Here is a 48,354-nt window from a genome sequence, read left to right as displayed (position 1 = left end):
ACCCCTATCTAGGATTTAATTATTTCCTTGTCCTAGATAGGGGTAGCATAGCACATTACTGTCATAGCCTCTTTACTCGCTTCTAGTTCAAGACAGCCATGGCTAAGGCCTTTTGAACTTGCGTGATGTTGCGGTCTTTTCTGAATTGCAGTGTTTCTGCAGGCTCGATTGCACTGGACACCCAGATTTTCAGCTCAGCATCCAAATCGAAATGACCCGAGGTTTCTACACTGAATCTAGAGATGCTTTTGTAAGGATAGCTCTTGTATTCTACTTTTTTACCGGTTACGCCTTGTTTGTCTACAATGATTAAGCGGTAGTCGGTAAAGACGATCAGATCGCGCACTAGCTTGAAAGCAAGATCTACGTTCTCCTGTGGCATCAGCACATCTGCTAGTTTATCACTCACTTTTTCGGATTTCGCTTCGGTAGCATTTCCCATTAACCCATCAAATAGTCCCATTATTTTTCCTTCTTTCTTTAAGTGTTTAGGCACAAAGCCTCGTAAAACGGATTGATTTCAGCAATTTTCTGCTCCAGATTGATACCTAGATCCTGCATTAGTTGTCGTCCGGTGTGACCGAACTGGTGCAGAATTTTGAAGCTTGTGGATTGGGCTGCTTCATAGGAAGCATTGAATTCTGCCTGCATCGTTTGAATCAGCCGTAGTTTTAAAGCCACTTCGGAAATCCCAAATTTTTTGGAGATATCGGCGGGTTTTTCTCCTTGCTTCAATACGTGGATAAAAACGGGATCTGGCAATAAAATTGCAGCGGCTCCGACATTTGCCTGTAATTCTACGAGAGAAGCCGGATCATAGGTTGCGAGCGTGTGTGTCGTATCATAAAAATACGGTGTTTTTTGGTTAAAGTGGTACAAGTAATGGATCAATTCGTGGGAAATCGTGAAATTGATCCGATGGTGATTCATGGTGCTGTTGTAAGTGATCGTCGTTTCCATTTCATCACTGACGATCATACCAGAGATCGCCTGGCGTGCTTTTCCTTCAAAAGGAAAGCCGCGAATTTTTACCTTTTCTCCCATAATACAGTTCCAAATCTCTTTGTGATCGTAATTTTCGACATTCATCTCCAGACCAAGCATTGTAGCAGAAAGGTATTCATTAATTTTAATAGAAAAACGGTGGTATTCTTCTCGTTCGCTTGCCATTTACTCAGTCCTTTTCGCGACGTTCTCGTTCGATTTCTTGTAACCGCCAATTTAAAAAGCGTTCCATTTCTTTTTCAATGTCGGCAGCATCTTCCTCAGAAAGAGCGGCTGTGTCTGAACGAAGTAGAATCTGCTGGGCGATCGAGCGATTGGTTGTGTTAGCCTCGTAAGTCGACAGCGGAGAGCGTCCCAACAAATAATCAACAGAAACGTCAAAAAAATCGGCAACTTTTTCAATTTTGTCGATCCCCGGAGTGTTTTTACGCCAACGATTGATGACACCATTGCCAAAACCGAGAGTCTCTTCCAACAGACGAATGGAAATTTTTTTTTCTGCAGCCAATGTTTTAATTTTTTCGTAGATTTCCATTTGGAACAACCTTTCCGATAGTTGTATACAAATATTCTATCATTTTAGTTGAATTTGTAGAATTTTTGTATATAATTGAATTAGATCCTTCACTGATTCCCAAATTTCAGTGAAGAGCCAAGCATCTTTACAAGGTTATTGTAGAATATTTGTCTATATATGTAAAGAAAAATTGAATTAGGAGTGATCGACATTGGAAAAATGGAAGCGCAATTACTTAAAAGGAATTTTAGCTGACTATCCTCACATGGAGGAATACATCAAGGAATATGAGGCCAAACTGCTTTATTCACGAGCAAAAAATGATGGAACGGAAGAGATTTTACTAACGATCTCCGACGACCGTCGATTGCGCAGTTTGGAAAAAAACTATTTGACCATCAAGGAGTGCTTGGAGCACAGTACGCCGGAGGTCAGAAAAATCATCCAACTCCTTTACCTGTCGCCGCGTACCAAGACAGACCTAAATTTGACCGCAGATCGTGTGTTTCTCAGTACCAGACAGGTCACCCGATTACGCAATCAATTTTTTGAAGAGCTGGCTGAAAAATTAGGGATTTGATGTCTTTTTTTTGGCTCCAAAAAGAACTTATGTTCGTATAGAATTAAGGTAGTTAGTCGAAAGGAGCTGCACAAATGGATAAACTATTCACGATCGAAACCTTGACCTTCAGTGTTCTTGGTGGGATCCTCTTGCAGTTGTTAGGTGGAATGGACACGATTTTACATGGTCTGATTTTTTTAACGGTATTTGACTATTTTACTGGATTGGCGAAAGCCTGGAAAAGGAAAGAAATCAACAGCCGGATCGGATCGCACGGGTTGATCAAAAAGGCGATGATCTACCTGGTGATCGCTCTTTCAGTAGAAACTGAAAAGGTATTAGGCAATATGGTACCGCTTAGAGAGACTATTATCATGTTCTATCTGGCAAATGAAGGGATCTCCTTGTTAGAAAATATTTCGGAGTTTATTCCACTCCCCGACCATTTTCGCGAAGTTTTTCAGCAAATGCGAAAAAAATGAGCCTGTCTGTTTTATTTACAGCTTCACCAAATTATGCGAATGTCTGGAGACGATATCTGCTTCATCTAAAAAGATGGGAGGGAGTTTGTGACAGATGCAGAAAAAAATGATTGGCTGGTTTGAAGCAAGATCTGGCGAAGTGACTTACTCATTGGTCCAGTGTTTAGGGCTAGCTAGTTATGATCGCAGTTCGGCAGTTTATCTTGCGTTGATCTCTGCTGGCTTCTTATCAAAGGAAACCACGATTAGTAATACAGATAGCTTGTATCGACTAGAGAAACGATTGCTCGAATCGCTGTCGTGAAGTTCAGTGAGATGCTGTGATTTGTTTGTATCAAGAATCAAAAAAAGGCGCCAGCAGTGGTGCGAATGATCACACAGGTGTTTTTGTCAACAAACGTCAGGTCATCCACTGCACGTATCTGCTGAATGACATCGGCATCACCAATGCGGAGGGCTGGACGAGCGATCCGCCAACCTACTTTTCCGCATGAAAATAAGGAAAGCAAGCAACACCGCCAGAGGCAGAAAAGAAGAAGACAGCTGTTGGAAAAGACGAACTCTCCATACGGAAGGGTTTGATGCCTATTTTGTTTCAGGCAATCGAAGAATGTACATTCCAAATGAAAAAGTTTTAGAGGATTGTCGGGAGCGGATAAAAAAATACAATGGTATCAAAGAGGAACACTGCTGTGACAATGACCATTTTGGTCTGCTGATGATCGAGGCCGGTACAGAACTGGTCAAATTCGTTTATCAGATAAATAAAAAAGCTAGCCGGTCTGCTAGCTTTTTCAATTACGCTGGATACGCCACTTTTTGAACTACTTTCTCCCCGATGATATACTGATCGATCTCATTTAAGAAGTTGATTAGGTGATCGGTTTGATTGTGTTTGTCGACAGCGGCTTGATCACGCCAGTTTTCGATGATCATAAATCGGTTTTTGGTGTCTAAGCTTTCTAAACAATCGTAGAACAGTGCGCCTTCGTCTTGACGAGATTTATTCACCAGATTCTCGACAAAGACTAAAAAATCCTCCCGTTTTTCAGGGGCAACAGTTAATAAAACATTGATAATGATCATGAATATCCTCCTTAATGATTCTTTTGATGACAGACGGCTTCAACATTGTATCCGTCTGGGTCAATGACAAAAGCAGCGTAATAGTTTTCATGGTAATGCGGCCTCAGACCGGGAGCTCCATTGTCCGTTCCGCCTGCAGCGATCGCTGCTTGGTAAAAGGCATCGACGGCGGCATGGTCATCTGCGCGAAAGGCAAAATGGGTCTTGGCTGGCTGACTTTTTACGATCCAAAGGTCACCTGCGGAGCTGCTGAAGCAAACGCCGTGTTCCATCTCGATTTTTACGCTGTATCCTAAAGGAGCCAGCACTTGTTGATAAAAGGCTTTGCTTTTTACTAAATCAGTTACACCAATGCTTAAATGATCGATCATTTTCATTCCTGCTTTCTTGATATAGTTTGACATTTAACGGCTATTCTTGAGAGGCATCGGTCGTTTCATAGGGCACTAGAACGATTTCTTTGGCTTCCTCACTATTTTCTGGCGTCAGGACTAGATAGTCGGCTTTTTTGGTGACGACATAGTGATCATTTAATTCCAGCACTTCGTTTTGCAGATGAATGACATTGTCAGTCATCTCATACTGAACGGCAAAGAACTGCGACCCAGTTTCTGGAAGAGTCTCTTGACCGCGTTCTTCTGAAGGAGGCGCAACTTGTTCTATCGAAGGAGACTCAGGAGACAGTGTCATGATCGTGTCATCAAAGGAGGCGATAAATCGCTTGTCGCTGCTTTTGTCCTGCTGGGCCAATACCCAATGATTGGCTTTTAAGTCTTGTGCGGAAATGCTTGAGGAGCAGGCAGTTAGAAAGAAAAGCAAGATCAGCAACAGTACACAGCGAAACCCCTTACACATTTAAAAGAACCTCCTTTATTTTATGTTTAAATTCTATCAAAAAAAGCGAGGTTTTTTTAAAAAATTATAATGACAAACATGTCAATTTTATTACAAAAAAATGAGGAAATTTATTGTTTCCAAGTACGTAGTATACAGATGCTACTAGTTTGTTTTGCAAGTTCAATGGATTTGAGCGTGAGCGACAGGAAGTGAATCTCCTGTTTTTGCAAATAATTTATTAAAAACAAGATATTGGTAAATCATTATTTTTCTTCTTTGAACAACTGAGTTAAAAATTCTTCCTCGGTCAATTTGACGGTCTGTCCTTCTAACGAATAAAATTCAGGTTTGCAGTTATAAAAAATTTCGTTGGTCAAGATACCTTCCAGCTGTTCAAATAACCCGATCGGAAAATAATATTCCTTGTCGTTTAAACTGCAGTAGAATAAGCTGGATCCACAGGTTTTGCAAAATCCGCGTTCGGCCCATTCCGAAGAAGCATACCGTTGGATCGATGTCTGTCCAGAAAGTTGAAATTGGTCCGAAGTCAAACCAGATGTAGACAAAAAAGGGCTTCCAAAAAATCTCTGACACATGTGACAATGACAAACAGTGATATCATAAGAGACATCAGGAATTGATAATGTAACTTCGCCGCATAGACAGTGGCCTTGCTTCATGATTGATCCCCCTTTGATAAATAGTGAGAACGGACAAGATAAGTCAACGAACAGATGGCTTCAGCAGTGTTCGTTCTTTTAGTTTACAAACTCTGTGGACATCTTTCAAGTGCGTAATGATTCGTTGAGGGGGAATTACGAATGTCTGATTTCCATAGATTTTTTGAATGAAATTTCGTATTCTTAAAGCAAAAGGTGACAAAAGTGGTTGTGATTTGACAACAGCTAAAAGCCTAATTTGATCGATTATCTGGCAGATGCAGGAATTTTAGCCAACTTTTATAAGGTCCGCGTGAATGAGTCAAAACCTAAAAAATCGATTAAATAATAAGAGCAGACCTCTGATGGAGCTGTTTCTTTTTTTCGGAAATGTAAGAAAAGTGGACAGATTGACTTGACCTTTACGCTACGTAAAAGAGTATGATAAGGATATCAGGAGGTGCCGGGATGTACACGATAAAACAATTGGCAGAGCTATCGGGTGTCACAACGCGTACGCTCAGGTATTACGACCAAATCGGGTTGTTGGAACCGTCGACATTTAGTGCGGTGGGGTACCGTCTGTATCGGCAACCAGAAGTTGAGCGGCTGCAGCAGATTCTTTTGTATCGTTCGATGGATCTGCCGTTAAAAGAAATCAAACAAATTTTGGATCAGCCTGATTTTGATCTAGAACAGACCTTGCTGGAGCAATATCAGAGGTTGGTAAGCAAACGCCAAACGATCGACGACCTATTAGTGACGATCCAACAAACCTTGGCTCACCATAAAGGAGAAATCACAATGAGCAATCAAGAAAAATTTGAAGCCTTCAAACGACAGGCGATGGCCGAGAATGAGCAGCAATACGGCAAAGTGCTGCGAGAAACATACGATCTTCAGACGATCGATGCGTCTAATCAGAAATGGGCGTCTCTCACGGAGATGGAGTATCAGACGATGCAGGAGGCTGAAGAAGAGTTATTGGAAAGTCTGCGAGTATACCTAGCTCAGCCTGAACTTTTGAGTAAGGAGGCTCAAGCAGTTTTCCAAGCACATCAAGCTTGGTTAAAGTATAGTTTAGAAACGTTGACACCTGAAATGCATCGAGGACTAGGCGAAATGTACGTTGCGGATGAGCGCTTTACCAGCTATTATGATGAACGAGCAGGAGTCGGAGCGGCCAAGGCGTTGCGCGCAATTATTTTTCACTATGCAGAATAGTCGAAGAAAGAACACTTTCTTGCTATAGTAAATGCAAGAGGTGAGGGGAATGAGAGGAGAACCAGTCAAAGATGTTGATGTGTACATTGCTCAAGCGGTTCCTTTTGCACAACCTATTTTGCGCGAGCTGCGCAGACTGATAAAAGAGGCCAAACCGCAGGCTGAAGAGACCATCAAATGGAGTTTGCCGTTTTATTTGTTTGAAGATAAAAAGGCTAGTATTGCCGCTTATAAGGCGCATGTGAGCTTTAGTGTTTCTGAAAATCTACCCGAACAATTGCGTCAAAAAGCAGAGCGATCAGGGTATGAAACCGGCCAAAAACGAATCAACATCGGGTTTAATCAGCCAGTGCCTGTGAACTTGCTGCAGGAGATTTTGTTTACGATTTGAAAAAGTCAGGGAATCGGATTTTCCGATCCCTTATTTTTTTGCTCTTGTCCGAAGTCGCCACAACGAACAAGCAAGTTCTTCTTTACAAGGATGCTGATTTTCCATTAGTGCTTCTAAAAAAGGTTCACTTTGAGGGAAAGCAGAAAAACAAATGATCAATTTCCATTGAATCAACGCATGGTCTTCATACTGCTGCCAGAGTACTTTTAAGCGAGCGTAAGCTACGTCGTTCGCCAAAGCAGGGTTCGTGAAAACCAGTGCGCCAATTGCATCGATCAGCTCGCTAAGGCAGGCGTTTTCACATGTATTCAAAGACTCTAGCAGTACAGGCAGAATGGCTGGATCCATAGTACCTAGCGTGCGAGCAATTAGATCTCTAGGTAAAGGGTATGACTTTTTTTGGACAGGCTTTTTGGTTGGTTTCCGATGTTGATTGGTGCCGACATGTCCTAATTCATTGACTAAAAGACGTGCTGTCTCGATCGATCCTGAAGCAAGCTTCTGGCAAATTTCCAGTCGTGTATAGAGTGCTTTTTCTCTCTTTAATCTTTGCAGCAACTCGTAGGTGGTTGTTGGCGATAACGGCAGAAGTCGGGTAGCCACGCTTCGTTCACTTGGATCAGAGGAAGAAAGCAACTGTAAAAGCTCGGCCTTAGTATCAGTGACGTGAACAGCAACATCGTTGTCATTGATGAAGCCGCGGGCTTTTAATTGTTGAACTGAACTTTTCAAAACAAGATTCGCCTCCTTGTACAAAGTGTAACATATTCAGCCGCTCATATTTAAGAAACTCAAATAGCTTGTTATAAAAATTTGTGCTTTTTTTCACAAAATTATTGATTCGAGATTTTATCTATGCTAAAGTAGTGAAAAGGAAAGGTGATGGACATGAGGAAAATAGTAGCAAACCCAATAGAATTACGAGATGCGATTCGTTGTGAAAAGTCGGAGATTGCTTTGACATCAAGCTTTGCTCAGGTGATGCGTCCTTTTGCGGAACTGCATCAAAATGAATGGATTTACCAAGCGCCTAAAACGATTGATGAGGTCTCTTCACAGATCGAAGTACCTTTATCTATGACATTGGCAATGGATGAAAAAACATTGAATACCTTGTTTAACAGATATGAAGTGGCCTTAAATGTGGACGATGAACAAGGAATTGAATTAGCTTACGTATGGGCCTAATTTTTTTTGCTGTTTTTGTGAATTAATTATCAAAGATAAGTTTTCTGAGTTGTGATCGCAAAAACCCAAAAAGTTGTTTGCAGGAAAAAACGGTTTATTTATTAGAAATGATTAGAATTTATTCTTAAAAAATAGAGAAAAAAGATTAAAAATCTGTTAGAATAGGTGCTGTAAGGAAGATACTCTCACTCTTTCTTACCGAGCTTATCATGATAAGCTAATCTTTCCCCTAAAGCACTCTAGCCCCTAGAGTGCTTTTTCAGTTGAATAAAGATTCAAAAACAGCGAGTAATTTTACAAAATTTTTTACATTCGGTATTTTTACCAAATCCCCTCTGAGCCGTTACAGGTAACGATTAGCAAAAAGAAATGACGGCTTTTGCATGCTTCGTTTGGATACAAAATCGACAGATAGGCCGATTTTTTTCTTTTTTTACGCAAACTAGCTACAATAAAGGCAAGGGGGAGATCAAATGCCTTGGAATATGAACGACTATCCAAATTCAATGAAAAACTTAGACAGTGTCACACGTAAAAAGGCGATCGACATTGGCAACGCCTTATTGACCGATGGGTACCCAGATGAACGGGCGATCCCAATCGCTATCAGTCAGGCAGAGAAATGGGCGGAGGAATCCTCACCAGAGGAACGTAGATCCGAAAAATATGGCAAAGCACCACGAAAATCGGATACCCACGAGAAAAATCCCAATGCCAAGAAATTGATGGACGCGGCCGTATCCGTCACCTATCAAGACAATCAATGGATCATTATTTCTGCGGGAGCCAAACGAGCGAGTGACCGATTTGACAAAAAGACCGAAGCCATCGAGCGTGGACAGGAAATTGCTAAAAATAAGGGCAGTAAACTTAAAATCTTTAAGCGAGATGGAACTTTGCAAGAGACCCGCAACTATGAGTAACGATCTCGTTCAGGCAGATGGACGAATAAAAACCTTCATGGACAGTTTTGATTAACTGTCCATGAAGGTTTTTTGCGGTCGAAATAGCTAGTTGTAAAGCTTATTGCTGTATTGCTGGTTTAATTGATCAAACTCCATCATGATTTTGGTTTTGCCTAAAACGGCATATTTCTGCACGATGAACTGTTGACGTGTATTGGTGTATCCAGCAACCGCCAGCTGTGCACCGACCTCAGCCTCAGCTAGAAAGCTCAAACTGTGTTTAGCAATCAGACAATGGCGGTCATTCAGTCGAAAATAGACCAAGGGCTGTTCACTAAGTTTGACTAATTTGATTTGCTGAATGGTTCCTTTGAGTGTTTCCATCACTGTCACCTCTTGTGTGGATTCCGGTAAAAACCAACTCGTCATTGACCCGCTTGAATTGAAAATAAATGTCTTTGTTCCTTCCAGTTCGCTTAGCGGATACTTTAAAATAATCGCGACCTTCGTCATCCATTTTTTGTACGATCTCTGACAAAAACAAAGGCAGGGCTGCAGGCTCTTGAACAAGGGAAAAATAAGTTTTGTAAAAAAACTCGAACGTATCAGAACTAATCATAGACATAGTCATCACCTCAAGTCTATTATGCGAACATTCGTTCTGTTTTGTAAAGCGAACACTTCTTTAAATTAAAAAAAAAGAAACTTTTCAGCTTCGCGACGCTTCATTCGATGGAATTTTACGTATTTTCAGGTGAAGTGAGGCGATCGCTTTTTAGTATCCAGCGAAGCAAGCGATTTTTTAACGTTCCATCGGATTCTGGCAGTATATTCCTGATGGCATAAGATTGATTTCGGATCAACAGACGATCAAAAAAACGCTTACGTATTTGTAGGCGTTCGTGATTCTAGGTAGTCGGCAGATTTTGCGAGGGCTTTGCATTTTTATGTAGGCGGTATCCGTTTGGTAATCAAATGTGCGAACACAGATCGCTTCGTTTACTGTGTTTTTTCGAATAAACAGTTGATCCAATATTCCTTGTTGATTTTTTCGACATAAATATCGACCTCGTGAGGGCAGGCTTGGCAATCAGGCACATTTTTGGTGATGCCTCGGACGACGTAAAAGCGCTGCGGAGAATCGATCTCAATGGTTTCTGAAACGACGGGAATCGTTGACAGCTCAGTCACGAAAGTATTTCGATTGATAATGTCATGAATACAGATTTTATACATGATCCTGCTCCTTTGTTCCATGGTGTATAGTTTGATTATAGCATAATGAGAATCTGAAAAAGCATTAAAAGGCTACTTTTTAAAAGAAAGAAAATCTAGCGAATATGTTATAATATAGAAAAAGGAGGGGTTCCAATGAGGGCAGATTATCAATCGATTTTAGTGGCAATCGACGGCTCAAAGCAATCTGAAAAGGCATTTGAGGAAGCGATAGCAATTGCTGTGATCAATCGTGCCGACCTGACGATTGCTTGGATTATCAACGAAGCGGATCTCAGCAACAGTGCGTTTTCTTATTCTAAGATTTTGAATGAGGAAAAGGAACTAGTGGAAAAAGAAATGTTGAAAAAAATTCATGACGCACAGCAGGCAGGTATCGAACAGGTAGAATCAGTGATCGAGTTAGGCAGTCCAAAAGAGTATTTGACAAAAGTGATCCCTGAAAACAAAAAAATTGATCTGATCATCATGGGGCCAACTGGGAAAGGAACCATTCAGCGGGCTTCTGTCGGTTCGACCACTTCTTATGTAGTGAATAATGCAGATTGCAGTGTGCTGGTGGTTCGATAAGTAGAGAGGAGGCCGCAGCAATGAGCGCCTACCAACATCTTTTAGTTCCAATCGACGGCTCAGTCAATGCTGAGCGCGCTTTCGAGCAGGCGTTGGCGATCGCCAAAAGAAACCGTGGGAAGATCGATCTACTGGCAGTGATCGATACTCGCAGTTTTCAGGGTATCGCGAATTTAGATGCTGTGGAGGGGCTGCAAAAATCTTTGGAGCAGACGAGTGCGATGCTGGAGAAATTGGAAAGCAGACAGCAGAAGATCTCAGTAACCTCTCAAGTATTGTCAGGAAACCCTAAACAAGAGATCGTCAAATTTGCCGAAAAGACAGCTTGTGAGTTGATCGTGATGGGGGCGACAGGCTTAAATGCGTTTGAGCAGCGTTTCGTCGGATCGACGACGGCCTATGTTGTAGACAAAGGCCCTTGTACCGTGATGATCGTAAAATAGCCATGTCTAAAGTCCACAAGTTTAGTTTGTGGACTTTTTCATGATTTAGGGAGCTAGTACTATCACAAATAAAATGGTTGATTCTGTATGATAAAATATTCGCAAAAAAAACTGAGTCGTTAAACTCAGTTTTTTTCAGTCAATGTCATGACGAGATCCGAGCCTGTATCATAGACATAGATCCTACTCGGAAAGTCGACCTTTTCGTAATCGGCTATATAAGGTGCAGTCACGCTGTCAGAAAAGTAGGGGTCCATTTGAGAATGAACGACACTCAGCGTCTTGTTTGGATTTTTAAAAAAATTGAACCGTTGCGGGGAGGTCAATGGCAATCCTTTGTGATGGCGCATGAACACCATATGCCACAATTCGTTTTGCATCTGCTCTGGGAGTTCTTGTGTTTCGATCTCGCTATGACGTGGTTTACTTGCTTCAAACATCCGTGTCAGTCCTTTCTATCCTTATCTTAACAGTTTTTTTGAAAAATAAAACGACAATTTGGTTACAATTATTTTGAAAATTGAAGACTGTCAAAAATGTCTTTTTTTGCCTTGCGTGGTAAGCTGTAAGAGAGGAGGGATAAAAAATGACGTACGCGATTTTTTTTAATCCCAATGCCGGTGATGGAGAGGCAGAAAAGACAGCTCAAAAATTAAAAGCAAAACTAACCGACAACGGGATTTCAGCAGAATTCTTGACGGCACCTGATGAGAAACAGGCTCTGGAGAAAATCAAAAAGGGGATCGATCAATATGATTCTCTGATCGCTATTGGTGGAGATGGCACTTTGAACATAGCGGCGACGGCTTTTGTTCAAAAGGGAAAAACGATTCCTTTTGGAGTAATACCAGGCGGAACGGTCAACAATTTTGCCAAGCGGTATCAAATTCCGCAGGACGAAGAAGAGGCAATGAATGTGATTATCGCCGGAAATACCACAAAAGTAGGCATAGGAGCCTGCAAAGAGCGATCGAAGGCGATTGTCAGCTCCTTCGCTTTTGGAACATTTGCGGATATCTCCAATGAGGTTCGTCAAAATGAGAAACAAAAATTTGGCCGGATCGTTTATGTGTTCAAAGCCATCAAGCAGCTGGGAAAAAATCGATCCTACAAGGTACATGTAAAAACGGAGGATTTTGAGGAAACCATCAAAGTCTGGTTTGCATTAATCACAACAACGAAATCCATCGGCGGTTTCAATTATGCCCAATCGAGTCCTCGCGCTTTTCACATGAGCATTTTGCACAATATTCGATTGTACAAGCTGTTTGGACTCTTGTATTTTGTTTTTACTGGCAAACTGAGAAGCTCGGATAGTTTGACTTATTTGGAACCTGTTCATATTCAACTTGAACCACGAGAGGATGCGAAGGTCGTCGTGCGAATCGATGGTGACAAAGGACCCGAATTGCCGATCGATCTGGAATGGCTGGACGATTTTATCCCTCTGTATGTGGATGAAGCGAAAGAAAAAGCTGCAAGGAGGGAAAAGAATGGATAAAGAAATTGAAAAATTATTAGACTCAGCGGAAACCTTTGTCGCTACTACAATCGATGGAAGAGGCTTTCCTCATCCGATCGCGCTTTCCAGGCCTTTGGAACGCAACGGCTTTCACTACCTGAAGTTCTATATCAATGGAGAAGGCAGAACAGCGAACAACATACGGGAGAATCGAATGGGAAGTCTGTTTTGCTTCGACTTAGATACCCATGAGAGTTTGGCGTTGAAAGGCTATTTTTTGCTTGAGGAGCTGGAGGAATATCAAAAATTGGCAGGCCAATTGAATGCGTATCAAAAAGAGCTGAATCATCAGGAACCAGTGATCGCTCAGTTTCAAACCTTAACAGTCAAGCACTATAAAAATCTAAAAACAGAATTCATTGAACCAAACTAAGCATGACAGGCATCCCTCAGACGGTTGCCTGTTTTTTGTTGAAAATAACACTTGATCCTCTATAAACGAAGATTTCGTCGAAAAACGCAAATCGCTAAAAACCCGTTGACAAAACAAAAGCAGCTATGCTAAATTAGTTTTCGTGCACCAAAACGTAAGCATTACGTTTTGTTAAAATAAAGCGTAAAGGAGCGCAAAAATGAAAAAGATGTTAACTTGGGTAGGATTGTTGCTGATCGCTGGTGTCTTGTCGGCTTGTGGAACGGAAAAAGCGGCAGAGAAAAATGAGGAGCTGACCGTTGTCGCAAGCTTCTATCCGATGTATGATTTCACGAAAAACATTGTTGGGGAAGAAGGTACGGTGGAGCTTTTAGTCCCGGCAGGTACCGATTCACATGATTTTGAGCCTTCCGCTAGAGACATCAATAAGATCCAAGAGGCGGATGCCTTTGTATACAACGATGAAAATATGGAGATGTGGGTTTCTGACGTGGCTGATTCATTGAAACAAGAAAATGTGACGATGATTAAGGCGACGAAGGATCTATTGCTGCTTCCAGCAAGCGACGAACACGAGCATGACCATGGAGAGGAAGGCCATCACCACGAGCTAGATCCGCATGTCTGGCTGGCACCTAGTTTGGCTATGAAAGAAGTAGAAGCGATCCGTGATCAATTAAGTGAGGTTTATCCTGAGCATGCCGCAATATTTTCTAAAAATGCACAGTCTTATTTGGAAAAGCTGGCGGCATTGGATCAACAATACACAGAGGCTTTGTCGCAGGCGAAACAAAAAAGCTTTGTGACGCAGCATGCAGCATTTAGCTACTTGGCCTTGGAATATGGCTTGAATCAGGTACCGATTTCAGGAGTCAGTGCGGAGGAAGAACCGTCCCCTGCGCGGCTAGCGGAACTCAAGCATTTTGTAGAAACGAATGGCATTGAGTATATCTATTTTGAACAGAACGCCAAAAGCACAGTTGCTGACACGTTGGCTGACGAAGCAAACATTAAAACAGCTATCTTAAATCCGTTGGAAGGCCTGACAGAAAAGCAAATGAAGGCTGGAGAAGACTATCTGTCGATCATGGAGAATAACTTGAAAGAATTGCGCAAAACGACGGATACAGAGAATCCTAATGAAAAAAATTTAACTCCAGAAAAGGAGAAAAGCGTCTATAATGGCTATTTTAAGGACGAAGAGGTCCAGAAACGTCCTTTGAGTGATTGGGCCGGACAGTGGCAATCAGTCTATCCCTATCTGCAGGATGGAACCTTTGATCAAGTGATGAGCTACAAAGCGAAAAAGGACCCTTCAAAAACGGTGGAGGAATACAAACAGTATTATGAAACCGGCTATCAAACTGACGTGCAGGAAATCGAGATCAAGGGCAGCACGATCACTTTTGTCTTCGAAGACGGCACGGAAAAATCCGCGGAATATCAAGCAACAGGGTATGAAATTCTAAAATATTCGGCGGGTAATCGAGGCGTACGCTTCCTATTTGAGGCCAAAGAAGATACTGGCGCTTTCAAGTATATTCAATTCAGCGATCACGGTATCCACCCAGCAAAATCAGGCCATTTCCATCTTTATTATGGGAATCACAGTCAAGCGGAGCTATTAAAGGAAATGGGTCACTGGCCGACTTATTATCCTAAAAAACTATCCGGCAAAACGATTGCTCAAGAAATGCTGGCTCACTAACCTTCACAAAAGCACTTCTATCCGCTAGAATAAAAGAAATAACAGTGAAGAGGGAATTCGATGCAAAAAAAAGTGACGATCAATCAAGTGGCCGAACAAGCGGGAGTATCAAAAACTACGATTTCGCGCTTTTTAAATGGTCGCTATGGCAATATGTCACAGGAGACCAAAGAAAAAATCGCTAAGGTGATCAAGGAATTGAATTATCGTCCTAGTCGCCAGGCCCAAGCGTTAAAATCCAAACGAAGCTATTTGATCGGTGTAGTGGTCGCTGACATTTCGAATATGTATTCTTCCTTGCTATTAAAGGGAATCGGAGAAATTTTGGGCAAGCAGGGGTACCAGATGATCATCATGGATGCAGCCAACTCGATAGAGCAGGAACGCGAACTGCTGGAAAAATTGCTGGATCAAGGTGTGGAAGGGATCATTTTACAGCCTTCCTCACGTGGTGCGGAACATTATGACTTTTTGAGAGAGCATCAAATCCCACTTTTGCTGGTGGACCGCCAAACTGAACCGGTGCAATGGCCGGCGGTGATCACAGACAATGTTTCCTCAGTCAAACGAATCATGGAAGAGGTCTTGGCGAAAAAATACAAGCGGGTCATCGTGCTCAGCGAACCGATCGAAGACGTCACAACACGGGAAATCCGTTATCAAACGGTTGCTGAACACGGAAAAGCTGCCGGTGTGGCGGTAACATTACACGAGACCACTTTAGACGAACATTTTAAAGTACAAATCATGGCCTTTTTATCAAGTAAAGAAAAAACGATCTTTTTTGCTTCAAACGGTCGTGTGCTGATGGCACTTTTAACGGCGTTGATCGAAGAAAAAATTGCTATCCCAGAACGGGTCGGCGTTACTGGATTTGACGATTGGCGAATGACAGCATTAATAGGGCCGGGAATCACTAGTATTGAACAACCTTCACGAACTATTGGGCGAGTGGCTGCGGATAAAATTCTAAACGCGCTGCAAATGGGTGGGAATCCGGTGGAAGAAACCATCGTGCCTTCTGATTTGCAATGGCGCCATTCGATTTGACCTGTTATTTATTAAGAAAACATTAAGAAAAGAAAAGCGATTACGGAACTCGATTTCCAAACTCGCTTTTCTTTTTGTTGTATAAGACCTGTTGTCGAAATGGAAGCGTTTGACTTTTTTCGGAAACCGGTTTACTATGCATATATGGAAACCGGTAAACCAAATGACAAGGGAGTGCATTTTTGATGAAGAAACAACTCGTTTTGAATTTTTTAGTTTTCGCAGAGAAAGTCGAACAAGGGATTTTGCAAGCGGATTTATTGAAGGAAGCTAGTGAATTAGGCTTCAGCAAAGTGGAGATCCGTAGAGAATACTTCCAAGATATAGCAAAGGAGATTCCTGAAATTAAAAAGGTGGCTAAAGAGCTGCAGTTGGAATTGTTTTACAGTGTGCCCGATGAAGTCTTTGTTGTTGGAAAACTAAATCCTCGATTACTTACTTATTTAGACGAAGCTGAGGACATGGGGGTTCAACATATCAAATGGAACATCGGCGATTTCAACGGTGAGCTGCCTGTTGCGGAGCTGCATCAATTGACCGCCCGCGGGATTGAGATCAATATCGAAAACGATCAAACAAACGTTTCCGGTACAATAGTTGCAATTAAAACGTTTATGGAAGCAATCCGTCGAAAGCAGATTGACATTGGCTATGTGTATGATCTGGGCAATTGGCGTTTTGTTGGCGAAGATGAATTGAACGCTGCCGAAGCATTAAAAGAATATGTCCATTACATTCACGTGAAAGATGTGGCATACGCAAAGAATCAGCCTCAGGTAGCTGAGTTGGATCAAGGAGTAATCAACTGGCGAAAAGTGCTGGCTATTTTACCGCAGGATGTTCCAGTGGCGATCGAATACCCCACGTCATCAGCCACAGAGATTCTGGCCGCTAAAAAGCGTTTGGAGGAGGAGTAGTCATGGAAGAATCGCAAACAAAAATCGACCCGGAGAGCTTTGCTTATCATTTTATGGATACTATTAAAAGACCAAAGACCAGCACAGATAACATGGAAGCAGCGGCCAAAGAAGCCCTAGCCGCGTATCTGACCGCCTACTATTTGGCCCAGCGCTTTAATCATCTGGAAACGGACTTTTTCGTTGACGATCACACAAAACCGGTCTCAACCTATCAAAAAATCTTAAGTCAGTTGAACCAATATTAAGGAGGAACGATCGTGAGCAGTGCAATTATCGGAGGTTTATTAGCGATCACATTTATTCTCTTCGTGGCTTATGCCATGAAGGGAGGCAATTTGACGGTTGGATTTTTTGTGATGGCTGTCCTATGGACGATCATCGGCCGGGTTCCTTTCCAACAGGCGATTCAGGAGATTTTTACGGAGCCGGTGTTGAATTATGGCAAAACAGCCGCCTACATTATTTTTGGATCTTGGTTTGGCCGTGTGCTGGTGGATACAGGAATCGCCGGCAGCATCAGCCGACGCACAGAAAAGGTTGGTAAAAAACAACCTGTGTTGGCGACCCTGTTGATCGCGATTGTCATCGCCCTGATCTTTACTAGTTCCTATGGGGTCGGCTCGGCTATTGCTGTTGGAGTCATTCTTTTTCCAATCATGTTTTCCATTGGTGTACCGAAAACTATCGCCGTATCTGTGTTTACCATGTCGATTGGTGCTGCGATGTATGTCAATAATGTGTTGTTCGTCCAATTTCAAGTCTTTTTTCCAAAGGTCGAATGGGGAGCACATTATCAACGTTTCGGATTTGTTGCCATGCTAGTTCAAATGGGAATCGTTTTTCTATTCATTTTGTTCAACGCCAAAAAAATCCGCAACGGCAGGCCAGAGATCGTGGAAAGTGATTCTGACGTCGCGGTGACTGAAGTGCCGATTTGGACCTATGTTCTGCCGGTTTTGCCGGTGGCTTTAAGTATTTTTGCGAAATGGGATGCCGTCCCTGCGTTGCTGCTGTCCACGATCATTGCTTTTGCTGCCACCGGTAATATGAAAAGTTATACCCGCTTTGTAACTTTAATGAATGAAACCGCGAAGCACGCCATCAGCGATATCGCTGGTTTATTGATCATGCTGTTTGTTTTGACCATGTTTCAATCGGCAGCAGTACAAGCGATGTCCGGCTTCACAGGGATCTTCCAACAGATCATTCCGGAAAACAAACTGATTCTCATTGGGATCATTGCAGTGATCGCTCCGTTGTCTTATTTCCGGGGACCTTTGATGCTGTAATGGCGCTGGAGCTGCGACAGCCGCGATTTTGGTTGGTACCGGCATGTTTGACCAATATTTCTTGTACGGGTTGCTGGTGGTGCCCTCCATGATGGGTGTATCCGCTTGTATCACGCAATCATGGAATCTATGGTCTGTGCAATATGCCAAACTGGAAACGAAGACCTTCTTGTTAACAGGTCTGCCATGGGCATGGATCGCGACTGTGTTTAACTTAATTGCAGCATATATATTATTATAGAAGAAAAGAGGAATGACAAATGAGTGAATTTTTAACCATTGGGGAACCGATCGCTTTGTTTGGATCAAAGGATGTAGACAAAAGTCTGAAGGATGCTGTTCATTTTCAAAAGTTTTTAGCTGGCGCAGAAGTAAACGTAGCGGTGGGGGTATCCCGTTTGGGTCATCGTGCTGAGTATATTACCCGTCTGGGAAAAGACCCGTTTGGTGATTTTATTATCGACCAGTTGGCTGAAAATCATATCGGCACGGACTACATCGATGAAACAAGCGAGTATTGGACTGCTTTTCAATTGAAAGACCGCGTTAGCCAAGGGGATCCAAGTATTTTCTATTTTCGCAAAGGCTCAGCAGCTGCGCATTTTGACAAGAAAATGTTGGATAAGATCGATTTCTCTGAGGTCAAAATGGCCCACCTATCCGGCATCTTCCCAGCAATCTCAAAGCAGGCGCTGGAGGCTTTTCGTTATTTGGTTCAACTGTTGGAGGAGAACCGAATTCGCACGACCTTTGATCCAAATCTGCGCCCACAGCTTTGGGCATCAACTGAAGAAATGGTGACGACGATCAATCAGCTGGCTTCACAAGCCGAGATCATTTTACCTGGGATCAACGAAGGCGAGATCTTGATGGGCAGTCGTGATCCTGAAGCGATCGCAGACTTTTACTTGGCTAATGGAGAAGCCACTCAAACGGTTATCGTGAAGCTGGGCACAGCTGGCGCTTATGTGAAGCAAAAGGATGGTCACACCTTCACTGTTCCAGGTTTCAAGGTAGAGAAAGTCGTCGATACAGTGGGGGCTGGGGATGGTTTTGCGGCCGGATTAGTCACAGCATTGATGGAAGAGAAGCCATTGGAAGAGGCTGTACTTCGTGCTAACGCAGTAGGTGCATTAGCTGTTCAATCTCCTGGAGACAATGATGGCTACCCAACACCAGAACAATTGGCTGCTTTTTTGAAAAAACATAGCTAAGGAAGTGGAAAAATGAACTTACAAACCGCGATTGATCGCGTATCGTTAGAAGAGGCTGTGGCTTTAGCCGCTGCCTTAGACGGAAAAACGGACATATTGGAAATGGGTACATCGTTGGTCAAAGATTACGGGAATTTGGCAATCGAAAAGATTCGTGAGGTGCTGACTACGTCTACCCTGTTAGTCGACAGCAAAACCATAGATGAAGGGGCGTATGAATTTCAGCAAGCTTACCGATTTGGGGCAGACATCGTTACTGCCATGGGAGCCGCCTCTTATGATACATTGGCCGCCTGCTATGCGGTTAGCCAAGCTCAAGACAAAACCATGATGATCGATTTACTGGAAGTGAATGAAGAAAAAATGCATCAGATCGCAGATTTTGAACAGGCCATCTATGCCCTTCATCATTCGGTCGATCGCAAAGACAAACAGGATACGGTTGCCAGTGTTGCCGAATTTCACCAGAAATTTCCCCAAATCAAGCGTTTAGCGATTGCTGGTGGTATCGATTTGACTCAGGCACAAGCGTTAGCAAAACAGGGGCTGATCGAAATAGTGATCGTAGGCTCAAAAATCACCAAGGCTGCAGAGCCCATTCAAGCAGCAACTCAATTTATGGAGGGAATCCAATCATGAATACAATTGATGCCATTATGACCGAGATCAATCAAGTCATGAAACTGATAGATGAGAAGCAATTGGAAGAGGCTATGCCGCTTTTCCAAAAAAATAAACGAATTTTTGTGATCGGAGCAGGCCGCAGTGGCTTTCAGGCTAAAGGCTTTGCTATGCGGCTGATGCACATCGGTTACACAGATTACGTCATGGGGGAGACTATTACTCCTTCGATTCAAAAAGGGGATACTTGGGTAGCGATTTCTGGTTCAGGAACGACCAAAAGTATTGTGGCGGATACAGAGGCTGCCAAGAAAATCGGATTGGATATCGTGGTGTTGACTAGTGATCCAGAATCTCCTTTAGCCAAAATGGCAGATCAAGTGATCATAGTGCCGGGAGCAACCAAAACCGGAGCGGGGGTTCAATCTATTCAGCTATTGTCTACATTGTTTGACCAAACCGTACACATCACGTTAGATACACTGACTCTGAAGCTGGCGAAACGAGACGATACTTCAAATGAAGCCGCCTTGCATGCGCATGTAAATGTTGAATAGAAAATCCCCTTGCCACAAACACTGCCTGTGGCAAGGGGATTTCTTTTTACAAATACATATGCATTGGATAAGTCATGTAACGTAATCCATCGACTTTTTCAGCTGTAACGAAGCCGGCTGGGGCATTGATCACAGATGGAATCCGATTGACGATGGTGGCGCAGGTGTGGCGTACCGTATCTGGTTTATCCAATGAGAAGACCATGTCAGGATCTCCTGTGATTTCCCAATCGCACATGTCGCCATCTGTTTCACGGTATACTTTTCCGATACATTCTACTTCTAATTCGACGCCTTGATGTGTCATGATCGTGGTTACTGCCGACATACCGATCGCCTCTCCAGCAGAAATGGTTCGTCCTAATGTTTCAGAATAAACCTCTTCATTCAAAGTAAAAGGAACACTCTTTTGCGAAATGCTTTGTACCGTCCAGTTCATTTTCGAACAGATCGCCTCTCCAGCATTCCACATGTAAGATGGCAGGCTTTCGGCTTGAGCGATCTCTTTGTCAAAACGGTCCAAATCATAGCCAGCGCCGTGCGCTTGCGCCAAAGCCAAGCCATAATCTTCAACATTGTAGCTGACCGCTCCTTTGACCTTTTTGATTTTATTCATTCCCGCCATCATCAAGCATGGCATGTTGACCCAGTAAATGTCCTGCATCCCGGTTCCCATGATGGTCACATCGTGTTCTTTGGCCAACTTATCTAGGCGGTTGGTTTCTGCCGGTGATGTGTTCCATGGATAGATCGCTTCTTCACAAGTAGTCAAGATATTGATATTGTTTTTCAAGCAAAGTTCGTAGAATTCGGTCATTTCCGGCATGTAGCTGAAGATGGTCACTAAAGCCACATCTGCATCACATTGGTTAAAAACTTGTTGTGCATCGTCTGAAATTTTCACACCGGTCGCAAATCCTAGTTCCGCAAATTCACCAATGTCCTTGCCGACAACATCAGGATTCGTGTCAATTGCCCCAACGATTTCTGCGCCGTGTTCGTAAAGGTAATTAATGATGACCTTGGCCATTTTTCCGCACCCGTACTGAATCACTTTGATCTTTTGCAAACGCATAAAAACCCCTCCTAAATATATTGTGTGTTGTTTCACAATAATAGTATAATATCTATAGCAACTATAGAGTCAAGGGAGAGTTTTGAAAATGTTTTCGAGAATGAAAATCGGGGATTTTGCGAAATACAATGATCTCTCGGTTCAAACATTGCGCTACTACGAGCAGATCGATCTGCTGCATCCGGCGTACATCAATAAAAACAGTAAATACCGCTACTATCACATCAATCAGTCCGCCGCCGTCGATAATATTCAGTTTCTCAAACAATTCAACTTTTCATTGGATGAAATCAAACATATTATGAATGACACGGAGGGCTTGGCTGAACTAAGCCATACGGTAGAAAAGAAAAAAACGGAGCTGCTGTATCAGCAAGAGCGGTTGAAGCAGCAACTGGAAGATATCGAGTCCTTTCAGGCAGGTGCGTTGATTTTTCAAGAGAAGCAGCATCAAACGGAGGTCGAGATTGCGGAATTTCCGGAGCGGCCGATCCTGACCTATACGATCGATAAAAATATCTACGAGATGTCTGATGAAGAATACGAATTTTATCTGCGGGAGTTCAAGACTCATGTCAGTCAGTTGACAATCCCTGTTGGCCGCTTCAATCGTGTTGGTTCGATCATGCCGATGAAGCAGTTTTTGGCTGAACAGTTTATTTCAAAGGAGCTGTTCATCTTTACACCGCACCAATTGAAACCGCGAAAAACGTTGAAGGGCGGGCTATATGCTACCTTTTATTGTCATTCCTTTCGAGAGGAACTGCCGGCACTAAGCAAATTTGAAATGGCGCTGCGACAGAAAAACTATCAAGTGACTGGCGACTATGTCTGCGAAGTCGTTTATGAAAAAAATAAAACCGATGCCATGAATCGAACGATGTTTATTCGAATGCAGATTCCAGTGAGGAAACGTCCCGAGAATTTGTGGAAATAAAAGAAGGCCCAACTGGACCTTCTTTTTTAAATTGTCGAAGGATTCCGCCGGGCAAAGTCGTAAAAGCGAAATTTGTCAACCTGATGCCGGCTTTCAGTATATTGGAACTGTTGCGCATCAGCGGTGTAGACGCGGCTTTTCACAGAAACAATGTTGATATCGTGCTGATTGAGATCCAATAATGATCGGTCTTCCTCTGTGAGGCTATCGATCGTGATTTCTTTTTCCGCAAACGAAATTGTCAGATGCAGGTCATTCTCTAAGTAACGATAGATCGAATCTTTAGCGATCTCGGTGTCGATCTCCGGAACTAATTGTTCCAACAACAGATCTTTATCCAGAATCACCTTTTTACCGTCGATCTGCCGGGTGCGAATCAGTGCCCAACAGGATTGTCCAGTCTCAAACCCTGTTAGTCGTGCCAGTTCATCATCGATCATCAATTTAGTCAAACTGACAATACCCGTGGTGCTGTCGTAGCCATACGATTTCTGCAACTCTTTGAAGCTGGTCAAGCCAGAAACAGGAAATCTTAGCTGTTCGCGTTTTAGAACCAGTGAGCCTTTGCCTTGGATTTTCTGGATGTAACCGTTGGCCATCAATAAGGATAAGGCTTTACGAACCGTGTCGCGGGAAACATTATAGGTTTTGCGCAGCTGACTTTCACTAGGTAAGTAGGTTCCCGGCTCGTAGACCTTTTTCAAAATGCCGCGTTCGATCGTTTGGTAAATGATTTCATAGGTTTTCATCGTGTTCCTCCTAACTTGTACGGATAAGTAATTAAAGTATAAAATGAATTATTGGAAAAGTAAATGCTTTCTTCGATACTTTTATGAGTAAAAACTTATTTAACTGAATAATCAGTGAGTACTTGTTTTTTATTTTGCCTACATGTCTGATAGAACAAGGCAGATTTGACGGCTATGTGAGAGACTTGACTGGGTAAATATTAGAAAACACTCATAATTAAGAAAAGAGCAAAAAGTGTAAGCGATTTACTTATTTTTTATTTTCTCTTATAGTAAAAGTGTAAGGAAACTTATCCATACAAGTTAAAAAGGAGGAGAACAAATGGGCAAGTACGAAAAAGATGCCAAAGACCTGCTGCAGTTCATCGGTGGGAAAGAAAATATTTCTGCCGTAACACATTGTGCGACACGTATGCGTTTTGTTTTGAACGATCCTAAGAAGGCAGACGAGGAAAAAATCGGCGATATTCCTACTGTTAAAGGAATGTTCACCAATGCCGGACAATTTCAGGTGATCATTGGGAACGATGTCCCGGTTTTTTACAACGAATTTGTGCAAGTTTCTGGAATTGAAGGGGTTTCCAAGGAAGCGGCCAAATCTGCGGCCAAACAAAATCAACATCCGGTTCAACGAGTCATTACTGTTTTAGCTGAGATTTTTACGCCATTATTGCCTGCAATTATCGTTGGTGGTTTGATTTTAGGGTTTCGGAATATTTTAGAAGCAGTGCCAATGGGCTGGCTTGATGGTCAGACCATTACAGAGGCTTCGCAATTTTGGAATGCGGTCAACAGCTTCTTATGGCTGCCGGGAGAAGCGATTTTCCACTTCCTGCCAGTCGGGATCACGTGGAGTATCGCTCGTAAAATGGGGGCCACCGAGATCTTGGGGATCGTGTTAGGGATCACACTGGTTTCTCCGCAGCTGCTGAATGCTTACGCAGTCAACGGCACTTCGGCCGCAGAGATCGCAGCGGATTGGTCGTGGAACTTTGGTTTCTTTACAGTAGATAAGATTGGCTATCAAGCACAGGTAATACCAGCGATGCTGGCTGGCTTCTTGCTGGTTTATCTAGAACGTTTCTTCCGAAAACACATCCCAGAGGCCGTTTCGATGATTTTCGTGCCGTTCTTCTCCTTGCTGCCAACGATTTTGGCGGCGCACATTATTTTAGGACCGATTGGATGGCGAATCGGAACATTGATCTCAAGTGTTGTGAATGCGGGACTGACTTCTAGCTTCAGCTGGTTGTTCGGTGGCATTTTCGGAGCGCTTTATTCGCCGCTAGTCATTACAGGGCTGCATCATACGACCTTGGCCATCGACAGTCAGTTGATCGCAGATTTTGGATCGACCAACTTGTGGCCGATGATCTGTTTATCCAATATTGCACAGGGTGCGGCAGTAGCAGCAGTGGTCTATTTGCACCGCGGCAACAAAAAAGAAGAACAGGTTTCGGTTCCATCTGTTATTTCTGCCTGGTTGGGGGTGACTGAGCCGGCAATGTTTGGGATCAACTTAAAGTATACTTATCCATTTATTGCCGCGATGATCGGAAGCGGGATCGCAGGATTGTTCGTGACATTATTCAAAGTGCGTGCTTTGTCGATCGGGGTTGGCGGGCTGCCAGGTATTCTAGCCATTCGTCCAGAGGATTATTTGATGTTTGCGATCGGTATGCTGATTGCCATTGTTGTCCCATTCGTTTTGACCATGTTCTTCCGCCGTGCGGGAATTTTTAACAAATTAGACCGCGTAGGTGAACAAATGACACCTGAATTAAGCGACTATGATACACCAAGAGAAAAGCAAGTATTGGATATGTTTTCTCCATTGAAAGGGACGGTCCATCCATTAAAAGAAGCCAAAGATCCGGTGTTTGCTGAAGGGATGATGGGACAAGGAGTAGTAATCGACCCAGCCGAGGGGAAACTGTACGCTCCCTTCGATGGACAAGTCAGCTTACTGTTTCCAACTAAGCATGCCATTGGGCTGGTCAGCAACAGCGGGACAGAGGTCCTGATTCATATTGGCATCGACACTGTTCAGTTAGATGGGAAATATTTTGAGGCCAAAGTCGCACAGGGGGATAACGTCACTAAAGGTTAATTGTTGATGGAATTTGATTTGGCTGCTATTCAAGCCGCCGGGTATGAAACACAAACCCCTGTGATCGTTACCAACCCAACAGATTTTCAAGTGGATCCGCTTATGGATTCAAACGCTGTCATGGAGGACCAAGCCATCATGAGGGTCACTCAATTTTAAAGCAGCAATTGCGTAGGAGGAAGGACATGTCGTTTAAGGATAAAGTAATTTATCAAATCTATCCCAAATCTTTTTTGGACACCAATCAGGATGGGATCGGGGATCTGGCAGGAGTCATTCAAAAGATTCCGTATTTAAGCCAGCTAGGCGTGGATATGATCTGGCTGAGTCCGATCTATCCTAGTCCCCAAAAAGACAACGGGTACGATATCGCAGATTATTGTGCCATCAATCCAACGTTTGGAACGATGGAGGAATTTGATCAACTGATAGAAAAAGCGCATGCGCACGGCATCGATGTGATGCTGGACATGGTGTTGAACCATGTTTCGATAGAGCATGAGTGGTTTCAAAGGGCATTAGCTGGCGAGCAAAAGTATCAGGATTATTTCATCATAAGAGAAGCCGACCAGCGAACCGATTGGCAGTCGAAATTCGGCGGAGAGGCCTGGGAGCCTTTTGGTAATAGTGGAAAGTATTATCTGCATCTGTACGACAAAACGCAAGCTGATCTAAACTGGCGCAACCCGGAAGTGCGGGAAGAGTTGTTTAATGTAGTCCGGTTTTGGATGGAAAAGGGCGTCAAGGGCTTCCGTTTTGATGTCATCAACGTGATCGGAAAAGATGAAGTGTTGAAAGATAATCAAGTGGACGAGGGGAAACCAGAATACACAGATCGACCGGTCAATCATCAATATCTTCAAATGATGAATCAAGCGACTTATGGCAAGGATCCTGAGATCATCACGGTCGGTGAAATGAGCTCGACCACAATTGAAAATTGTATTTTGTATACCCAGCCGAAACGCAATGAGTTGAGTATGACCTTCAACTTCCATCATTTAAAGGTGGATTATCAAGAAGGGCAAAAATGGACCAACGGCCCCTTTGATTTTGAAAAACTGAAGGAATTGTTCCACACGTGGGGAACACAAATGAGTCAAAATGGCGGGTGGAACGCTTGGTTCTGGAATAACCATGATCAGCCGAGAGCACTAAACCGGTTCGTAGATGTGGAAAACTATCGTGTTGAAGGAGCGAAGATGTTGGCTGCGGCCATACATTTGAATCGCGGAACGCCATATATTTACATGGGCGAAGAAATTGGTATGCTTGATCCTGACTTTGATACAATGGAAGAGTATGTCGATGTGGAGAGCTTAAACGCATATCAAAAGCTGCTTGCTCAAGGCCATAGCGAAACAAAAGCCTTTGAGATCGTCAAAAGCAAATCGCGAGATAACGCTCGGATACCGATGCAATGGGATGCTGGGAAACACGCGGGATTCTCGACGGTGAAGCCATGGCTGTCTGTAGGCAAGCATTTAAAGGGAATCAATGTAGCAGAGGAAATTACGGAAGGATCGATCTTTGCTTATTATCAAAAATTGATCCAGCTGCGGAAGACGCATCCGATCATTGCAGAAGGCAGTTACACTGCTTACGCACCGCATCATCCCGAGGTTTATGCCTATCTGCGAGAATATCAGGATCAGAAATTGCTGGTGATCAATAATTTCTTCGCCAAAGAAACCGAGATCCCGATTCCAGCAGAATTTTTGGCAGGTGAACGGTTGATCGACAATTATGGTCAGACTGAACTGCAGGAAACCTTGTTCTTAAAACCTTATCAAAGTATGGCGATTTTAGTTTAACTCATTGAAAGACCTCGAAGCAGAGAAGGAATTATCTGCTCCGAGGTCTTTTTTTGCATCAATGACTAAAAAAGCACCGAGCACACAGTCACGTGCTCGATGCTGCTATTTAGAGTTCTTCCTGCTCTGCATATTGAAAGTTTTTCGTATCGTATTTGAAATTGTATTTGTTTCCTAAAATATATTTGGCAATATGGCGTGTGCGATCGCTGGAGCGTTCCAAGTTCGAGCTGATGTCAATGAAGACAACACTGTCACCTGCACGGCCTTCGCCAGTATTCATCAGGCGAATGTATTTTGCACGCAGCAATTCTACCAATTCGTTGACTTCGTTTTCTCGATCTAAGATCCTTTGGGCCAGTTCTGCATCGTCATCTTCCAACACGCTCAAGGCATCACGAATATTTTTATGAACTTTGTCAAACAGCAGCTCTAAATCCTCATCATAAACAATGTAGCTTTTTCTAGAGCTGTTTTTGCCATGACGTTTATCTTTTTGACGTTGCTTTTCTTCCCGCTCGATCGATTCTTCGATATAGCGAACGATGTTGACACAATGGTCGCCCATCCGTTCAAAATCCTTGGTGAATTCCATCAGCATGGCTTGTTCCTGGCTTTCTAGTTCGGAAAGCTCGGTAGTGGAAATCTTAACCAAAAATTCGGTCAATTCGATATCTGACTGATTAATTGCTTCTTCGTATTGCAAGACATCCTCACGCCATTCCTCTTTGTTGTCGAGGTAATACTTTTTGGCAGACTCTAAGGACGACAGGACATAACGCCCCATTTGAATGACTTCAGAATTCGCTTGTTCCACAGCCATCACAGGAGAGGTGTGAATAAAATTTTCATTAAATGAGATCGGACGAATATTGAGTGTCTTCTCTGTTCCCGGAATGATCTTTTTGACCAGAATCTCAATTTGCGGAATAAACCAAAATTGGATCAGCAGATTGGACACATTGAACAATCCGTGAGCAAACGCGATCTGCATCGCTGGATTTAGATCCAGTCCGTTGGAGATCATCAGGACGACCCGAGTAAAAGGGGTCAATAAGAGTGTAAAAATAATTGCACCGACTAAGTTGAAGATCACGTGCGAGGCCGCGGTCCGTTTGGCTGCGATGCTGGCTCCCAAGGATGCAATGATCGCCGTGATGGTGGTTCCAATGTTGTCGCCAAATAAGATTGGCAAGGCCGCATTCAGACCAAGACTTCCTTGCATATACAATTGCTGTAAAATCCCGATTGTGGCACTGGAGCTTTGCAAAACCATCGTTAACAAGGTTCCGATGCCAACACCTAAAACAGGATGGTGAGATACGCTGATCATTAAATCGTTGAATTGCGGCAATTCCCGCAACGGATCCATACTGTTGCCCATTAATTTCAACCCAAAGAAAAGCGCGCCAAAACCGAACAAGATTTGGCCTGTGTATTGCAGCGATTTTCGTTTTGTGAAAAAGAGCAGCAAGGCACCGATCCCGATGATCAGCAATGAATATTTACTTAAATTGAATCCGATGATAAACGCGGTAACAGTCGTCCCGACATTTGCGCCCATGATGACACCGATCGCTTGTTTTAGCGTCATGAAGCCAGCACTGACCAGACCAACGGCCAATACAGTCGTTCCAGAACTGCTTTGAATCAAACCGGTTACGATAATTCCTGCTAATACGGCACGCAAGGGAGTCGAAGTAAATCGGTTTAAAATTTCTCTTAATCGGTTCCCCGCCGCTTTTTGAAGCCCATCCCCTAAATACTTGATCCCAAATAAAAAGATTCCTAGACCGCCCATAAAGGTAAATAGCATCTCTTGATAAGACATGTAACATCCTCCATTTGTCATTCTAAAAGCCACCACACCTAACATAATCAAAAAAGCTCGTACTGTAAACAACTTTTTCCAAAAAAAAACGATTTTTTTTGTTTGGCAGCTGTTTTGACGAATTTTTCTGTTATTTTCTTTCTTTTTCTTGAATAAGCAGATGATTTGCTTGCCATCGTGAATGATTTATACTGAGAAGCGGAAAAAGATTCTTCGGGGTAAAAAATCCGAAAAGGGAGTGTCATGAAATGAAAGTTGCTTTTCATGTGGATGAGTTAGGAAAGCTAAGCGAAGCAAGACACAATATCCATAACCTATTGAAGGTCGACCCCAATGCGACGATCGTCCTTTTGATCAATGGAGAAGCCATCCAAGGCTATTTGCTGCCGAATCAAATGAGCTTTATCGAGAATAATCCGACTGTTGAGTTTCATGCTTGCAACAGTGCGATGAAGGTATACCGGGTCGAAAAAAGCGACTTACATGAAGCAGTAGAAGTCGTCCCAGCCGGAGTAATGGACTTGATCCGTTTGCAGCACGATGGGTTTGCATATATCAAACCTTAAGAGGCTTTAACATACCTGTCATCGTCTCTTTAAAAACCGTATAATCGGTGTGACTGAAGCAGCTCTTTCGGAAATAAGCCGAATACTCGCAAAAATAGGGGAAACTATTTTCGGATGAACTGGCTCATTTCTCGGAGCTAAACTTTTGTACCAGCCTCTAATCTTAGTATGGTTTTAAGTCTTTTTTTCATTCCATTTCTTAGGACTCCAAATATTGCCTTCCAGTGCAACCTGTAGGCTTTCGTTATCGTCCTCTAGTTGCTCAATGTACCGAAGCGTTTCTTCGATAACGAATTGATTTTCCGGGTTCTTTACAGTTTGCAGCTGTTCTTCCAGCCAAGTATTTCGCATGATTCTCACCTCAAGGAAAGTCTAGCATAGATGCATGGTTGCCGGGGGTTTTACGCTTGTTCAGCTGCGAGCATTATCTTTGGTATGCATTGTTAGAGATGCTATATTTTATATAGAAGGAAAATGAGGAGGAAACAACATGGTAAATAAAGATCAATTGAAAGGCAAAGCCACTGAAGTTAAAGGAAAATTAACCGATGATAATACAGACGAGTTGAAGGGCAAAGTCCAACAAGGATTCGGCGATGCGAAAGAAAAGGCCGAAAAAAAAGCAGATGCTGCTGCGGGCAAGCTCAACAAGAAAATTGATGAGCATAAAGAATAATTATCTCCTGAGACGGTTGGACTAAGACCACTGCCTCAGGATTTTTTTGTGAGCAACCCGTGCAGGCCTTTGAACAAAGATTGGTTTTGCTTCATTTTCATGCTATCCTTAATAAAATAAGTGTTCAGCAAGCAAATAGTTTAGGGGTGAAGCAATGCAAGAATTTAATTATTGTAAAGGTTCCCGGGCTGTCCAAACACACCGGATATTTCCCTTCGATCTGAATCCATTTGGTTTTTTATTTGGAGGGAAGCTGATGACGCTGATCGACGATACTGCCTCGATCTCAGTATCGCGGCATTGTCGTCGCGGTGCAGTCACAGCTTCGTTAGACAATTTGAATTTTTTGGAGCCCCTGCACGCAAATCACTCTGTGTGTGTCGAGTCCTTTGTTTCCGGCGCTCACCACAAATCGATGGAAGTGTTCGTGAAGGTGATTGGAGAAAATTTGACCACAGGAGAACGGTATTTGGCCGCAACTTGCTTTACAACGTTCGTTGCAGTTTCTTCTGATGCGGAAGAATTTACGGTTCCTCGGGTCGTGCCAGAAACAGAAGAGGAAAAAATGGTTTGTGCAGGCTATAAAAAACGTCGGGCCCACCGCTTGCATGAGCGTGACGATTACAAAGAGTTTGCGGCGGAATTATCATTAGAGCTGCCTTGGGCGGACGAGAAATAGAGAAAAGAGGCGATGACAGGTATGCTATGCTACCAAGGTGTGCTATGTCACAGCCTCTTTTTTGCCGCAGTCAAACTAAAACATGTAATTCTTTTCTTGGTTGATCAGCTGAAGACAACCGAACAACAAGCAGCCAATCGCGACAAATAGTAAACCAATTAGACAAATAATGGCTGTTCCTGTTGCAAAAGGAGCGTCATATAGGGAAAGAAAAGGTTGAATGATCCAGTCTTTGGCAAACGAAGAGATGTCAGCTTGCTGCAAATGCTGCAACGTATTGATTATTTCCTGGTCATGCATTTCATTTCCTAGAGAATAGGTAAGGATTCCTCGGCTCTGATTGCCGATCGCAATTCGTCCAATCGCATAGTTGCCTAAGCTTAAATAACCGATCGGCAGATTTCCCATGGCGACCAGGCCAATACAGCAATTGCCCAGAGCCAACGTTCCAATCGTCAAATTGCCCGCAGCAATGATCCCAGCAACCACCGAGCCAAAAGCGAGAATACCTAGTGAAAGTACACCGAGCGACAAAAATCCGACACTGACCAAGCCTAGGGAAATCCCTCCTGCAGCGAAGAGCCCCATGCTGATGATGCCCCGTGCATGAGGAATCTCCCTTATCAAAGTGAAAATTCCTTTTCCCTGTGCCCGTCTGCGCAGCACGATTCTAAAATTGGGAATGATGATGTGGATCAACGGCAGCATCCCTATCATCAGAGAACTTTTGTATTCGTAATAGGTTTTTGGTTCTCGCTTGTTCAATAAGTCATCGACCGACATTTGCAGCAGACGAGCGATATTTTTCAAGGTATCGATGTCTGGCTGCCCGTTGCCGCGCTCCCATTTGGAGACGGTTTTATCTGAAACATAGAGCATACTGGCTAATTGTTTCTGGGTCAATGCATGTTTTGTACGATAATTTCTTAATTGTTTTCCTAAAAAATTTGACATGATCTTTCCTTTCTAAATTGTTCATTGAGCGCCTCGTGTTGGTGGACGACGCCACGATTGCTACAAAACAAGCATAGCAAATTCTGCAGAAAAGAACAGAGGTTTTCGTGAAAAAACCGGTTCTACGTTGCGTAGAATGTTGGTTCTATAGGCTTTTCGTGGTATTCTTAAAAAAAGAATGCTAAGGAGTGATGATGTGAGAATCATTGTTGTAGGAGGAAATGGCACGATCGGAAAAGCTGTAGTCGATGTTTTGAAAGCTGAAAATCATGAGGTGATCACTGCTGGCAGGACAAGCGGAGATCTGTCAGTCGATATGACCTCGCCAGAAAGTATCGAAGCCATGTTTCAAAAACTAGGTGCTGTGGACGCAATCGTCTCGACGGCAGGGGCTGCCAAAAAAGTCAATGTAGAAAAAATGACACCAAAGGATCTTCATTTGGCAGTGGAAAGCAAATTGCTGGGTCAGATCAACTTGGCTCTAATCGGACAAAACTACTTGCGACGCGGAGGCAGTATCACCCTGACGACCGGAATTATGAAGGATGATCCAATTGCCAACGGCGCATCTTCGGCGATGGCCAATGGTGGGGTAGCTGCTTTCGTGAAAGCTGCTGCGGTTGATTTTACCCGTGGGATCCGCATCAATTGTGTCAGTCCCAATGTTTTGGAAGAATCGTATGATCGTTTGAAAGATTCCTTCAAAGGGTTTGTGCCCGTGCCCGCAAGCCGAGTGGCAGCCGCTTTCTTAAAAAGTGTTGCAGGGTGTCAAACAGGTCAGGAATACCAAGTCTATCATTAAAAGAAGCAGCGAGGCCAGACGAAGTAGTTCAGTCAGGCCTCGTTTTTCTATTGCTTTGGGTTAAATATACATCTGCATATTGCCAGGACAAAGTTGATGCAGATGCTCAGTGCTTTTCTTAAAATCGCCGATAAATACTTGGGTGGATAGATTTTCTGGGTATCCATGTTGATTTGATTGATCGACCGACTGCTCGTTTTTTCTTCAAGGCATCGCCAATGCTCGCGCATGGTAAAACAGGCGGAGCACCGTTTCTCATCTTCTCCCTCAATTCGCTTTTGTTGAAGAAATAAGGTCTGGTTTATTGGCCAGCAGCCTGATTTAAATCCTCAATGAACCTCTTTGGAATCAACATATACCGCCGCTGTTGTTTGGATCCCTTTATGAAGTATCCAATCGGAGTTGCCCTTTTGATCTCCATTTTTCGATCCATTTACTCACTTCTTAAAAGATATTGAACAGAAGAGATCAGCTTAAGAGGAACTAAATTGTCGAAGGTAGAAAGAAAAAATCGGAAAATAAATAATTACTGTCAAAAACATCGGTTCAAATTCCACAGAATTTTATTTTAATTTTGAAAATATAAAAATGAGATAGAAGTTATAGCTTGATAGAATAAGGTTCATTGTGTAATTAAACTTAAAAAAAACATTTTCAAAATGAGAGAAGGAACATCTTAAATATGATAAATGAACACAACCATTTATTTTGAAGAATCCATCTTTTAAGAGTCTTCTTTTTTAATAAAAAAATCCGTTAAAAAAAGGTTTTTTCTTGAAAATACATTTGGAAATAAGGGTTATTCTTTCTATTGATTTTTGCGATAATCGTTATTGTTAATTCTTTAGAAACGTTGATAGAGTAATGTTTCTATTATATAATTTCTTTGTATTATGTAATATTACTTTTCATAATTTTTTTTAAAGCATATGCAATTTTTTTCATTTTCATTTTTTAATGGACAGTTCGACGTGACTACACTGATCAGTTCGTTCTCTTTATTTGAATATGAAAAAAATGCAGGTTTACGCTTGATTAATTAAGGGGGGAAGATTATCGATATCAAAAAGGGAGGACGTAGGGAAAGCCTAAGAAGAACAAAAAAGGAGAAATAGGATGGAAAAGAAAAGATCGAAAAAGTGGCTCATTGGGTTACTGGTTTTGTTCGGAGCGACTCAATTTGCCAATGCCGGTTATGCCCAGAACACAGCGGTAAAAACGGCGAATGCCCTAGAAGGCAGTTTAAAAGCAAACATGCCTGCGCTGGATCCGGCACTTGAACCGAGAGAGGTTCCTCAGATCTCATCGGTAAAATTTGTTGATACGGTTACTTTGTATTTAGCAGGAGCGGCGTTAGATGATCAAGGTGCTGTCTGGATGTGGGGCTTTAATTCTCATGGGGTACAAGGCATGGGGCTTAAGGAAATGGAAAACGGTCGTCATCGCTACCAAGGCGGAATGAAACGAGTGCCTTATTTTGTCGACAATAACATCAAAATCAAAAAAATCTGGGGTGGTTATCATACCATGTATGCTTTGGCAGAAGATGGTTCTCTGTATGCATGGGGCAAAGGAAATGAAGGACAGATGGGGAACGGGAGGAACGTTCCTGAAAACAAAACACCGCAGAAAGTTAGTTTCCCTGACAACGAAAAGATTTTAGAGCTTTATCCAGGAACAGAAGCATCTCACTGTGTTTACGCAACAACCGAAAGCGGTAATATCTATGCTTGGGGTTATCGCGATGGAGGGAGAATTCCATTTTTAAGTTCTCCTAGCTATGTCAAACAGCCTACGAGGATTCAAGAGCTGAGCGATTTGTACAAAAATGACAAGTTTGTCTCTATGTCTATGGGGAATTCACATGGACTAATCGCGACAGAGTCAGGTAAAATGTATACCTTTGGGAGCAACACTTACGGAGAAAGAGCGACTGGCGGCATCGGCGGTTCGCATAAATTAGCAGAGAATAAGTTCTTTACGGACAATAAGCTAAAAGTGGTTGAGGTTGATGCGGATTTAGATAACGGCTTTGCGTTAACTGAAAACGGCGACATTTATCAATTCGGACAATTGTATTTTGAAACAGTTGGCGGACGTCAATACCGTACACCGCAAAAAGTACAGATCGATACAACTTCTGCTTCTTACAAGCCATTCTTTACCTCTGTGACAGCTGGTAAATTTGCTAGCTACGGGTTGGATCAGTATGGTCGTGTTTGGAGTTGGGGTAAGAACAATTACTATCAATTTGGAACAGATGGTCCATTGTACGGAACAGAACCAACCACTCGTCCTTACTACTATAATGATCCTTCTAAAGGAAAATTGGATAAAGTGATGAGTAAAGCGACTCAAATTCCAAAAACATTTGGGGATGGGGATACACAATACAATCACACAGTTCCTAAAGCACCAGTCTTCTCGAAGGCTCGAAATTCAGGACGGATTGATTTCCAAATTCTTGGCTATCAAAATCAAGGTATGTGGTCAGACATTGATGACGCGACGTATAAGAAACATCCAACGATCTACGACAAGAAATACTACAAGACGGTTGGAACAAAAGGATCTGTCAGCAATCTGGCACCAACTTTGAGCTCAATGAAGAAAGCGCATGAGAAAGTGTACATGGTTGATGCGGAAGGTCGTCGTTTGGTCTATGTTATTCGCAAAGACGGCACCAATACGATCAGCGGTAATTTCTATGTAGCTAAAGACAACTATAATGGTTCATGGTTCGTCAGCAACAAATATTCAACTGCTCTTCCAGCTAACGTAACAGAAGAAACTAGTGTTCCAGCAGTTAAGGACGAAGAACGTGCTTGGATCGAGTTAGCTACCGGCGGAGAACCAAATGATTTTACTGGCAAACAAACAGGTGAAGTTCCAGCAATCACAAAAATGGACACTTATCAATCAGCAACGCATTTCCTAGATGCTTCTGGAAACTTGTACAAGACAAGCTTAGATGGCTCTGGATCAGTCGGTTGGGGCTGGGATTATGATCCTGTCTATGACTGGTATGGCGGAACAGGTATTTATGGCCATGGAGGCGCAACTTCTAGTCATGGAACAGATGGATTGTTCGACTACTATAACTATGAAATCAGCTTTATGCGCGGTGCACCACAGCCGATCTCAGGAGCAGTCAAAGTCGAAGCACCAAAAGAAAAACACTATCAATCACAAAATGCTTCTGAAAAGGTAAAAATTGAAGTTGGATTGGGTAAAGCTGCGGAAAGCTCTGATCTAAATCTGAAGATCGAGCCAGAATTGAAAGAAGTCAAATACCTAGTGTTGCCATATGATGTAAACGATGCGAACATGAAAGTCGCTTCACCAACAGAAGAACAGTTCAACGACAGCTATAATCGTGCAGCTGAATTGGGTTACACAGCTGTGGATCTTGCAGACGCGAATGGTTGGAAAGGCATGAAACAAGAAGCTGGAAAACCGGAAGTGAAATTAACAGATGAAAGCTTAACTGTTTCAGAGAACTGTGTGGTATGGGTATTGGTTCAAACACAATCTTATTCTGCAACGCCAACGATCATTGAAACTGTGAAGTTTGACAACTTCTATAAGGACACTACTATTCAACACCAAGGGGTAGAGCACGAGGATCCAGCTAGTGTTCTTTACGCACCGACAACGGACAAAGTTGAAAAAGTAACAAACGATGGAATTGACAAATTGGTAGGCTTCCCAGTCGACAAAAATGGCAAAATCATCGGTACAAAAGAAGATCAGCCGACCTTTGGTTACGATGAAGTAAAAGTATCTCGTTACAATGATGACGAATGGAAAGCGGACTTCAGTTCAAAAGAGACTCAACAAGAATTAATCAAACGTCATCGCCAGGAGCTGATTGCAAAAACGAAGAAAGATTGCATTGATTCCGGCAAACCATGGACGAAAGAAAAAAGAGAAGTTCTTGTAGCTTGGATCAATACGTGGATCAAGAAATGGGTCAAAAATGAATGGACACCAAAATTTGAAGGCGCGTGGAGATGGATGGCTCCTCAGGCAGAAAGCAAGGTTTACACGCTAAATGGTGTAGATGCTGCGAATGGAGACGATCTGACAGTCGATAAAGGCGAACTTGCTGTTTGTGACAGCTATCTTCATACCTTCCATTACGAAAAAGATCCAGAAGCCTACGCTAAAGTCAATTATGTAGGTGTTGATATGTTAGGTCGGAAAATCGATTCATTCAAGATGGCTCCGGAAGAAGTTTTAAGAGACGTCAATTACAAACGGATTCCACCAGAATTAGTCGATCAGATCGGGTATGTCGTTTATGGCTACCAAAACGTGAAGGGAGCACCTCCAACTTCGTTCCCAATCGATGTAAATGAGTTCACCAGCATTGGGGCGAATCGGGAGTTAGAATTCAAGGTTGATAAAGACGATGCGGAAGTAACGAACAATGTCATTTATGCATTGACTCCTCGTCGCTAACACTTAAGAGACGAAGTATTGAAAATCAGACCATTGATTTTCGATGCTTCGTCTTTTCAAAAAAAAAATAATCAACGACGACCTCCATGAATAGAGGCGCCGTTGATTATTTTTTTTGGTTGTCGTCGTTAGGATGGTGAACCACAATGAACTTAACCACGTTGTTGGTTTCATTATCCCAATTGTGGTCGATGGTCGAAAAATAATGAGCGGAGTCCCCCGGGTACAGCTGATAGCTTGTGCCGTCGATCATCAAGGACAGGATCCCTTCCAGGATGTAGACAAATTCTTCTCCGTGATGAGGATAGGAAGCTGGAAACTCACGTTTTTCATGAGGCATGATCTCGATTAGCTTTGGTGCCATTTGTTTGTCTTCAGGTGCCGGACTAAGCTGTTTGTAAACCATGTTGTTCAAAATGCGCAGAACAGGCTGATCATACCCGCGAATGATCGGCTCACTTTCCACCTCATCTTCAAAAAAATAATTGATTTTAACATCAAAGATATCCGCAATCGTTGAGAGGTGTTCGACAGCAATGGTCGTAATCCCGCGCTCAAACTGAGACAAAAAGCCAGTTGAAAGGTCAGTTGCTTCTGATAGCTGTTTCAGGGTTAAGCCGCGTTCGGTACGCAAGGCTTTTACTTTTTCACCGATCTTCATATAGTACCTCCATTCATGTTTTTTTATCAGTCATCAGACATAAATAGCGCCTCGAAAAAAAGGCATATTACTTGGATAGCGCTGCTTTCTTATAGTATATCGTAAAATCTTTTTATTGCCTATACTGTCATTTTGATGAATTTTATTAATGGAATGAATAAAAAAATTCATTTAAATGAAGAAATCGCTTGCAAGTTTTTCCGATTGTGATTATAATTACAAGTGAGTAAGGAGGGAATGACGGTGAAGAAAAAGCCTACGATTTTCAATATCCAAAAATTTTCGACCCACGATGGTCCAGGTATTCGGACGACCATTTTTTTCAAAGGGTGTCCGATTAGATGTGAATGGTGTCACAATCCTGAAAGCCAAGTATTTGCGCCTGAGACTATGTTGAACAAATATGGGAAAGAAGAGGTAATCGGGAAGGAGTACTCGCTTCGTGAGCTGGTCAAAAAAATCCAAGCAGATCAGATTTTTTATGATCAATCAGGTGGAGGCGTCACCTTTTCAGGCGGCGAGGTCATGGCTCAGAATATCGAGTACGTGGTAAAGTTAGCCAAAGAATGTCACCGATTGGGCATTTCTGTTGCAATCGATACCTGCGGAGTAGCACCTACCGAAAATTATACGAAGGTTTTACCGTATGTTGATTTGTTTTTGTATGACTTAAAGTTCATTGATTCACAACTTCATTATCAGCTGACAGGAGCTGGAAATGAATTGGTGCTTGCCAATTTAAAGTATCTGTCTGATCAAAAAGCGGAAATCGATTTGCGGTTGATCTTGTTGGGGGAAGTCAATACAGATGAGGCGACTGCGGAAAAAATCTTAGGATGGTTGGACGAACAAAAAATTCATGTGAGTGAAATCTCATTGCTGCCTTACCATGATTTTGGCCGAGACAAATACAAACGATTGAACCGAGAATGCACACAAAATTTTGTCAAACCTACCGATGAACAGGTCGAGAGCGTCCAAAAAGTCTATGAATCTGCCGGATATCAAGTAACCATCGGCGGTTAAAATATGCAATCTTAAATAGGAGGATCAAAAAATGGCGGAATTAACGGTAGAACCAAAAAGAAGAGGAAGCACAGAACGAATCAAAAAGTTGAGGGAAATTAGTGAAAAGGGCTGTGAACCACGAATTTCCATGGAACGAGCAGTTTTATTAACAGAAGCGTATAAAAAGTGGGAAGGCAAAGTTTCTGCACCGGTTTTACGCGGATTAGCCTTTAAGCACATTATGGAAAACCGTACGAACTACATTGAAAAAGGTGGCTTGATCCTTGGCGAAAAGGGGCATGCACCTTGGGCTGCCCCAACATTTCCGGAATTATGCTGTCATACGTTAGACGATTTTGAAAACATGAACAATCGAGAAAAAGTGTTTTTCAAGGTTTCTGACGAAGATCGTCGGATCCAAGAAGAGGTGATCATTCCTTATTGGCATGATCGGGCAATGATGACACGCATGAACAAACTTCTCCCAGAAGAATGGCATTTACTATTTGATGCTGGATTGTACACGGAGTTTTTGATGCAGCGAGGGCCTGGACATACGGTGGCTGATGGCAAGATGTATCAAAAAGGGTTTGCAGATTTCAAGGCAGATATCCAACGAGAAATCGATAACCTGGATTACAACAATGACATGGAAGCTTTAAACAAACGTGAAGAATTAGAGGGAATGAAACTCGTCTGTGAAGCGATGATCATTTTCGGAAAACGCTATGCGCAGCAGTGTCGGGCCTTAGCAGAAGCGGAAACAGATCCACAATGGAAGCAAGAATTATTAGAGTTGGCTGAAGTTTGTGACGTGGTTCCAGAACATGCACCTCGGACTTTCCGTCAGGCAATTCAAATGTACTGGTTCGTGCATATTGGCATAACCGTTGAAATGAACAACTGGGATGCTTACTCACCAGGAAAATTGGATCAACATTTGGAACCTTTTTACGAAAAAGATATAGAAGAAGGACGTTTGACAAGAGAAGAAGCTCGGGAATTGCTGGAAAATCTGTGGATTCAATTCAACAATCAGCCGGCACCTCCGAAGGTTGGCATTACCTTGAAGGAAAGTGGCACCTATACGGATTTTTGTAATTTAAATACAGGTGCGTTGCGACCTGATGGAACTAGCGGTGTGAGCGATGTCAGCTACTTGATTTTAGAAGTAATGGATGAGATGAAGCTGTTGCAGCCAAGCTCAAACGTTCAAATCTCCAAAAAATCTCCGGAAAACTTTTTGCGAAAAGCTTTAAAAGTTTCTCGTAAAGGCTGGGGACAGCCGGCACTTTATAATTCAGAAGCAATCCTAAATGAATTGGCTTATTTGGGTAAATCCGTGGATGATGCACGAGAAAGCGGAATTTGTTCTGGCTGTGTCGAAGTGGGAGTCGCCGGAAAAGAAGCGTATGTATTGACTGGCTACTTGAACATTCCAAAGGTGTTCGAATTAGCAATGCATCAGGGATATGATCACTTCACAGGCAAACAAGTCGGGATTGATGTGGGTGATTTTCGTGAAATGACAACTTATGAAGAGGTATTCGAGGCTTTTTACGAAGAATTAAAATATGTGGTGGACGTGAAGGTTGCCGGAAATAATATGATCGAACGGATGTACATGGAATTTATGCCTGTCCCTTTGCTTTCTGTCATGTCAGATGACTGTATCAAAGTCGGAAAAGATTACAATGCTGGCGGCGCTCGCTATAACACTAGCTACATCCAATGTGTGGGGATTGCCACCATTACAGACTCACTAGCAGCAATGAAACACAATGTCTTCGAGCAAAAGACCATGACGATGGCTGAATTGCTTCAAGCTTGTAATGATGACTTTGCTGGCCATGAGGATATTTATGACATGGTTTACAACGAGACACCGAAATATGGAAATGATGATGATTATGCGGATGTACTGCTGAAGGACGTTTCGGAAACGCTGCAGGATGTCATTGCAGGACGACCAACTCCAAAAGGCTCAAAAACAGTAGTAGAATTCTTGCCAACGACTTGTCATGTGTATTTTGGGCAGGTCATGGAAGCTTCGCCAAACGGTCGCCATAAAGGTATTCCGTTGCCAGACGGTATCTCACCTGAAAAAGGTGCAGACCGCAATGGACCTACTGCAGTGATCAAGTCTGCTTCTAAAATTGACCAGACAAAAACAGGCGGTGCTTTATTAAATCAGAAATTTACCCCAAGTGTGGTAGCTGGTGAGCAGGGAATCACCAACATGTCTTCACTTGTGCGGAGTTATTTCGCAATGGATGGGCATCATATTCAATTCAATGTGGTCAATCGAGAAGTACTTCTGAAAGCACAGAAACATCCTAAAGAATACGAAAATCTGATTGTTCGTGTGGCTGGATACAGCGACTATTTCAACAACTTAGAAAAAGCGTTGCAAGATGAGATCATCGCTCGAACAGAGCAAGCGTTCGGTTAAAAAATGAGGGAATGAAAGAGCGGCTGGCCCGCTCTTTCTAAATAAATGATTCTTGGAAGGAGTTTACTGTATGAAACAAGTTTTACTATTTGTGATGATCGCATTCATCGGGCTGCATGGGAGTGTCTTTGGGAGAGATCTATTCAAGCATCGGAAAAATCTCGGCAAAGAAAGCATGCCTGTTTCGATTGGGATCGGTTTTATTACGGACTTTTTTGACACATTAGGGATCGGGGCATTTGCTCCAACAACGTTGTTGGTCAAGGTAACCAAGCAGCTAGACGATGACCGCAAATTACCAGGGACGTTGAATGTCAGTCATGCGATGTCGTGTCTGTTGGAAGCACTTATTTTTATTACCGTAGTAAATGTAGAACCCTTAACCTTGTTCTTGCTTGTTGCTTCAGCAACAGCTGGCTCATGGCTTGGATCGAAATTCGTTACTGGATTACCAGAAAAAAAGGTTCAATTCGTAATGGGTTGTGCCTTGATTGTGACAGCAGTCCTGATGGCGTTGAAACAATCTGGAATGATCAATATTTTGGGAGAAGGCAATGTCGCTACCGGTTTGACTGGAATCAAATTGATGATCGGGATCGTTGGAAACTTCGCATTAGGTGCATTGATGACGATGGGTGTTGGTTTATACGCACCGTGCATGGCGATGGTCTATATGTTAGGTTTAAGTCCATTAGTCGCTTTTCCGATCATGTCTGCCTCTTGTGCGGCATTAATGCCGGTTGCGAGTATCAACTTCATTAAAACAGGCGAATATGCGCGCAAGCTCAGCTTTGGGATCACCATTGGCGGTATTATCGGCGTGATCATTGCAGCAAAATTTGTTACCGGGTTAGACATCACAGTGTTGACATGGATCGTGATCGTGGTCATTATCTATACAGGCTTCACATATCTGCAAAAAAGCCACAGAGCAGTTGCGGCTCAAGAAGTGTAGCAAAAAGGAGAAAAGAATATATGTTCAAAAATGTCAATGCTGAAACAAAGGCAAACATCTACTTTGATGGAAAAGTGACCAGCAGAACGCTTTATCTGGCAGACGGTCAACGAGTGACTTTAGGCTTCATGCTGCCCGGAGAATACACGTTTGGTACAAATGAAATGGAGCGGATGGTTGTAACTCAAGGAACGATGACGGTCTTGTTGCCCAATCAAAAGGAGTGGCTAACCATTTCTGCTTCTGAAGAATTTATTGTTCCGGCAAACAGTGAATTTCAAGTCAAAGTAGCAACTTATGCAGACTATACCTGCAGCTATCTTTCTGAAGAATAGGCAAATTTTTAACGAGTAAATACGACTTAGAAAAATCGGGAATGGATTTGTTGTCCTCATCGGGCAGCACCATTGTCGATTTTTCTTTATTTACTCGAATCACTGCACTAATTTTCGGTCTTTTTTGTGCCTTTTAAGGGAACCTTGTTTTTTGAATCTTTTTTTTGACTTTTGGAGTAGTCATATTCATTTCACCCTGCGTGTTGTTTAGAATGCACTGCATCGTAAATCAATCACTTAGAAAAATTAAGGGATTTTGGTTAATAACGTGAGCTTCTTGTATATGTTTTTGAAGCGTTCAATTCTGAGGGTTTAAGACAGTTGCTGCGATTGGCCGATGAATCTTGCTGTGTAACCACGAGGGTTTTAAACAGTGCAACGTTTTTGTACCCAAGAATCTTTTCGTTACGAAAGGAAGGGGACATGACGTCGCTTTTCGAATTTTGTCGAAACAATTAAGACTTCGATAGTCGCCATTTCTGAGTAAAGTCATTCGCTTTTTTTCGATTTGCAGCGAAGACTCCTTTAATTCCACCTAATCAACCTTATTATTCTCCTTTGCCTCAATCGGTATTTTTCTAAATGACAACCAAGGCTAATGACTGCTCCGATGGGGATATCAGAAAAATCTAGATTCTAACTGACTGATCGTCGCTATTTTGAAAGGGTCATTCTTAGTTTTTTGGGCGTAACCCTCTTCAGTAACGTCCGTTTATCTATCGGGCATTATAGGTACTTCCTGTGTTCGTCATAACTCAAAAACAAACCATTTGTTTTTATTTGTTTTTACATATTGACAAAATGAAAATTTATAATAATATATAAGTGTAAATAAAAATAAAAGGAGTAAAATGAAAATGATTGAATTGAAAAAACTAGCAAATATGATTGACCACACGTTGCTGCGGGCAGACGCCAAAGAAGAAGAATTGAAACAGCTTTGCAAAGAGGCTGATCAATACGGATTTAAGATGGTAGCGATCAATTCCTATCCAGTTTATATGTGTCGCACATATTTAGGTGAAAGTCCTGTTCATGTGGGTGCGGCAATTGGATTTCCCTTAGGTCAAACAACGATTGAAACAAAGGTTTTTGAAGTGAAGGATGCGATTAAAAATGGAGCTGATGAGATCGACTATGTTATCAATGTAGGAAAATTAAAGGATGGCGACATTGATTATATTCGAAAAGAAATGAAAGCGATCGTGGATGCTTCTAAAGAAGGAAACATTCTTAGCAAAGTTATTTTGGAAACTTGTTATCTAACCGAGGAAGAGAAAGTTCAAGTCTGTGAGATCGCCAAAGAAATCAGACCGGATTTTGTGAAGACGTCGACTGGCTTTGGTACAGGCGGAGCGACAATCGAAGACGTTAAGTTAATGAAAGCGGTCGTAGGTGAGCAGGTGAAGGTCAAAGCAGCTGGTGGTATTCGTGATTTGACTACAGCGTTGGCAATGGTCGAAGCTGGAGCAGAGCGTTTAGGAACAAGTTCAGGTATTAAAATTGTTGAAGAGTACAAAAAGAAATAGGAGATGAACGATGACTGAAATTCGCGGTATTCTTAAAAAAGAGTTCGTTACATTACAATTGTCCGCAACATCGAAGACAACCGCAATAAGCGAACTAGCGAACACCTTTGTCAAAGAAGGTGTTGTGACAAATGAGAACGCTTACCTATCCGCGGTCATGACTAGGGAGAAAGAAAGTACTACCGGCATTGGTTTCGGGGTAGCTATCCCGCACGGGAAAAGTGCGGGTGTTGTTGAGCCAGCATTGGCTTTTGGTCGAAGCCAAACGGGAATTGAGTATGATTCCATGGACGGCAAGCCTGTTCATTTCCTTTTTTTGATCGCTGTCCCTGAACATTCAAATGATGAGCACCTGCGTATTTTGAGTAAATTATCGAGAAAACTAATGCATGAAGATGTCCGAAAGCAATTGATGGACGCCGCTACCGTCGAACACATCTATCAAATTTTTGAATAGTAAAGGGGTTACTAACGATGAAAATTGTAGGGATTACATCCTGTTCTACAGGAATCGCTCATACCTATATGGCCGCAGAAAATTTAGAGATCGCTGCCAAAAAAAGCGGGATCGAGATAAAAGTCGAAACACAGGGATCAATTGGGGCTGAAAATGTACTGACCAGTGAAGAGATTGCAGCTGCTGATGCTGTGATTATTGCGGCCAGTACCTCGGTTAACAAAGATCGATTTAATGGCAAACGTTTATTGGAGGTCGATGTTACCGAAGCGATTGATCACCCTGATGATTTGTTTGATCGTGCACCAACTGCTGCGATCTATTCAACAAACGCTGAAACAACCACTGAAGTGAAGGCCGAGAAAAGTGGTATTTACAGTCATCTTATGACCGGAGTTTCTTACATGATCCCATTTGTTGTAGCTGGAGGGATCTGTATTGCGTTGGCCTTTGCATTTGGCGGTATCAATGCAGAAGGACAAATCGCCGCTTCAATCAATGAGCTGGGCGGTATTGCCATGGGATTGATGTGGCCGATCTTGGGCGGATATGTCGCCTTTTCGATTGCTGATCGTCCGGGACTGGTTCCAGGGATGGTGGCTGGAATGGTAGCGTCTTCCATGAACGCCGGTTTTCTAGGCGCGCTATTGGGTGGTTTTTTAGCAGGATATACGATTTTAACTCTAAAAAAGGTGTTGAAGCTGCCGCCTGCTTTTGCTGGTTTGCTGCCGGTTTTGATTTTGCCAGTCGTTTCGGTCTTGTTTGTTGGAATGGTGATGAAGTTTATTGTAGGGATTCCGATCACTGCTTTGAACGAAGGAATCACGAATTGGCTGAATGGGTTATCCGGCATGAACTCAGTCCTGTTGGGATTGATTTTGGGTGGAATGATGGCGATCGACTTAGCCGGTCCTATTGGAAAAGCCGCCTACTTCTTCGGGGTGGCTTCTTTGACCAATTTGGGAGCTGGTGAAACTAGTACAGTTATGGCGGCAGTGATGATTTCCGGAATGGTTCCTCCGTTGGCGATGGCGTTGTCCTCAACGATTTTAGGAAAAGGACTTTACAGCAAGGAAGAGCGTGAAGCTGGAAAATCTGCTTGGGTATTAGGACTGTCATTTATATCTGAAGGCGCAATTCCCTTCGCGGCGGCGGACCCATTGCGAGTGTTGGCTTCTGTGACTGTCGGTTCTGCGATTACTGGCGCCTTGTCAATGATTTTCAATTGCGGAATCGCTGTTCCTCATGGTGGTTTCTTCGTCTTTTTGATTCCTGGAGCGGTAGAAAACGTGCTATTTTATATTTTATCTTTGATAATTGGAACAGCAATCAGTGGATTTCTGGTGACGACAGTCAAAGTACTATCGCAAAAAAAGCAGGCGACTAAGGAGTAATGGTGAACATGACAAATAGGATAAATGTCTGTCTGATCGGGACAGGCAGAGCAGGAATGATTCATGGCAGAAATTTTTCGCGAAGCATCGATCAAGGCAAATTGATTGCTTTGTGTGATCCTTCAAAAGAAAACTTGACCCAAGCACAAGCTGAACTCAATTGCGACTATCTTTACACCGATTATCGAGACGTTATGAAAAATCCTGAAATCGATGCAGTGATTATCGTGACTCCCACAATTTACCATAAAGAAATTGCTTTGGCTGCTGCTGCCTCCAAAAAACATATTCTTTGTGAGAAACCTTTAGCAATGAATGAAGAAGAGTGTGTGGAAATTATTACCGCCGCTGAAGAGCATCAGATTAAATTGCAGGTCGGTTTCATGCGACGCTTCGATGCCAGCTTTCAGGAGGCCAAATTAGCGATTGAGGCTGGAGCGATTGGAGAAGTTGTACTCGTAAAATCTCTCACACATGGGCCAAGCAATCCAAAACCGTGGATGTTCGATATTCATCAAAGCAATGGGCCGATCGGTGAAGTGAATAGTCATGATCTCGATACACTCAGATGGTTAACGGGGAGTGAAGTAAAAAGTATTTATGCAATTGGCGGGAACTATCGGTCCCCAGAAGTCAGGGACGAATTTCCAGATTACTATGATACAGTAGCCATGACGATCCATTTTTCCGATGGAAAACTAGGCATGGTCGATGGAGCACAGTATGTTCAATATGGTTATGATGCTAGAACGGAAGTCTTGGGCACCAAAGGCAGTATCCTGATAGGTGATCAAAGCAAGCATAAGATCACGATCGCAACCAGTGACGGAAAGCTCACAAAACCGGCGATGCACAGCTGGACCTATCTTTTTAAGGATGCCTATGTGGCAGAGGATCAAGCGTTCATCGACTGTATTTTATCGGACACTTCTCCGTTATGTACAGGAGAAGATGGTTTAATGGCCGTAAAATTAGTCAAGGCAGGGTTAACGTCCTTATTGGAAAATCGAATTGTAGAGGTGGATAACTAAATGAAAGCAGTACAATTGTCCGGGAAAGAAAAAATCACGATCAATGAGGTTCCGCTTCCTAAAATCTCAGAGAAGGAGGTCTTGATAAAAGTTCGAGCGGCGTCCATTTGCGGGACTGATGTACGTATGTATAAAAATGGCTATCCAACGGCAACAGAGCAGCAGCCTTTGACTCTAGGCCATGAAATCGCGGGAGATATTGTAGAGGTCGGCTCGGAAGTCGCGTTCTACAACCCCGGGATGCGCGTAGCAGTGGCTCCAAATATGGGGTGCGGAATTTGTGACGCGTGCGTCAGCGGCAGTACGCATTTGTGTGAGAATTACGAAGCGTTCGGTATTAATTTGCCTGGTGGGTTTGCAGAATATCTGCTAGTGCCGGAAAAAGCAGTCAGACAAGGGAACATTTCCCTGATCCCTGATGAATTGTCGTATGAAGAGGCGGCTTTGATTGAGCCCTTCAGCTGTGTATACAATGGTCAAGAAATTGCTCAGAATTATGCCGGAGATACAGTGTTGATTATTGGTTCTGGTCCCATTGGTCTAATGCATGCGTTATTGGCTAAAGCCAGAGGAGCAGGAAAAATAATGATGAATGATCTCTCCAGAGAACGCCTGATGGAGGCGAAAAGCCGAATTCCGGATTTAGTTATCCTTGATTCAGAGCAGCTAAAAGAGCGTGTGTTTGAAGAAACTTCTGGAAAAGGAGTGGATCTATGCATCATCGCAGCGCCAGCTCCTCAAGCACAGGAAGCAAGCTTTGACTATATGGCGGTGAATGGCAGATGCCTATTTTTCGGCGGTCTGCCGAAGGAAAAAGAACAGGTTCGCTTGAATACGAATGTCTTGCACTATAAACAATTGCGGGTGTATGGCTGTACTCGTGCCAGCCTCATGGGGTATCGGACTTGTGCGCAATTGGTAGCCAGCGGAAGAATACCGCTCAAGGAGCTGATTACACAGACTTATCGTATTGATCAGTTTGAAGCAGCTCTAAAGAATGCAAAAAATGCAGTGGGATTAAAAAACGTGATCATTTTTGACTAAAATGAGCTTCAGCTCATGTTTTTCATTTACCCTCAATTGCTTTCGTTTTAGGAATGCTTTATAATGAAATAAAAATAACAAGGTGATTATATGGAAGAACAGTTGTACGCAGAAGAGAGGAAGCAAACAATCGTAACGCTAGTTAACGAGAAAAGCCGCATGCAGGTTTCTGAGCTGGCGGATATCTTCAAGGTAACAGGCTCAACGATTCGAAATGATTTGCGGGAACTTGAAGAAGATGGGCTGATCACAAGAACTCATGGAGGCGTGATCAAACGAGAGTTTCAACGAAGCGTTGAGGTAAATCCCCGAAGCAGAGAGTTTACTGAAGAAAAATATAAAATTGCCAAAAGGGCAGTCGGATTGATTGAAGAAAATGATATTTTAGCGATTGATACCGGTACCTCCTGCAGGGCTTTCGCAGAGCAATTGATTCACAGTGGAATTCAAAAGTTGACGATCTTGACTTATG

Annotated in this window: 56 protein-coding genes and 1 pseudogene (1 of these 57 cut by a window edge); 39 read left to right on the top strand and 18 right to left on the bottom strand. The window is 42.8% G+C overall.

Translation table 11 applies throughout. The features are described 5' to 3' along the window. Window positions 1-82: 82 nt before the first annotated feature. The 3 genes from NRIC_RS14570 to NRIC_RS14560 are packed head-to-tail and all read right to left on the bottom strand — an operon-like array spanning window position 83 to window position 1,540. Complete coding sequence (locus NRIC_RS14570) at window positions 83-463, bottom strand: PH domain-containing protein (protein ID WP_146623440.1); 381 nt, start codon at window positions 461-463, stop codon at window positions 83-85. Between the two features lie 17 nt (window positions 464-480). After that, window positions 481-1,170, bottom strand: a complete 690-nt coding sequence (locus NRIC_RS14565; protein ID WP_146623439.1) for an ImmA/IrrE family metallo-endopeptidase — start codon at window positions 1,168-1,170, stop codon at window positions 481-483. Between the two features lie 4 nt (window positions 1,171-1,174). Continuing rightward, on the bottom strand, window positions 1,175-1,540 hold the full coding sequence (locus NRIC_RS14560; protein ID WP_146623438.1) for a helix-turn-helix domain-containing protein: 366 nt from the start codon (window positions 1,538-1,540) through the stop codon (window positions 1,175-1,177). Between the two features lie 193 nt (window positions 1,541-1,733). Between NRIC_RS14560 and NRIC_RS14555 the strand changes: the two genes are divergently transcribed. From NRIC_RS14555 to NRIC_RS19740, 4 genes are all read left to right on the top strand, one after another. Next, window positions 1,734-2,102 (top strand): transcriptional regulator, encoded by a 369-nt coding sequence (locus NRIC_RS14555; protein ID WP_146623437.1) that lies wholly within the window; start codon window positions 1,734-1,736, stop codon window positions 2,100-2,102. Between the two features lie 74 nt (window positions 2,103-2,176). Then, window positions 2,177-2,566 (top strand): phage holin family protein, encoded by a 390-nt coding sequence (locus NRIC_RS14550; RefSeq protein WP_146623436.1) that lies wholly within the window; start codon window positions 2,177-2,179, stop codon window positions 2,564-2,566. 94 nt (window positions 2,567-2,660) lie between these two features. After that, window positions 2,661-2,870: a peptidoglycan amidohydrolase family protein gene (locus NRIC_RS19745; protein WP_146623435.1), complete on the top strand. Its 210-nt coding sequence runs from the start codon at window positions 2,661-2,663 to the stop codon at window positions 2,868-2,870. A gap of 25 nt (window positions 2,871-2,895) precedes the next feature. Then, window positions 2,896-3,060 carry a peptidoglycan amidohydrolase family protein gene (locus NRIC_RS19740; RefSeq protein ID WP_175580115.1) on the top strand — a complete coding sequence of 55 codons (165 nt, stop codon included), beginning with the start codon at window positions 2,896-2,898 and terminating at the stop codon, window positions 3,058-3,060. Between the two features lie 304 nt (window positions 3,061-3,364). Here the strand turns inward: NRIC_RS19740 and NRIC_RS14530 are convergent, their stop codons facing one another. The 4 genes from NRIC_RS14530 to NRIC_RS14515 all read right to left on the bottom strand — a co-directional run bounded on the left by NRIC_RS14530 (window position 3,365) and on the right by NRIC_RS14515 (window position 5,169). Beyond that, window positions 3,365-3,652 (bottom strand): putative quinol monooxygenase, encoded by a 288-nt coding sequence (locus tag NRIC_RS14530; protein WP_146623432.1) that lies wholly within the window; start codon window positions 3,650-3,652, stop codon window positions 3,365-3,367. 11 nt (window positions 3,653-3,663) lie between these two features. Then, window positions 3,664-4,023 (bottom strand): VOC family protein, encoded by a 360-nt coding sequence (locus NRIC_RS14525; protein WP_146623441.1) that lies wholly within the window; start codon window positions 4,021-4,023, stop codon window positions 3,664-3,666. 40 nt (window positions 4,024-4,063) lie between these two features. Further along, window positions 4,064-4,507, bottom strand: a complete 444-nt coding sequence (locus NRIC_RS14520; RefSeq protein ID WP_146623431.1) for a hypothetical protein — start codon at window positions 4,505-4,507, stop codon at window positions 4,064-4,066. A 245-nt stretch (window positions 4,508-4,752) separates the two neighbouring features. Next, window positions 4,753-5,169, bottom strand: a complete 417-nt coding sequence (locus tag NRIC_RS14515; protein WP_146623430.1) for a GFA family protein — start codon at window positions 5,167-5,169, stop codon at window positions 4,753-4,755. Window positions 5,170-5,616: 447 nt separating this feature from the next. Between NRIC_RS14515 and NRIC_RS14510 the strand changes: the two genes are divergently transcribed. Both NRIC_RS14510 and NRIC_RS14505 read left to right on the top strand, forming a co-directional pair. Continuing rightward, window positions 5,617-6,372, top strand: a complete 756-nt coding sequence (locus NRIC_RS14510; protein ID WP_146623429.1) for a MerR family transcriptional regulator — start codon at window positions 5,617-5,619, stop codon at window positions 6,370-6,372. Between the two features lie 49 nt (window positions 6,373-6,421). Then, the gene (locus tag NRIC_RS14505; RefSeq protein ID WP_146623428.1) at window positions 6,422-6,763 is read left to right on the top strand and encodes an iron chaperone; all 342 of its coding nucleotides are present in this window, start codon (window positions 6,422-6,424) and stop codon (window positions 6,761-6,763) included. Between the two features lie 30 nt (window positions 6,764-6,793). On the opposite strand, the gene NRIC_RS14500 is transcribed toward NRIC_RS14505, so the two are convergent. Then, on the bottom strand, window positions 6,794-7,495 hold the full coding sequence (locus tag NRIC_RS14500) for a hypothetical protein (protein ID WP_146623427.1): 702 nt from the start codon (window positions 7,493-7,495) through the stop codon (window positions 6,794-6,796). A gap of 156 nt (window positions 7,496-7,651) precedes the next feature. Between NRIC_RS14500 and NRIC_RS14495 the strand changes: the two genes are divergently transcribed. Both NRIC_RS14495 and NRIC_RS14490 read left to right on the top strand, forming a co-directional pair. Then, window positions 7,652-7,951: a hypothetical protein gene (locus NRIC_RS14495; protein ID WP_146623426.1), complete on the top strand. Its 300-nt coding sequence runs from the start codon at window positions 7,652-7,654 to the stop codon at window positions 7,949-7,951. A gap of 473 nt (window positions 7,952-8,424) precedes the next feature. Further along, on the top strand, window positions 8,425-8,874 hold the full coding sequence (locus NRIC_RS14490) for a DUF2188 domain-containing protein (protein WP_146623425.1): 450 nt from the start codon (window positions 8,425-8,427) through the stop codon (window positions 8,872-8,874). An 87-nt stretch (window positions 8,875-8,961) separates the two neighbouring features. Here the strand turns inward: NRIC_RS14490 and NRIC_RS14485 are convergent, their stop codons facing one another. The 3 genes from NRIC_RS14485 to NRIC_RS14475 form a co-directional block, all read right to left on the bottom strand. After that, on the bottom strand, window positions 8,962-9,240 hold the full coding sequence (locus NRIC_RS14485; RefSeq protein WP_146623424.1) for a hypothetical protein: 279 nt from the start codon (window positions 9,238-9,240) through the stop codon (window positions 8,962-8,964). Further along, entirely contained in the window at window positions 9,191-9,475 is a 285-nt protein-coding gene (locus tag NRIC_RS19595; RefSeq protein ID WP_227873816.1) for a DUF5960 family protein, read from the bottom strand. Before NRIC_RS19595 ends, NRIC_RS14485 begins: the two co-directional genes overlap by 50 nt. A 380-nt stretch (window positions 9,476-9,855) precedes the next feature. Then, on the bottom strand, window positions 9,856-10,092 hold the full coding sequence (locus NRIC_RS14475; RefSeq protein ID WP_146623422.1) for a hypothetical protein: 237 nt from the start codon (window positions 10,090-10,092) through the stop codon (window positions 9,856-9,858). 135 nt (window positions 10,093-10,227) lie between these two features. Between NRIC_RS14475 and NRIC_RS14470 the strand changes: the two genes are divergently transcribed. Together NRIC_RS14470 and NRIC_RS14465 are read left to right on the top strand one after the other, a co-directional pair. Then, window positions 10,228-10,662 carry a universal stress protein gene (locus NRIC_RS14470; protein WP_146623421.1) on the top strand — a complete coding sequence of 145 codons (435 nt, stop codon included), beginning with the start codon at window positions 10,228-10,230 and terminating at the stop codon, window positions 10,660-10,662. 20 nt (window positions 10,663-10,682) lie between these two features. After that, the gene (locus NRIC_RS14465; protein ID WP_146623420.1) at window positions 10,683-11,105 is read left to right on the top strand and encodes a universal stress protein; all 423 of its coding nucleotides are present in this window, start codon (window positions 10,683-10,685) and stop codon (window positions 11,103-11,105) included. Window positions 11,106-11,230: 125 nt separating this feature from the next. Here the strand turns inward: NRIC_RS14465 and NRIC_RS14460 are convergent, their stop codons facing one another. Then, window positions 11,231-11,545 (bottom strand): DUF960 family protein, encoded by a 315-nt coding sequence (locus NRIC_RS14460; protein ID WP_146623419.1) that lies wholly within the window; start codon window positions 11,543-11,545, stop codon window positions 11,231-11,233. A gap of 146 nt (window positions 11,546-11,691) precedes the next feature. On the opposite strand from NRIC_RS14460, the gene NRIC_RS14455 reads away from it, so the two are divergent. From NRIC_RS14455 to hxlB, 10 genes and pseudogenes are all read left to right on the top strand, one after another. Then, window positions 11,692-12,606, top strand: a complete 915-nt coding sequence (locus tag NRIC_RS14455; RefSeq protein ID WP_146623418.1) for a diacylglycerol/lipid kinase family protein — start codon at window positions 11,692-11,694, stop codon at window positions 12,604-12,606. Beyond that, window positions 12,599-13,000, top strand: a complete 402-nt coding sequence (locus tag NRIC_RS14450; protein WP_146623417.1) for a pyridoxamine 5'-phosphate oxidase family protein — start codon at window positions 12,599-12,601, stop codon at window positions 12,998-13,000. Before NRIC_RS14455 ends, NRIC_RS14450 begins: the two co-directional genes overlap by 8 nt. A 199-nt stretch (window positions 13,001-13,199) precedes the next feature. Further along, on the top strand, window positions 13,200-14,708 hold the full coding sequence (locus NRIC_RS14445) for a metal ABC transporter solute-binding protein, Zn/Mn family (protein ID WP_146623416.1): 1,509 nt from the start codon (window positions 13,200-13,202) through the stop codon (window positions 14,706-14,708). Window positions 14,709-14,768: 60 nt separating this feature from the next. Next, window positions 14,769-15,758 carry a LacI family DNA-binding transcriptional regulator gene (locus tag NRIC_RS14440; protein ID WP_146623415.1) on the top strand — a complete coding sequence of 330 codons (990 nt, stop codon included), beginning with the start codon at window positions 14,769-14,771 and terminating at the stop codon, window positions 15,756-15,758. Between the two features lie 182 nt (window positions 15,759-15,940). Then, the gene (locus tag NRIC_RS14435) at window positions 15,941-16,675 is read left to right on the top strand and encodes a sugar phosphate isomerase/epimerase family protein (RefSeq protein ID WP_146623414.1); all 735 of its coding nucleotides are present in this window, start codon (window positions 15,941-15,943) and stop codon (window positions 16,673-16,675) included. A gap of 2 nt (window positions 16,676-16,677) precedes the next feature. Then, a complete protein-coding gene (locus tag NRIC_RS14430) occupies window positions 16,678-16,923 on the top strand; it encodes a hypothetical protein (protein ID WP_146623413.1) in 246 nt (81 codons plus the stop codon). A gap of 12 nt (window positions 16,924-16,935) precedes the next feature. Further along, window positions 16,936-18,208: pseudogene (locus NRIC_RS14425) on the top strand (gluconate:proton symporter). A gap of 19 nt (window positions 18,209-18,227) precedes the next feature. After that, entirely contained in the window at window positions 18,228-19,181 is a 954-nt protein-coding gene (locus NRIC_RS14420) for a sugar kinase (RefSeq protein WP_146623412.1), read from the top strand. A gap of 12 nt (window positions 19,182-19,193) precedes the next feature. Further along, window positions 19,194-19,820, top strand: coding sequence for an orotidine 5'-phosphate decarboxylase / HUMPS family protein (locus NRIC_RS14415; protein WP_146623411.1), 627 nt, complete (start codon window positions 19,194-19,196; stop codon window positions 19,818-19,820). Beyond that, the gene (gene hxlB, locus NRIC_RS14410) at window positions 19,817-20,359 is read left to right on the top strand and encodes a 6-phospho-3-hexuloisomerase (protein ID WP_146623410.1); all 543 of its coding nucleotides are present in this window, start codon (window positions 19,817-19,819) and stop codon (window positions 20,357-20,359) included. The genes NRIC_RS14415 and hxlB overlap by 4 nt, the downstream gene beginning before the upstream one ends. 46 nt (window positions 20,360-20,405) lie before the next feature. Here hxlB and NRIC_RS14405 read toward each other — a convergent pair whose 3' ends face one another. Beyond that, the gene (locus NRIC_RS14405) at window positions 20,406-21,434 is read right to left on the bottom strand and encodes an NAD(P)H-dependent amine dehydrogenase family protein (protein ID WP_146623409.1); all 1,029 of its coding nucleotides are present in this window, start codon (window positions 21,432-21,434) and stop codon (window positions 20,406-20,408) included. An 88-nt stretch (window positions 21,435-21,522) separates the two neighbouring features. On the opposite strand from NRIC_RS14405, the gene NRIC_RS14400 reads away from it, so the two are divergent. After that, entirely contained in the window at window positions 21,523-22,371 is an 849-nt protein-coding gene (locus tag NRIC_RS14400) for a MerR family transcriptional regulator (protein ID WP_146623408.1), read from the top strand. Window positions 22,372-22,397: 26 nt separating this feature from the next. Here the strand turns inward: NRIC_RS14400 and treR are convergent, their stop codons facing one another. After that, window positions 22,398-23,120, bottom strand: a complete 723-nt coding sequence (gene treR, locus NRIC_RS14395) for a trehalose operon repressor (protein WP_146623407.1) — start codon at window positions 23,118-23,120, stop codon at window positions 22,398-22,400. Window positions 23,121-23,442: 322 nt separating this feature from the next. Between treR and treP the strand changes: the two genes are divergently transcribed. From treP to treC, 3 genes are read left to right on the top strand one after another with little or no spacing between them, the layout of a single operon-like run. Beyond that, on the top strand, window positions 23,443-25,230 hold the full coding sequence (gene treP, locus NRIC_RS14390; protein ID WP_373862088.1) for a PTS system trehalose-specific EIIBC component: 1,788 nt from the start codon (window positions 23,443-23,445) through the stop codon (window positions 25,228-25,230). A gap of 6 nt (window positions 25,231-25,236) precedes the next feature. Continuing rightward, window positions 25,237-25,389: a PTS sugar transporter subunit IIABC family protein gene (locus NRIC_RS19905; protein ID WP_373862087.1), complete on the top strand. Its 153-nt coding sequence runs from the start codon at window positions 25,237-25,239 to the stop codon at window positions 25,387-25,389. A gap of 26 nt (window positions 25,390-25,415) precedes the next feature. Next, the gene (treC, locus tag NRIC_RS14385) at window positions 25,416-27,044 is read left to right on the top strand and encodes an alpha,alpha-phosphotrehalase (RefSeq protein ID WP_146623406.1); all 1,629 of its coding nucleotides are present in this window, start codon (window positions 25,416-25,418) and stop codon (window positions 27,042-27,044) included. 109 nt (window positions 27,045-27,153) lie between these two features. On the opposite strand, the gene NRIC_RS14380 is transcribed toward treC, so the two are convergent. Beyond that, complete coding sequence (locus tag NRIC_RS14380) at window positions 27,154-28,875, bottom strand: Na/Pi cotransporter family protein (RefSeq protein ID WP_146623405.1); 1,722 nt, start codon at window positions 28,873-28,875, stop codon at window positions 27,154-27,156. Window positions 28,876-29,123: 248 nt separating this feature from the next. On the opposite strand from NRIC_RS14380, the gene NRIC_RS14375 reads away from it, so the two are divergent. Further along, window positions 29,124-29,441: a DsrE family protein gene (locus NRIC_RS14375; protein ID WP_146623404.1), complete on the top strand. Its 318-nt coding sequence runs from the start codon at window positions 29,124-29,126 to the stop codon at window positions 29,439-29,441. A gap of 174 nt (window positions 29,442-29,615) precedes the next feature. On the opposite strand, the gene NRIC_RS14370 is transcribed toward NRIC_RS14375, so the two are convergent. Beyond that, window positions 29,616-29,792, bottom strand: a complete 177-nt coding sequence (locus NRIC_RS14370; protein WP_146623403.1) for a hypothetical protein — start codon at window positions 29,790-29,792, stop codon at window positions 29,616-29,618. 139 nt (window positions 29,793-29,931) lie between these two features. Here NRIC_RS14370 and NRIC_RS14365 point away from each other — a divergent pair, with 139 nt between their 5' ends. Both NRIC_RS14365 and NRIC_RS14360 read left to right on the top strand, forming a co-directional pair. Then, the gene (locus tag NRIC_RS14365; protein ID WP_146623402.1) at window positions 29,932-30,117 is read left to right on the top strand and encodes a CsbD family protein; all 186 of its coding nucleotides are present in this window, start codon (window positions 29,932-29,934) and stop codon (window positions 30,115-30,117) included. 154 nt (window positions 30,118-30,271) lie between these two features. After that, a complete protein-coding gene (locus tag NRIC_RS14360) occupies window positions 30,272-30,796 on the top strand; it encodes an acyl-CoA thioesterase (RefSeq protein ID WP_146623401.1) in 525 nt (174 codons plus the stop codon). A gap of 75 nt (window positions 30,797-30,871) precedes the next feature. Here NRIC_RS14360 and NRIC_RS14355 read toward each other — a convergent pair whose 3' ends face one another. Next, window positions 30,872-31,750 (bottom strand): helix-turn-helix transcriptional regulator, encoded by an 879-nt coding sequence (locus tag NRIC_RS14355; RefSeq protein ID WP_146623400.1) that lies wholly within the window; start codon window positions 31,748-31,750, stop codon window positions 30,872-30,874. A 196-nt stretch (window positions 31,751-31,946) separates the two neighbouring features. Here NRIC_RS14355 and NRIC_RS14350 point away from each other — a divergent pair, with 196 nt between their 5' ends. Next, window positions 31,947-32,552 carry a short chain dehydrogenase gene (locus NRIC_RS14350; RefSeq protein ID WP_146623399.1) on the top strand — a complete coding sequence of 202 codons (606 nt, stop codon included), beginning with the start codon at window positions 31,947-31,949 and terminating at the stop codon, window positions 32,550-32,552. Between the two features lie 1,116 nt (window positions 32,553-33,668). Beyond that, a complete protein-coding gene (locus NRIC_RS14345) occupies window positions 33,669-37,016 on the top strand; it encodes an RCC1 domain-containing protein (RefSeq protein ID WP_146623398.1) in 3,348 nt (1,115 codons plus the stop codon). Window positions 37,017-37,122: 106 nt separating this feature from the next. Here NRIC_RS14345 and NRIC_RS14340 read toward each other — a convergent pair whose 3' ends face one another. Then, window positions 37,123-37,677 carry a helix-turn-helix domain-containing protein gene (locus NRIC_RS14340; RefSeq protein ID WP_146623397.1) on the bottom strand — a complete coding sequence of 185 codons (555 nt, stop codon included), beginning with the start codon at window positions 37,675-37,677 and terminating at the stop codon, window positions 37,123-37,125. A 243-nt stretch (window positions 37,678-37,920) separates the two neighbouring features. Between NRIC_RS14340 and NRIC_RS14335 the strand changes: the two genes are divergently transcribed. The 10 genes from NRIC_RS14335 to NRIC_RS14290 form a co-directional block, all read left to right on the top strand. Next, a complete protein-coding gene (locus NRIC_RS14335) occupies window positions 37,921-38,703 on the top strand; it encodes a glycyl-radical enzyme activating protein (protein WP_227873814.1) in 783 nt (260 codons plus the stop codon). A 31-nt stretch (window positions 38,704-38,734) separates the two neighbouring features. Next, window positions 38,735-41,137 carry a trans-4-hydroxy-L-proline dehydratase gene (hypD, locus tag NRIC_RS14330; protein WP_146623395.1) on the top strand — a complete coding sequence of 801 codons (2,403 nt, stop codon included), beginning with the start codon at window positions 38,735-38,737 and terminating at the stop codon, window positions 41,135-41,137. A 70-nt stretch (window positions 41,138-41,207) separates the two neighbouring features. Beyond that, a complete protein-coding gene (locus NRIC_RS14325; protein WP_146623394.1) occupies window positions 41,208-42,092 on the top strand; it encodes a sulfite exporter TauE/SafE family protein in 885 nt (294 codons plus the stop codon). Between the two features lie 20 nt (window positions 42,093-42,112). Continuing rightward, window positions 42,113-42,427, top strand: a complete 315-nt coding sequence (ppnP, locus tag NRIC_RS14320) for a pyrimidine/purine nucleoside phosphorylase (RefSeq protein ID WP_146623393.1) — start codon at window positions 42,113-42,115, stop codon at window positions 42,425-42,427. A gap of 857 nt (window positions 42,428-43,284) precedes the next feature. After that, window positions 43,285-43,956 (top strand): deoxyribose-phosphate aldolase, encoded by a 672-nt coding sequence (gene deoC, locus NRIC_RS14315; RefSeq protein ID WP_146623392.1) that lies wholly within the window; start codon window positions 43,285-43,287, stop codon window positions 43,954-43,956. Window positions 43,957-43,966: 10 nt separating this feature from the next. Next, on the top strand, window positions 43,967-44,413 hold the full coding sequence (locus tag NRIC_RS14310) for a PTS sugar transporter subunit IIA (protein ID WP_146623391.1): 447 nt from the start codon (window positions 43,967-43,969) through the stop codon (window positions 44,411-44,413). A 17-nt stretch (window positions 44,414-44,430) separates the two neighbouring features. Then, window positions 44,431-45,807, top strand: coding sequence for a PTS fructose transporter subunit IIC (locus tag NRIC_RS14305; RefSeq protein WP_146623390.1), 1,377 nt, complete (start codon window positions 44,431-44,433; stop codon window positions 45,805-45,807). 8 nt (window positions 45,808-45,815) lie between these two features. After that, complete coding sequence (locus NRIC_RS14300; protein ID WP_146623389.1) at window positions 45,816-46,838, top strand: Gfo/Idh/MocA family oxidoreductase; 1,023 nt, start codon at window positions 45,816-45,818, stop codon at window positions 46,836-46,838. Continuing rightward, window positions 46,839-47,882 (top strand): alcohol dehydrogenase catalytic domain-containing protein, encoded by a 1,044-nt coding sequence (locus NRIC_RS14295; RefSeq protein WP_146623388.1) that lies wholly within the window; start codon window positions 46,839-46,841, stop codon window positions 47,880-47,882. It abuts the gene before it with no gap. 90 nt (window positions 47,883-47,972) lie between these two features. Beyond that, on the top strand, window positions 47,973-48,354 hold the beginning of the coding sequence (locus NRIC_RS14290; protein ID WP_146623387.1) for a DeoR/GlpR family DNA-binding transcription regulator. It continues 395 nt past the right edge of the window; the window shows 382 of its 777 coding nt (coding positions 1-382); the start codon lies at window positions 47,973-47,975; its stop codon lies beyond the right edge, outside the window.

Source organism: Enterococcus florum (genome assembly GCF_004309355.1).
Classification (GTDB): domain Bacteria; phylum Bacillota; class Bacilli; order Lactobacillales; family Enterococcaceae; genus Enterococcus_A; species Enterococcus_A florum.
The sequence above is the reverse complement of the archived record's forward strand: the minus strand, read 5'-3'. Positions and strand labels throughout refer to the sequence as shown.

What these genes read in the sequence shown, in the direction of transcription:
- NRIC_RS14470 (WP_146623421.1), top strand. Translation starts at nt 10,228, where the DNA reads ATGAGGGCAGATTATCAATCGATTTTAGTGGCAATCGACGGCTCAAAG.
- NRIC_RS14310 (WP_146623391.1), top strand. Translation starts at nt 43,967, where the DNA reads ATGACTGAAATTCGCGGTATTCTTAAAAAAGAGTTCGTTACATTACAA.
- NRIC_RS14505 (WP_146623428.1), top strand. Translation starts at nt 6,422, where the DNA reads ATGAGAGGAGAACCAGTCAAAGATGTTGATGTGTACATTGCTCAAGCG.
- NRIC_RS14375 (WP_146623404.1), top strand. Translation starts at nt 29,124, where the DNA reads ATGAAAGTTGCTTTTCATGTGGATGAGTTAGGAAAGCTAAGCGAAGCA.
- NRIC_RS14440 (WP_146623415.1), top strand. Translation starts at nt 14,769, where the DNA reads ATGCAAAAAAAAGTGACGATCAATCAAGTGGCCGAACAAGCGGGAGTA.
- NRIC_RS14405 (WP_146623409.1), bottom strand. Translation starts at nt 21,434, where the DNA reads ATGCGTTTGCAAAAGATCAAAGTGATTCAGTACGGGTGCGGAAAAATG.
- NRIC_RS14515 (WP_146623430.1), bottom strand. Translation starts at nt 5,169, where the DNA reads ATGAAGCAAGGCCACTGTCTATGCGGCGAAGTTACATTATCAATTCCT.
- NRIC_RS14430 (WP_146623413.1), top strand. Translation starts at nt 16,678, where the DNA reads ATGGAAGAATCGCAAACAAAAATCGACCCGGAGAGCTTTGCTTATCAT.
- NRIC_RS14490 (WP_146623425.1), top strand. Translation starts at nt 8,425, where the DNA reads ATGCCTTGGAATATGAACGACTATCCAAATTCAATGAAAAACTTAGAC.
- treP (WP_373862088.1), top strand. Translation starts at nt 23,443, where the DNA reads ATGGGCAAGTACGAAAAAGATGCCAAAGACCTGCTGCAGTTCATCGGT.
- NRIC_RS14355 (WP_146623400.1), bottom strand. Translation starts at nt 31,750, where the DNA reads ATGTCAAATTTTTTAGGAAAACAATTAAGAAATTATCGTACAAAACAT.
- NRIC_RS19905 (WP_373862087.1), top strand. Translation starts at nt 25,237, where the DNA reads ATGGAATTTGATTTGGCTGCTATTCAAGCCGCCGGGTATGAAACACAA.
- hxlB (WP_146623410.1), top strand. Translation starts at nt 19,817, where the DNA reads ATGAATACAATTGATGCCATTATGACCGAGATCAATCAAGTCATGAAA.
- NRIC_RS14345 (WP_146623398.1), top strand. Translation starts at nt 33,669, where the DNA reads ATGGAAAAGAAAAGATCGAAAAAGTGGCTCATTGGGTTACTGGTTTTG.
- treC (WP_146623406.1), top strand. Translation starts at nt 25,416, where the DNA reads ATGTCGTTTAAGGATAAAGTAATTTATCAAATCTATCCCAAATCTTTT.
- deoC (WP_146623392.1), top strand. Translation starts at nt 43,285, where the DNA reads ATGATTGAATTGAAAAAACTAGCAAATATGATTGACCACACGTTGCTG.
- NRIC_RS14485 (WP_146623424.1), bottom strand. Translation starts at nt 9,240, where the DNA reads ATGGAAACACTCAAAGGAACCATTCAGCAAATCAAATTAGTCAAACTT.
- NRIC_RS14305 (WP_146623390.1), top strand. Translation starts at nt 44,431, where the DNA reads ATGAAAATTGTAGGGATTACATCCTGTTCTACAGGAATCGCTCATACC.
- NRIC_RS14365 (WP_146623402.1), top strand. Translation starts at nt 29,932, where the DNA reads ATGGTAAATAAAGATCAATTGAAAGGCAAAGCCACTGAAGTTAAAGGA.
- NRIC_RS14565 (WP_146623439.1), bottom strand. Translation starts at nt 1,170, where the DNA reads ATGGCAAGCGAACGAGAAGAATACCACCGTTTTTCTATTAAAATTAAT.
- NRIC_RS14295 (WP_146623388.1), top strand. Translation starts at nt 46,839, where the DNA reads ATGAAAGCAGTACAATTGTCCGGGAAAGAAAAAATCACGATCAATGAG.
- NRIC_RS19595 (WP_227873816.1), bottom strand. Translation starts at nt 9,475, where the DNA reads ATGATTAGTTCTGATACGTTCGAGTTTTTTTACAAAACTTATTTTTCC.
- NRIC_RS14400 (WP_146623408.1), top strand. Translation starts at nt 21,523, where the DNA reads ATGTTTTCGAGAATGAAAATCGGGGATTTTGCGAAATACAATGATCTC.
- NRIC_RS14475 (WP_146623422.1), bottom strand. Translation starts at nt 10,092, where the DNA reads ATGTATAAAATCTGTATTCATGACATTATCAATCGAAATACTTTCGTG.
- NRIC_RS14415 (WP_146623411.1), top strand. Translation starts at nt 19,194, where the DNA reads ATGAACTTACAAACCGCGATTGATCGCGTATCGTTAGAAGAGGCTGTG.
- NRIC_RS14510 (WP_146623429.1), top strand. Translation starts at nt 5,617, where the DNA reads ATGTACACGATAAAACAATTGGCAGAGCTATCGGGTGTCACAACGCGT.
- NRIC_RS14570 (WP_146623440.1), bottom strand. Translation starts at nt 463, where the DNA reads ATGGGACTATTTGATGGGTTAATGGGAAATGCTACCGAAGCGAAATCC.
- NRIC_RS19745 (WP_146623435.1), top strand. Translation starts at nt 2,661, where the DNA reads ATGCAGAAAAAAATGATTGGCTGGTTTGAAGCAAGATCTGGCGAAGTG.
- NRIC_RS14380 (WP_146623405.1), bottom strand. Translation starts at nt 28,875, where the DNA reads ATGTCTTATCAAGAGATGCTATTTACCTTTATGGGCGGTCTAGGAATC.
- NRIC_RS14495 (WP_146623426.1), top strand. Translation starts at nt 7,652, where the DNA reads ATGAGGAAAATAGTAGCAAACCCAATAGAATTACGAGATGCGATTCGT.
- NRIC_RS14550 (WP_146623436.1), top strand. Translation starts at nt 2,177, where the DNA reads ATGGATAAACTATTCACGATCGAAACCTTGACCTTCAGTGTTCTTGGT.
- NRIC_RS14530 (WP_146623432.1), bottom strand. Translation starts at nt 3,652, where the DNA reads ATGATCATTATCAATGTTTTATTAACTGTTGCCCCTGAAAAACGGGAG.
- NRIC_RS14340 (WP_146623397.1), bottom strand. Translation starts at nt 37,677, where the DNA reads ATGAAGATCGGTGAAAAAGTAAAAGCCTTGCGTACCGAACGCGGCTTA.
- NRIC_RS14300 (WP_146623389.1), top strand. Translation starts at nt 45,816, where the DNA reads ATGACAAATAGGATAAATGTCTGTCTGATCGGGACAGGCAGAGCAGGA.
- NRIC_RS14525 (WP_146623441.1), bottom strand. Translation starts at nt 4,023, where the DNA reads ATGATCGATCATTTAAGCATTGGTGTAACTGATTTAGTAAAAAGCAAA.
- NRIC_RS14520 (WP_146623431.1), bottom strand. Translation starts at nt 4,507, where the DNA reads ATGTGTAAGGGGTTTCGCTGTGTACTGTTGCTGATCTTGCTTTTCTTT.
- NRIC_RS14325 (WP_146623394.1), top strand. Translation starts at nt 41,208, where the DNA reads ATGAAACAAGTTTTACTATTTGTGATGATCGCATTCATCGGGCTGCAT.
- NRIC_RS14360 (WP_146623401.1), top strand. Translation starts at nt 30,272, where the DNA reads ATGCAAGAATTTAATTATTGTAAAGGTTCCCGGGCTGTCCAAACACAC.
- NRIC_RS14370 (WP_146623403.1), bottom strand. Translation starts at nt 29,792, where the DNA reads ATGCGAAATACTTGGCTGGAAGAACAGCTGCAAACTGTAAAGAACCCG.
- NRIC_RS14445 (WP_146623416.1), top strand. Translation starts at nt 13,200, where the DNA reads ATGAAAAAGATGTTAACTTGGGTAGGATTGTTGCTGATCGCTGGTGTC.
- NRIC_RS14450 (WP_146623417.1), top strand. Translation starts at nt 12,599, where the DNA reads ATGGATAAAGAAATTGAAAAATTATTAGACTCAGCGGAAACCTTTGTC.
- NRIC_RS14455 (WP_146623418.1), top strand. Translation starts at nt 11,692, where the DNA reads ATGACGTACGCGATTTTTTTTAATCCCAATGCCGGTGATGGAGAGGCA.
- NRIC_RS14560 (WP_146623438.1), bottom strand. Translation starts at nt 1,540, where the DNA reads ATGGAAATCTACGAAAAAATTAAAACATTGGCTGCAGAAAAAAAAATT.
- NRIC_RS14420 (WP_146623412.1), top strand. Translation starts at nt 18,228, where the DNA reads ATGAGTGAATTTTTAACCATTGGGGAACCGATCGCTTTGTTTGGATCA.
- NRIC_RS14465 (WP_146623420.1), top strand. Translation starts at nt 10,683, where the DNA reads ATGAGCGCCTACCAACATCTTTTAGTTCCAATCGACGGCTCAGTCAAT.
- hypD (WP_146623395.1), top strand. Translation starts at nt 38,735, where the DNA reads ATGGCGGAATTAACGGTAGAACCAAAAAGAAGAGGAAGCACAGAACGA.
- ppnP (WP_146623393.1), top strand. Translation starts at nt 42,113, where the DNA reads ATGTTCAAAAATGTCAATGCTGAAACAAAGGCAAACATCTACTTTGAT.
- treR (WP_146623407.1), bottom strand. Translation starts at nt 23,120, where the DNA reads ATGAAAACCTATGAAATCATTTACCAAACGATCGAACGCGGCATTTTG.
- NRIC_RS14460 (WP_146623419.1), bottom strand. Translation starts at nt 11,545, where the DNA reads ATGTTTGAAGCAAGTAAACCACGTCATAGCGAGATCGAAACACAAGAA.